52 protein-coding genes (2 of these 52 running past the window's edge) are annotated in these 57,671 nt (G+C 63.8%); 32 read left to right on the top strand and 20 right to left on the bottom strand.

Annotated elements, in window-relative coordinates:
* The 3 genes from pabB to CH294_RS21850 form a co-directional block, all read right to left on the bottom strand.
* On the bottom strand, positions 1-1,069 hold the 5' portion of the coding sequence (gene pabB / locus CH294_RS21860) for an aminodeoxychorismate synthase component I (protein ID WP_094739069.1). It extends 992 nt beyond the left edge of the window; the window shows 1,069 of its 2,061 coding nt (coding positions 1-1,069); it begins with the start codon at positions 1,067-1,069; the stop codon falls past the left edge of the window.
* Between the two features lie 9 nt (positions 1,070-1,078).
* On the bottom strand, positions 1,079-1,474 hold the full coding sequence (locus CH294_RS21855) for a chorismate mutase family protein (protein ID WP_249305443.1): 396 nt from the start codon (positions 1,472-1,474) through the stop codon (positions 1,079-1,081).
* 275 nt (positions 1,475-1,749) lie between these two features.
* Positions 1,750-2,088, bottom strand: a complete 339-nt coding sequence (locus CH294_RS21850; protein WP_027497120.1) for an RNA polymerase-binding protein RbpA — start codon at positions 2,086-2,088, stop codon at positions 1,750-1,752.
* Between the two features lie 193 nt (positions 2,089-2,281).
* Between CH294_RS21850 and CH294_RS21845 the strand changes: the two genes are divergently transcribed.
* The 3 genes from CH294_RS21845 (at position 2,282) to CH294_RS21835 (ending at position 5,045) form a co-directional block, all read left to right on the top strand.
* Entirely contained in the window at positions 2,282-2,614 is a 333-nt protein-coding gene (locus tag CH294_RS21845; RefSeq protein WP_032403441.1) for a hypothetical protein, read from the top strand.
* A gap of 129 nt (positions 2,615-2,743) precedes the next feature.
* A complete protein-coding gene (locus CH294_RS21840) occupies positions 2,744-3,199 on the top strand; it encodes a TerB family tellurite resistance protein (RefSeq protein WP_027497122.1) in 456 nt (151 codons plus the stop codon).
* 208 nt (positions 3,200-3,407) lie between these two features.
* The gene (locus CH294_RS21835) at positions 3,408-5,045 is read left to right on the top strand and encodes a cation:proton antiporter family protein (protein WP_032403442.1); all 1,638 of its coding nucleotides are present in this window, start codon (positions 3,408-3,410) and stop codon (positions 5,043-5,045) included.
* Between the two features lie 506 nt (positions 5,046-5,551).
* Here the strand turns inward: CH294_RS21835 and CH294_RS21830 are convergent.
* The gene (locus CH294_RS21830; protein WP_141216534.1) at positions 5,552-5,752 is read right to left on the bottom strand and encodes a hypothetical protein; all 201 of its coding nucleotides are present in this window, start codon (positions 5,750-5,752) and stop codon (positions 5,552-5,554) included.
* A gap of 310 nt (positions 5,753-6,062) precedes the next feature.
* Here CH294_RS21830 and CH294_RS21825 point away from each other — a divergent pair, with 310 nt between their 5' ends.
* The 3 genes from CH294_RS21825 to CH294_RS21815 all read left to right on the top strand — a co-directional run bounded on the left by CH294_RS21825 (position 6,063) and on the right by CH294_RS21815 (position 8,742).
* Positions 6,063-7,250: a DUF6745 domain-containing protein gene (locus CH294_RS21825; RefSeq protein WP_249305441.1), complete on the top strand. Its 1,188-nt coding sequence runs from the start codon at positions 6,063-6,065 to the stop codon at positions 7,248-7,250.
* 26 nt (positions 7,251-7,276) lie between these two features.
* Positions 7,277-7,732: a hypothetical protein gene (locus CH294_RS21820; RefSeq protein ID WP_094739066.1), complete on the top strand. Its 456-nt coding sequence runs from the start codon at positions 7,277-7,279 to the stop codon at positions 7,730-7,732.
* Between the two features lie 125 nt (positions 7,733-7,857).
* A complete protein-coding gene (locus tag CH294_RS21815) occupies positions 7,858-8,742 on the top strand; it encodes a PD40 domain-containing protein (protein WP_094739065.1) in 885 nt (294 codons plus the stop codon).
* A 135-nt stretch (positions 8,743-8,877) separates the two neighbouring features.
* Here CH294_RS21815 and CH294_RS21810 read toward each other — a convergent pair whose 3' ends face one another.
* The 4 genes from CH294_RS21810 to CH294_RS21795 all read right to left on the bottom strand — a co-directional run bounded on the left by CH294_RS21810 (position 8,878) and on the right by CH294_RS21795 (position 12,241).
* Positions 8,878-9,717, bottom strand: a complete 840-nt coding sequence (locus tag CH294_RS21810) for an SDR family NAD(P)-dependent oxidoreductase (RefSeq protein ID WP_037150399.1) — start codon at positions 9,715-9,717, stop codon at positions 8,878-8,880.
* The gene (locus CH294_RS21805) at positions 9,714-10,058 is read right to left on the bottom strand and encodes a nuclear transport factor 2 family protein (RefSeq protein ID WP_141216533.1); all 345 of its coding nucleotides are present in this window, start codon (positions 10,056-10,058) and stop codon (positions 9,714-9,716) included. Before CH294_RS21805 ends, CH294_RS21810 begins: the two co-directional genes overlap by 4 nt.
* A 78-nt stretch (positions 10,059-10,136) precedes the next feature.
* The gene (locus tag CH294_RS21800; RefSeq protein ID WP_094739173.1) at positions 10,137-11,321 is read right to left on the bottom strand and encodes a GNAT family N-acetyltransferase; all 1,185 of its coding nucleotides are present in this window, start codon (positions 11,319-11,321) and stop codon (positions 10,137-10,139) included.
* A gap of 404 nt (positions 11,322-11,725) precedes the next feature.
* Positions 11,726-12,241 carry a GNAT family N-acetyltransferase gene (locus CH294_RS21795; protein WP_170944813.1) on the bottom strand — a complete coding sequence of 172 codons (516 nt, stop codon included), beginning with the start codon at positions 12,239-12,241 and terminating at the stop codon, positions 11,726-11,728.
* A gap of 49 nt (positions 12,242-12,290) precedes the next feature.
* Here CH294_RS21795 and CH294_RS21790 point away from each other — a divergent pair, with 49 nt between their 5' ends.
* The 5 genes from CH294_RS21790 (at position 12,291) to helR (ending at position 19,060) form a co-directional block, all read left to right on the top strand.
* Complete coding sequence (locus CH294_RS21790) at positions 12,291-12,830, top strand: hypothetical protein (protein WP_032403449.1); 540 nt, start codon at positions 12,291-12,293, stop codon at positions 12,828-12,830.
* 42 nt (positions 12,831-12,872) lie between these two features.
* Positions 12,873-13,535, top strand: a complete 663-nt coding sequence (locus CH294_RS21785; RefSeq protein WP_094610347.1) for a class I SAM-dependent methyltransferase — start codon at positions 12,873-12,875, stop codon at positions 13,533-13,535.
* Positions 13,536-13,753: 218 nt separating this feature from the next.
* Entirely contained in the window at positions 13,754-15,949 is a 2,196-nt protein-coding gene (locus CH294_RS21780) for a GGDEF domain-containing protein (RefSeq protein WP_094739171.1), read from the top strand.
* A 225-nt stretch (positions 15,950-16,174) separates the two neighbouring features.
* Positions 16,175-16,591: a hypothetical protein gene (locus CH294_RS21775; RefSeq protein WP_094739064.1), complete on the top strand. Its 417-nt coding sequence runs from the start codon at positions 16,175-16,177 to the stop codon at positions 16,589-16,591.
* Between the two features lie 300 nt (positions 16,592-16,891).
* Positions 16,892-19,060, top strand: coding sequence for an RNA polymerase recycling motor ATPase HelR (gene helR / locus CH294_RS21770; protein ID WP_212709822.1), 2,169 nt, complete (start codon positions 16,892-16,894; stop codon positions 19,058-19,060).
* Here helR and CH294_RS21765 read toward each other — a convergent pair.
* Positions 19,021-19,920 carry a LysR family transcriptional regulator gene (locus tag CH294_RS21765; RefSeq protein WP_094610416.1) on the bottom strand — a complete coding sequence of 300 codons (900 nt, stop codon included), beginning with the start codon at positions 19,918-19,920 and terminating at the stop codon, positions 19,021-19,023. The two genes, helR and CH294_RS21765, sit on opposite strands and share 40 nt — an antisense overlap.
* A gap of 72 nt (positions 19,921-19,992) precedes the next feature.
* Here CH294_RS21765 and dapA point away from each other — a divergent pair, with 72 nt between their 5' ends.
* From dapA to CH294_RS21735, 6 genes are all read left to right on the top strand, one after another.
* A complete protein-coding gene (gene dapA / locus CH294_RS21760) occupies positions 19,993-20,937 on the top strand; it encodes a 4-hydroxy-tetrahydrodipicolinate synthase (protein WP_037150386.1) in 945 nt (314 codons plus the stop codon).
* Between the two features lie 6 nt (positions 20,938-20,943).
* Positions 20,944-23,328: an excinuclease ABC subunit UvrA gene (locus tag CH294_RS21755; RefSeq protein ID WP_094739062.1), complete on the top strand. Its 2,385-nt coding sequence runs from the start codon at positions 20,944-20,946 to the stop codon at positions 23,326-23,328.
* A 42-nt stretch (positions 23,329-23,370) separates the two neighbouring features.
* The gene (locus CH294_RS21750; protein WP_032403454.1) at positions 23,371-23,925 is read left to right on the top strand and encodes an isochorismatase family protein; all 555 of its coding nucleotides are present in this window, start codon (positions 23,371-23,373) and stop codon (positions 23,923-23,925) included.
* A 19-nt stretch (positions 23,926-23,944) separates the two neighbouring features.
* A complete protein-coding gene (locus CH294_RS21745) occupies positions 23,945-24,622 on the top strand; it encodes a GAP family protein (protein WP_094739061.1) in 678 nt (225 codons plus the stop codon).
* Between the two features lie 22 nt (positions 24,623-24,644).
* Entirely contained in the window at positions 24,645-25,445 is an 801-nt protein-coding gene (locus CH294_RS21740; RefSeq protein ID WP_094610342.1) for a DUF2470 domain-containing protein, read from the top strand.
* A 106-nt stretch (positions 25,446-25,551) separates the two neighbouring features.
* Complete coding sequence (locus CH294_RS21735; RefSeq protein WP_032403457.1) at positions 25,552-26,955, top strand: NAD(P)/FAD-dependent oxidoreductase; 1,404 nt, start codon at positions 25,552-25,554, stop codon at positions 26,953-26,955.
* Between the two features lie 85 nt (positions 26,956-27,040).
* On the opposite strand, the gene CH294_RS21730 is transcribed toward CH294_RS21735, so the two are convergent.
* The 8 genes from CH294_RS21730 to CH294_RS21695 form a co-directional block, all read right to left on the bottom strand.
* Complete coding sequence (locus CH294_RS21730) at positions 27,041-27,709, bottom strand: urease accessory protein UreD (protein ID WP_094739060.1); 669 nt, start codon at positions 27,707-27,709, stop codon at positions 27,041-27,043.
* A gap of 6 nt (positions 27,710-27,715) precedes the next feature.
* Positions 27,716-28,420, bottom strand: coding sequence for an urease accessory protein UreG (gene ureG / locus CH294_RS21725; protein WP_094610340.1), 705 nt, complete (start codon positions 28,418-28,420; stop codon positions 27,716-27,718).
* 52 nt (positions 28,421-28,472) lie between these two features.
* Positions 28,473-29,129, bottom strand: a complete 657-nt coding sequence (locus CH294_RS21720) for an urease accessory UreF family protein (RefSeq protein ID WP_032403460.1) — start codon at positions 29,127-29,129, stop codon at positions 28,473-28,475.
* Positions 29,129-30,850 carry an urease subunit alpha gene (locus CH294_RS21715; RefSeq protein WP_037150374.1) on the bottom strand — a complete coding sequence of 574 codons (1,722 nt, stop codon included), beginning with the start codon at positions 30,848-30,850 and terminating at the stop codon, positions 29,129-29,131. The genes CH294_RS21720 and CH294_RS21715 overlap by 1 nt, the downstream gene beginning before the upstream one ends.
* Complete coding sequence (locus CH294_RS21710) at positions 30,850-31,482, bottom strand: urease subunit gamma (protein WP_052058378.1); 633 nt, start codon at positions 31,480-31,482, stop codon at positions 30,850-30,852. Before CH294_RS21710 ends, CH294_RS21715 begins: the two co-directional genes overlap by 1 nt.
* Positions 31,483-31,567: 85 nt before the next feature.
* On the bottom strand, positions 31,568-32,836 hold the full coding sequence (locus CH294_RS21705) for an aldolase/citrate lyase family protein (protein ID WP_094739170.1): 1,269 nt from the start codon (positions 32,834-32,836) through the stop codon (positions 31,568-31,570).
* A 5-nt stretch (positions 32,837-32,841) separates the two neighbouring features.
* A complete protein-coding gene (locus CH294_RS21700) occupies positions 32,842-33,303 on the bottom strand; it encodes a PaaI family thioesterase (RefSeq protein WP_037150369.1) in 462 nt (153 codons plus the stop codon).
* Between the two features lie 223 nt (positions 33,304-33,526).
* Positions 33,527-34,210, bottom strand: coding sequence for a hypothetical protein (locus CH294_RS21695; protein WP_230594613.1), 684 nt, complete (start codon positions 34,208-34,210; stop codon positions 33,527-33,529).
* Between the two features lie 257 nt (positions 34,211-34,467).
* On the opposite strand from CH294_RS21695, the gene CH294_RS21690 reads away from it, so the two are divergent.
* The 3 genes from CH294_RS21690 to CH294_RS21680 all read left to right on the top strand — a co-directional run bounded on the left by CH294_RS21690 (position 34,468) and on the right by CH294_RS21680 (position 37,906).
* Positions 34,468-35,943 carry an iron ABC transporter permease gene (locus CH294_RS21690; RefSeq protein ID WP_094739059.1) on the top strand — a complete coding sequence of 492 codons (1,476 nt, stop codon included), beginning with the start codon at positions 34,468-34,470 and terminating at the stop codon, positions 35,941-35,943.
* 101 nt (positions 35,944-36,044) lie between these two features.
* The gene (locus CH294_RS21685) at positions 36,045-37,040 is read left to right on the top strand and encodes an iron chelate uptake ABC transporter family permease subunit (RefSeq protein WP_230592516.1); all 996 of its coding nucleotides are present in this window, start codon (positions 36,045-36,047) and stop codon (positions 37,038-37,040) included.
* The gene (locus CH294_RS21680; RefSeq protein ID WP_032403464.1) at positions 37,037-37,906 is read left to right on the top strand and encodes an ABC transporter ATP-binding protein; all 870 of its coding nucleotides are present in this window, start codon (positions 37,037-37,039) and stop codon (positions 37,904-37,906) included. The genes CH294_RS21685 and CH294_RS21680 overlap by 4 nt, the downstream gene beginning before the upstream one ends.
* A 6-nt stretch (positions 37,907-37,912) precedes the next feature.
* Here the strand turns inward: CH294_RS21680 and CH294_RS21675 are convergent, their stop codons facing one another.
* Together CH294_RS21675 and CH294_RS21670 are read right to left on the bottom strand one after the other, a co-directional pair.
* On the bottom strand, positions 37,913-40,435 hold the full coding sequence (locus tag CH294_RS21675; RefSeq protein WP_094739169.1) for a DUF2156 domain-containing protein: 2,523 nt from the start codon (positions 40,433-40,435) through the stop codon (positions 37,913-37,915).
* Positions 40,436-40,563: 128 nt separating this feature from the next.
* On the bottom strand, positions 40,564-41,865 hold the full coding sequence (locus tag CH294_RS21670) for an alpha/beta hydrolase-fold protein (RefSeq protein ID WP_094739058.1): 1,302 nt from the start codon (positions 41,863-41,865) through the stop codon (positions 40,564-40,566).
* Between the two features lie 201 nt (positions 41,866-42,066).
* Between CH294_RS21670 and CH294_RS21665 the strand changes: the two genes are divergently transcribed.
* The 4 genes from CH294_RS21665 (at position 42,067) to gndA (ending at position 47,095) form a co-directional block, all read left to right on the top strand.
* Positions 42,067-42,483, top strand: a complete 417-nt coding sequence (locus tag CH294_RS21665; protein ID WP_032377940.1) for a BlaI/MecI/CopY family transcriptional regulator — start codon at positions 42,067-42,069, stop codon at positions 42,481-42,483.
* 23 nt (positions 42,484-42,506) lie between these two features.
* A complete protein-coding gene (locus CH294_RS21660) occupies positions 42,507-43,463 on the top strand; it encodes a M56 family metallopeptidase (protein ID WP_032403466.1) in 957 nt (318 codons plus the stop codon).
* Between the two features lie 380 nt (positions 43,464-43,843).
* On the top strand, positions 43,844-45,478 hold the full coding sequence (locus CH294_RS21655) for a DEAD/DEAH box helicase (protein ID WP_249305461.1): 1,635 nt from the start codon (positions 43,844-43,846) through the stop codon (positions 45,476-45,478).
* Between the two features lie 165 nt (positions 45,479-45,643).
* Complete coding sequence (gene gndA / locus CH294_RS21650; RefSeq protein ID WP_037150360.1) at positions 45,644-47,095, top strand: NADP-dependent phosphogluconate dehydrogenase; 1,452 nt, start codon at positions 45,644-45,646, stop codon at positions 47,093-47,095.
* Between the two features lie 66 nt (positions 47,096-47,161).
* On the opposite strand, the gene CH294_RS21645 is transcribed toward gndA, so the two are convergent.
* Complete coding sequence (locus CH294_RS21645) at positions 47,162-47,623, bottom strand: DUF4262 domain-containing protein (protein ID WP_052058377.1); 462 nt, start codon at positions 47,621-47,623, stop codon at positions 47,162-47,164.
* Positions 47,624-47,885: 262 nt separating this feature from the next.
* On the opposite strand from CH294_RS21645, the gene CH294_RS21640 reads away from it, so the two are divergent.
* The 8 genes from CH294_RS21640 to CH294_RS21605 all read left to right on the top strand — a co-directional run.
* Positions 47,886-49,130: a DEAD/DEAH box helicase gene (locus tag CH294_RS21640; protein WP_249305439.1), complete on the top strand. Its 1,245-nt coding sequence runs from the start codon at positions 47,886-47,888 to the stop codon at positions 49,128-49,130.
* Positions 49,127-50,026: a DMT family transporter gene (locus CH294_RS21635; RefSeq protein WP_094739056.1), complete on the top strand. Its 900-nt coding sequence runs from the start codon at positions 49,127-49,129 to the stop codon at positions 50,024-50,026. The genes CH294_RS21640 and CH294_RS21635 overlap by 4 nt, the downstream gene beginning before the upstream one ends.
* Before the next feature lie 11 nt (positions 50,027-50,037).
* Positions 50,038-51,474, top strand: coding sequence for a GuaB1 family IMP dehydrogenase-related protein (locus tag CH294_RS21630; RefSeq protein ID WP_037150357.1), 1,437 nt, complete (start codon positions 50,038-50,040; stop codon positions 51,472-51,474).
* Between the two features lie 345 nt (positions 51,475-51,819).
* Positions 51,820-53,199, top strand: coding sequence for a hemolysin family protein (locus tag CH294_RS21625; RefSeq protein ID WP_037150354.1), 1,380 nt, complete (start codon positions 51,820-51,822; stop codon positions 53,197-53,199).
* Complete coding sequence (locus CH294_RS21620; RefSeq protein ID WP_032403473.1) at positions 53,192-54,322, top strand: hemolysin family protein; 1,131 nt, start codon at positions 53,192-53,194, stop codon at positions 54,320-54,322. Before CH294_RS21625 ends, CH294_RS21620 begins: the two co-directional genes overlap by 8 nt.
* Complete coding sequence (locus CH294_RS21615; RefSeq protein WP_094739055.1) at positions 54,323-55,237, top strand: 3-methyladenine DNA glycosylase; 915 nt, start codon at positions 54,323-54,325, stop codon at positions 55,235-55,237.
* Positions 55,238-55,301: 64 nt separating this feature from the next.
* Complete coding sequence (locus tag CH294_RS21610; RefSeq protein ID WP_094739167.1) at positions 55,302-57,476, top strand: malate synthase G; 2,175 nt, start codon at positions 55,302-55,304, stop codon at positions 57,474-57,476.
* 67 nt (positions 57,477-57,543) lie between these two features.
* Positions 57,544-57,671: the 5' portion of a substrate-binding domain-containing protein gene (locus CH294_RS21605; protein WP_249305438.1), read on the top strand. 1,537 nt of this gene lie beyond the right edge of the window; only the first 128 of its 1,665 coding nucleotides appear in the window; the start codon lies at positions 57,544-57,546; its stop codon lies beyond the right edge, outside the window.

The raw sequence follows: 57,671 nt of genomic DNA, 5'->3' as shown, positions 1-57,671 counted from the left end.
TGCCGGCCTCGTGGTCGAAGACCAACGCGCGATCCGCGAAGACCATGGAGGCATCGGGGGTGGCAGCTGTATGCACCAATTGTCCGCCGGTGTCGGCCTTCAACTCGTAGCCGAGATATCCGACGTAGCCGAGTCCGAAGGCAAACGGAAGGTCGTGGCGAGGGGGAGTGGCGCGCTCGCGCAATCGATCGTCGATGTAGTCGAAGAACGTGGAGTGAACGCGCTCCGTCGTACCGTCGGCACCCTGCACGGACACCATGGTCTCGGCAACGGAGTAGGTCACGTACTCGGCGTGTGGCCCCGAGCAATCGCCCATGACGGTGAACCTGCATTCGGGCTCGAGTGCTGCGCTGCCGTCCAGCCAGAAACTCTTCTTACCGTCGGCGTAGAGCGTGGCGAAAACCTGCTCGGGATCGAAAGCCTCGTCGAGAGAGCGAGTTTCGATGGTGAACATCGAATCCTGGGTACCTGCAGCACTCGATGCGTTGGACTGCGCCAATGTCAGGTCTCGGAAGTTGGCGAGCAGCTCGCGTCCGTACTCGGTGCTGATGGACTCGGGATGGAATTGCACTCCCCACATCGGCTTGCTGCGATGCCGAACGGCCATCACCAAGCCGTCGGGTGTCCATGCGACTTCCTCGAAGTCGGCGGGTGTGCGTGTCACGACCAGTGAGTGATACCGAACCACCGAGTAGGGAGACGGGATTCCGGCGAAGAGATCGACACCGGTATGAGTGATATCGGTGATCCTGCCGTGCATCGGTGCCGGTGCGAGATCGACACTGCCACCGAACAGGTGGCACAGCCCCTGGTGCCCGAGGCATACACCGAGAATCGGCAGACCGGATTCGGTGATCACTCGACTGCTGATGCCGAAGTCCTGCTCCAGATCAGGGCGTCCGGGCCCGGGGGAGATGACGACGTTGTCGTAGGCGTCGAAGTTCAGAGACGTCCATTCTACGTCGTTCTTGACCACTGTCGGCGGACGGCCGTTGACCTCGGCCAGCAGGCTGTACAGGTTGTAGGTGAACGAATCGTAGTTGTCCACGAGGAGTGTGTTGATGGTCATCGACGTGCTCTACCGTTCACTATCGGGGCCGAGCCCGGCAGCCGGAGAGTCGATGATCAAGTCCTCGACACGACATGCTTCGGCAATCATCGATCGGTACAGCTCTTCGAGGAAGTCGGGGGACAGGCCATTTGCGGACGCGAATTCTCGCGCGCGTTCGGTCACCAAACCGACGCGACCGGGTTGCATCATCGGAATGGAATGTTCGCGCTTCACGTGTGCAACTCGGACACACACATCGATACGGTCTCGAATTGCAGCGCGCAGAACTTCGTCTATTCCGTCCAACTCACGCCTCAGCTCGGCAAGCTTCTGCTCACCTGCAGCGCGATGACCTTCGGATTTCGCCTCGGAGGCAGCTGCGCGCAGGGCGTCGTTGGAGCGTTGATCAGAATCCTGGCTCACGAGTTACTGCCCCCTGATGTTTCGACTCCAGTGGTGATGATTATCGGAATGCACCGACAATTGTTACGGCAGCCATTGCCGATCTACGTCCTGCGCGGTAATCGATGCTCGATCATGACACCTCGCGCGGTTTCACCGCCACTCAACAGTATTGGAACCCGCGAAAGCGCGACGACAAACACACCACCCTCATCCGGAACGTACGTCGAGTTGGAATAGCACAAAAAAACTGCACCGCCGGATTGTTTCCAATCAGGCGGTGCAGACGACGATTCTCATGCTCCGCGGCGCTTGACCTTCAACAAATCCAAGCGCTCTTTGAGGAGTTCTTCCAGCTCGTCCACCGAGCGCCGTTCGAGCAGCATGTCCCAATGGGTGCGCGGCGGCTTGACCTTCTTGGCCTCCGGCGCGGTTCCCTCGATCAGCGACCCTTCGAGACCGTTACGGCAAGCCCAGGTGCCGGGGATTTCCGCGTCGTCGGCGAAGGGGACGTCGAACTCCTCACCGTTGTCGCATCGGTAGCGTGCAACGCGGCGAGGTGCCAGGTCGTGATCACGATCGGTCTCGTAGCTCACGGCTCCGAGTCGGCTACCTCGAAGTACACGATCTGCCATGGTGAAGTCCTCTCCATCGATAGTAGGTACGCGAGTCGGTGTCATCGGTCGACACCGAGCTACACCGTCTACCCACTGATCTACAACGTCGCCGCGCGTCGGTTCGTTCCCCGGGCCGATGAGCCCCGGTGCGATGCCATCGGCGCAGCTGGTGAATGCATCCTACCTTCCTGTCGCAGTAGGCTGAACGACCATGTCCGTCAGAACTCGCCGTGACCAGACGTGCACGTGGTGCGGACGCCCTGTCGCCGACTCCGGAACCGGACGCAAGCGACGGTACTGCCGTCAGTCGTGTCGCCAACGTGCCTACGAGCAGCGCAGTGCGATGAAGGAAACCTCGATTCCCGACGACGCCGTCATCTTGACGGCCGAAGAGGCGTCGGCGGCGGCCGATCGCGCGTTCGAGGTCCGCTGCGCCGCCGAGGACGTGAGCACCGCGGTCACAGAAGGTGCCGACATCCCGGAGTTGCACCGCTTGTGTGCCGAGCTGTTGACCAAGGCGCGCGATGCGGAGCGGCTGCGCTGAGTAGAACAGCAGGGAACGGCTGGTGAAGCGCCCTCACCGAACTGTGGTTCCATCCTCGTTCACCGGCACCGTGGACAATGGACGGGGTTCGCGCATGTGCGCGGATGAAAGAACACGAAGAGGAGCTCCATGGCGTTCTGGGATCAACTCAAGTCCAAGGCACAGGAACTGAACGGGCAGCTGCAAACCAAGACCAGCCAGTTCAAGAACAAGGAATTTGCCAACGGCAGCATGGCCATGTGTGCGCTCATCGCGGCAGCAGACGGCACCATCGATCCTGCCGAGCGTCAGAAGACGGCAGCCCTGATCGCCGGTAACGAGGCCCTGCGGGTGTTCGAATCCGACGAACTTCGTCAGAAGTTCGACTGGTACTGCGACAAGCTGCAGGGCGATTTCGACTTCGGGAAGGTCGAAGCAACTGCCACGATCGGCAAGCTGAAATCGAAGCCCGACCAGGCGCGAGCCGTCATTCAGATCGGCATCATCATCGGCGGTGCCGACGGTCATTTCGACGATCACGAGAAGGCTGCCGTCCGCAATGCATGCTTTGCTGTGGGAATCGATCCGGCCGAGTTCGAGCTCTGAGACCTTCCGACCGATAGAGGACGAACACTCGATCGCAGCAACGGCGATCGGCGAAGGCGCACCTTCGCCGGTCGCCGTTGTCGTCCGCGGACTGTGTGCGCTGTGAAATAGCCGGAATGCCGGGATACTTGGGTCACTCCGACTGCATGTGCCGATGTCGTCGATCCGTTGGAGATCCGGTTGCGACCCACCAGCAGAGAGACCGTGCATGACAGTTGCCGCGATCTACCTCGTCATCGCCTTCGGCTTGGGCGGACTCGCCATGGCTGTCCGGCTACCTCCACTGGTCGGCTTCCTGGCGGCCGGCTTCGTCATCAATGCTCTCGATGTCGGTGAGATGCCCCAACTCGAACTGATGGCAGACCTCGGTGTCACATTGCTGCTGTTCGCGATCGGTCTCAAGCTGGACGTGCGGATTCTGCTGCGCCGAGAAGTGTGGCTGACGACGTCGATACATCTAATTTTCAGCGTCGTGCTCGGTACCACCGTCCTGTGGCTCGCGGCCGTCGCCGGAATGGCCATGCTGTCCGGGCAGAGCACAACGACGATTGCGTTGCTCGCCTTCGCCATGTCGTTCTCGAGCACTGTATTCGTCGTCAAAGTTCTCGAAGAACGAGGTGAATCGCACGCTCTCTACGGTCGTGTGGCCATCGGAGTGCTCGTGATGCAGGACATCGTTGCCGTGGTGTTCCTTACCGTCACCAGCGGCACACTGCCCAGTCCGTGGGCGGTGACTCTCGTACTCCTGTGGCCCCTGACACGAATCCTCCGGAGGGTGTGGAGCGGGCTGGGCCACGGCGAGATGCAGTCGCTCTTCGGCATCGTGATGGCCCTCGTTCCGGGCTACGCCTTGTTTTCCGCACTGGGGCTCAAAGGAGACCTGGGAGCGTTGATCATCGGCGTTCTCCTGGCGTCGCATCCGGCTTCCTCCGAGCTGTCCCGATCGCTGTTTCATATCAAAGAACTGCTGTTGGTCGGCTTCTTCGTTTCCATCGGCCTGTCCGGTTTGCCCGATGTTCCCAGCCTGGGCGTCGCACTACTGATGGTGCTCCTACTGCCGCTCAAATCGGTGCTGTACCTGGCGCTGTTCGCCATGATGAAACTGCGGTATCGAACCGCGCTGCTCGCGGGACTGAGCCTGATGAACTATTCCGAGTTCGGTCTGATCGTCGTCTCGGTCGGAGTGACGACCGGGCTGCTGGCACCGGCCTGGCTGGTGGAAATGTCGATTGCCGTGGCGTTGAGCTTCGTCGTGTCGGCCCTGGTGAACGGTCGGGGACACCTGATGGTGGAGAAGATCGCGGCGCGATTGCCCGATCAGGACGATCAGAGCCTGCACCCGGAGGAACGCTCCGGGGACGCGGGCGACGCCGAGGTCGTCGTGATCGGAATGGGGCGTGTCGGCTTCGCGGCGTACCAGCGACTCACCGAGCATTACAGACTCAGCGTGGTGGGGGTCGACTACGACGGTCCTCGGATTCGTCGACTCGCCGAACAGGGTCTGCGAGTGTTGGAAGGGGACGCAACCGATCTCGATTTCTGGAATCAGCTGCGGCACTCGGAGTCGGTGCGGATCGCGGTGCTGGCAATGCCACGTCACGGAGCCAACGTCACAGCACTCGCCTGTCTCCGCGAATCCGGATTCAGCGGAACCGTCGCGGCCGTCGCCCGCTACGACGACGAAGTTCAGTGGGCCAAGGAACACGGTGTGGACATCGCGTTCAACGTCTATGCCGGTGCCGGATTGGAATTGGCAGATCAAGTGGGACACGGTGCACCAGATCCCGTAGGCGACGCGGTCGACCCCGAGTCCGACAAGCCCCGCCGTCCGGACAGCGTGACATGACCCAGGGGAGTGAACCTGTTGCGACGAGTCGATGGACCCGCCCGCGTGTACGTGCCGGCAATCCCCTTGGCAGCAATGTCCGACGACAACAGGCCTTGTGGGTCGACACACTTCATGTGACGTCGGTGCTCGTGACCTGCAAGGCCAGCCAGACTATGGCGAAACGTCACAGTGACGTAATGAGTTCTTCACAGGGGGACTATCGCGGCGACAAAGCAAGAGTGAAGCATCAGTGCGATAACAGCGAAATCGACAACGCAGGCGACTGAAGAACATCGGGTCGGTAGTCCGCAAGCATTCATCGATACCCACGGACGCACGGACGCACGGACGGTCACCGGGCAAGTCAACGGATGTAGGACGAAGAACCCCCGAGCATTGATGGTGGATCGAAACCGTGAACTCGACGATGATCGTCAACGTCGACCAGCTGCGTTCTTTTGCCGATAATCAACATTATGTCAACTAACGCTGACCGTCGTGCAGTTCGCGCACTCCTGGCCTGCCTAGTTCCCGTGCGAGGTCCAGCCTTCCCCTGGCACTGCCTCTTCCGTGTCGGTTGCGAGAAGCCCGTCGTCAACCGTGTTGGAATCGGGCCGAGAGTCTTCGATCAGCTCACGGGTCGACGTCGGTTCATCGCCGTCGATGGCGGGTTCTTCCAGGCCGGTGTCGTAGTCGTCGTCTGTCGAGGGGTTTCGATCGCTCACGGTGATGGTCTCCAAGTCTGTTCGTAGGTCTGACGTATCCAAATCGACATGGCCCGACAGGAAACTCGATGACATGGAACGCTACCCCGCTCGCGTTTCCGGGAGACGCGTCGCCGGCGAAATGCAATGGCCCTCAATGAATAAGCAAGTCAGCACTAGCGGCGACGCAACATTTATGTCACTCTGTTCGTATGACTACCGGAAAGGCTGACACAGCCTCCATCGCGTGAGCGCCGTGCGGATCCCCTCGACTTCTTCGTCGCACGGGACATTCATCGAAGACCCCCATTCAGAACTCATTCGCAGTGTCGTGTCCGAGCGCGATACCTATCTCGGTCACGGAATGCGCGCCGGACCATCGGATCGACACTCTGCCGAATCTGCTGTGGCACAGCTGTATCGACATGCCGACCTCCCCGTTCCCCGCTTCGTATGGGAACTTTCTCCGGCTGCTGCAGCGGCCCGCATTGCCGAGGACAACCTGGCTTACGCTGTAACCTTTGCCGTCGAGGGCCCCACCTGTGCATCGGCTCGCATCGCGACACTGCTCTCCATTTCACGGTCCCGAATGGACGCATGCATTCGGTTGCCGGTGAGCGAACGGCCACCGCCCCGGTGGCCGATGACGATCCGGTCTCAGGCGCTCAGAGCAGCCCAAGGTCGCACAGCGGCTGCGGTACGACATCAGCCACCCGAAATGTCGGTCCGCGCGGGCATCGGACTCAACCCGATCATCCGATCGACGGTGTGGGACTCGTTGCGCACCAGCTTGTTCGACGGCGTCGCAGCAGCAATCAGGACACTGATGCCGCCCCTTGTCGGCGGAATCCCCTGGTACGGCCAGCAAGAAGCTCACCGCATCGCGTACTACGAAATATACCGCCGCCTCGGCCTCGCAACCTTCCAACCACAGGACAACGAACTGCTGGACGCACTTGTTGCCCTGACCGAATCGACGGGATGGTGGTGGGCGTTCGACGACGTCTGCGTCATGTCCGAACGACCGACCGCGCTGCACTCCGAACCCATTCCCGATCGAGTACACGGTGAACGACGGCTGCACCACCACGACGAACCGGCGCTCCAATTCGCTGACGGCAGTGCGGCATACGTCCTGAACGGCACAATTGTGCCGGATTGGGTGGTGCTCGACCCGAGCGTCGAACGCATCACCGTCGAACGCAACGTCGAGATCCGCCGCTCCGCAATCGAACGCATCGGGTGGGACAACTACATCGACGCTGCAGGACTCGCGCTGGTCGACAACACCGACGATCCTGGCAACGACGGCTGCACCCTGCAGCTGTTCGCCACCCCCGCCGGCTGGGGCGGCGAGGGTCGAGTGCTTCTCGCTGTCAATGGGTCTCGCGAACGCGACGGCCAGCGCAGACGCTACGGCCTCTACGTTCCAGGTGAATTCTCCTCGGCCCTCGACGCCGCAGGCTGGACCTACGGCCTCAGCGGAGAAAACTACGCCCAATTGCTCCGCCGAACCTGAACCTACTCTCACACAAGGTGACTCAGATGAATCAGAACATGACCCTGTCCGCATTGACATCGATGACCGGCCTCGATGTCTTCGACTATCTCGACAAGGAGATCTCGGTGCCGATCATCGACGGCATGCAAGCCCAAGGCGACCTCATCGTCGTTCCGTATGCGCTGCTCGAAGGCGTCGTCTCCACCGGGATTTGGACGCGCATCGACGCGGTGCCCCTGTCCGGAATCGAGTTGCTGCGCAGCGCAGCGGGCGGAAATCCCCACAGCCTCGTAGCCGACGGCGGCCGATGCACGTGGTCGACACCGGTGAGCGATACGCGGCGTCTGGCGCTCGGAATTCTCGACAACACAGTGACCGCCTACCTGATCCACCCCGAACACGGAGCCACCGGAATTGCCCCGGGCCGCTACGTCATCGGCAGACAACGTGAGCGTGCTCGAGGTGGGTACTTCGAGTCGACGCAGTTGGTCGCCGACTGAGTGCGGCTCGGCCGCGCTGCTCCTTGCCCATTCGGAAATACGGGTGGGCAGGGAGCCACGACCTCAACGTCCGGCAGGGCCGCGTACCAGGGTTCTGCATACTACGATTCTGAGATGATTGCCCGATGCATCGAATCCGGCAGATCTCCGCGCTCGTCGCGCTGACACTGCTCGCGGCAGCATGCGCCGACGACCCTCCACCCGAGCCGACACCGGTGGTCGTGGCCTTCGACGACGGATGGGGCCAGCTGTTCGTCATGAACATCGACGGCTCCGGCTTGCGTCAGGTCACCCCGACCGTGGGCGAAGACAGCCGCGACCCGAACTACGGGAACGACGCCGCCCTCTCCCCCGATGGCGAGCAACTCGCGTACGCCCGAGGCCGGTTCATCGAGATCCTCGACCTCGAGTCGGGTGAATCGAGGTCGGTGCACGAAGGTGGCTACGAACCGGCTTTCTCACCGGACGGATCCAAGATCGCGTTTACCTCGAACGGCAGCATCGACATCATGAACGTGGACGGATCCGACGCACACGTCATCGCGCAAGAAGAGTCGGCCTTCGGAGCGACATTCTCCCCGGATGGCTCACGGATCGTCTACGTCACCGGCGGCTACCTGAACGAAGTGTCTGTCGACGGCGGAGAATCGACAGTGCTTCTGCGCGACCAGTTCTGGAACTCCGACCCGGCCTTTTCGCCCGACGGGTCGACACTCGTCTTCTCCAGTAACCGAGGCGGTAACAACGGCTCCGAGATCTACGCAACGCCCTCCGGCGGAGGGGAGATCACTCCCCTCACCGATACCTACGCCGTACATCCGAAGTTCACGCCCGACGGCTCGCGCATCCTGTACGACCGGGCGGTCACACAGGCGGGTGAACTGGTGACCGACGTCGCTACCGGCTCTCAGCCCGAGATTGCATCGATGAACCCTGACGGGTCCGACCAGAAACGGCTGACTCCACGCTCTCTGAGCGGTCAGATGCCGACCGTGGGCGGGGGGCGTTGATCCGCGAGCGACAATCGCTGTTGCCGTGGAGTGACGATGGGCAGGTCGTCGAGGACGACCTGGCCGTCATCACCGTTGGATCAGTCAGTCAGTGCAGCGGACAGGCGGTATCGAATGTGTAATCGGCGAGCTCGGTCAGGCGGGGAAATCCGCGCTACGAGACAGCGTTTCGTTCGACCGGATGTCGCCCAGGTTCTGTTCCAGCGCGTCGATCACAGCGTCGTACCCGCTGTTACCCAGGATCAGCCGGCGTGGCGGCGGGTCTTGGGCCATCGCTGCGATCACCGCACGGGCACCGCGACGCGGATCGCCCGGTTGCACCCCGTTCATGCCGACGAAAGCGGCACGGACCTCGTCCAGCATGTCGTGGTATTCCGGAATCGCTTCCGCGACGGGCTCGTCGGCGAATCCGGCGTAGGCGTTCGTGCGGAATGCCCCTGGTTCGACCGCCAACACGGAGAGACCCTGCCCGGCGACCTCCTGGCGCAGCGCGTCGGTGACGGCCTCGATCGCGTACTTCGTGGCGCTGTAGTAGCCGAATCCGACCGCCGCCAGAAGCCCGGCCACCGAGGACACATTGACGATCCACCCGCTTCCGCGGGTGCGCATACCTGGTAGCACTGCTCGCGTGACGGACAGTACTGCAAAGAAATTCAGCTCGAACATCGCCCGAATCGAGGTTTCGTTCATTCCCTCGATCGATCCGTACCAGCCTCGGCCTGCGTTGTTGACCAGCACGTCGATGCCGCCGAAATGCTCTTCGGCTGTTCGTACGGCCCGCAGTACCTGTGCCGCGTCGGTGACATCCATGGGCACGACGAGAATGCTGTCACCGTACTTGTCGGCCCACGAGGCGAGTTCCCCTGGACGCCGGGCGGTGAGTACCACGCGGTCCCCCGCCTCCAGCGCCACCTCGGCGTACGCCATACCGAAGCCGCCTGGTGTGCCACCGGTGATGAACCATCGTTTGCTCATGGCTCGATCACCAACCGGTTGATCTGTGCGCCGTCCAGGGTGAAGCGATAGTGCAGATCGACAACGCCCCCTGGGAAATTGCCTTCCAGGTGCTGCGTGACGTCGACAGTCGTGCCGGTCGTGGTCGCGCCGGTGAACTCTGTTGTGTAGGTGTACTCACTCGCACTGACCGAGGCGGTCAGCCAGGCCTCGATCTCGTCGCGGCCCGAGTGGTCGTGGCCCTCATCGGTCACCACGGCATCTGCGGTGAACACGGTGAGGGCTCGGGCGCCTTGGCGGGCGTCGAGTGCGGTCATGAACTTCTTTACGGTGTCCGGGAGTCCATCCCATTCTGTGGTCATGACACCACGGTGATGCCTACCCCAGGGGGAAGGTCAACACTGGGTCGGCACACTGTTGTATGTGCCCGACTCTCACCTTCACGTGGTCTGGGAAGCACTCCCCGCGGTTGCTGGGACGGACCGCAGAAAACAACGAGCGGACTCCAGGCGATCGGCATCGTAGTGATTCCATTTCGCGGCAGGGACATCCTGGCGTCCCACTTCACGGAATCCCCGTCGGCCGAAGAAATCTGCAGCCTCATCGCTGACGGTCACTGCGAACAGGTTCGCGATCCCCCGCTCGCGACAGAGATCCATCAATCCGTCGATCAGTAGGCCCCCAGCGCCGAGACCGGAAAACTCTGCGACCGTGATCAAGCCCGACACCTCGCCGAATCCTGTCCCGGCGTATCGGTCCACCTCGAGTCCGACGATGCCGGCCAGGTGCCCGGTGCGTAGGACCCGAGCTCCGAGCCCACCGGCAGCCATCCTCGCAATCTCGATCCGGCTGCGCCGCTTGAGAACACCTTCGCGGACTCCCTGCGCGACCAGCGCCTCGATTGCTGGAAAATCGTCCACCTGAAGCGAGGCCAAATGGAGGTACCGCCCCTGGGTCAGGACGGTGCCGCGGCCGTCGAAGGTGAACAGCTCGAATTCGAGATCTTCTGCACGGCAGAGGTTTACGCTGTATGCACCGCCTGCAAGCGCGTCCTGTGCCGCGTACGGGAAATCCTCGAGCCCTCGTTCGGCCAGGTGACTGGACAAACGTTCGCGGTGCACGTCGATATCCGCGAAGCTTCGAGGTGGAGTCCCCCAGCCGCCGCCCGGATCGGTGAGCACCATCTTGGATGCCCGAACGCTTGCAGCTACAGACCCGGCCGTGCGCGCGACGTCGGACGCCTCGGTCCCGATCACAACGCATTCCGAGTCCGCGATAGCGAGCCACAGACGGGCAACTGCCTCGTCGGTCCACGCCGTCGAACCGTCCATGGCCAGACCACCGATCGCAGTGGCGGTCTTCGAAACGCAGTCGGAAGGAACGACAAAAATGAACCGCGTATCCCCCGTACCGAACTCACCCACCGTGCGGCTGACTGCTTGCAGCCCAGCGGCGCTCACGACGGGTAAGGCAACCACGATGGTGACCCCACGGAACTCTTCGATGAAGAAGTCACGCTCGGAAACAGGTACGCCACTGGACGTCAGTTCGACCGCAGCCTCCAGCGGTGCAGTCCGTCTCGTCCTCACTGTGCGCGGATTTGCTCGAAAGTCGTCGTTCGTCATGATTGCTTCAGTCTGGACTGTTCCCAGTGCACCCCGCAACGCGTCCGAATCTCGGTACCTCTTAGGCGGAGTCGACCGAACCTGATCAGCGATTGTTGGACGGAGCTCGACTCGCCGCAGCGGACGTCGCTTGTGTGCCTGGTTCCGGTGACCAGTACCCGTACCGCAGCGCCTGGGCGTAATTCGTCAGCGCCCACCGGCCGTTCTGGAGGGGCTCGTCGGCTATGCGGTTCACCGCCGTTCCAAAAGGAGTGCAACCGCAGGCACCGCCTTTCCGGCGCTGGTGAGGGCAAGCGCCAGATATCAGGCGACGAGTGGGTCGTCGGGTCGGTCGTGGCGGGCCTCGGCCAGAACGTCGATCGCCTCATCGAAATTCGACGAAAGCTGTACTTCGCGAGCGTGTTTCATCGAGATCGGACGTGATCTCGACTATCGGTCGTCCGATGGAACAGTTTCCGCTCGAGTCGACCAGATGCCGTGTCCATCTGCGTCATATCCGTTCTGAGCCATCCTGCGCCCTCGTACACACCGACGGCACGTTCGTTGTCGTCGATTACCCACAGCTCGCAGGTATCGCATCCGACGGAACCGGCATGAGTGTCGACCGCGTGCAGCAAGCATGTGGCGATCCCCCGCCCCCACATTTCCGGATCGACTGCCAGATAGAAGACTTCCAGAACGTCGCCCTGAACGGCGCACAGTACGAAACCGACAATGTCGCCCGCGCACTCGGCCACGAGAGCACGGGCATCGTCCAGTTCGATCCTTCGCCGAATGCCGTCCACCGCCCGTGACACGCGTGTCGGTTCCGCGCATCCGTCGCGCAGGTCAGTCGAGCGAACCCAGATCGACGCCAATTTCTGCGGATCATGTACGTCCTTGGCGTCGACCGAGCGGATGACGACGTCGACGGACTCCATGGAATCAGGATATGTGCCGCCGATGCCGCGTGCGCGATATTCTCGGCCCATGGCAACCGACCCCGCAGTCAGAGTCTCACGGCTGCGAACGTTGATCGACCACCCCCGCACAGGCAGCTCGGAACGGGACACGGCGCAGCGCATGCTGAATCGGATACTTCGCACCTCGCGGCCGATCACCGACACTCATCGACAGTACGGTTCGAGCCACGGCCGTCTCGGCCGACATTCGGGACTGGACAGCATCGCCGAGATGATTCGCGACGACATCACGATGGCCCGCATCTACCGTCCCTCCGCTACCGAATCCTCCGGGATCACCCCAGTCGATCCAGTTCGCGACGCACCCAAAGACATTCGGATCGAAGTCGACGTACACCACGGTTGCGAAATCGTCGTCACGATCAGCTGCATTCCACCCGCTTGGGGCTGGTTCCGCGACAGCGGAATCGATATCTACTCCCCTGCGCTTCGCGCTCTCGTGGACGAGCTCGCATCGATCGTCGCCGGCTTCGACCATTCCGGGGACGACATCACGAACAGATTCTTCGGTCGAGTTCGCGTCGAGGACACCACTGTGGTGTGGTGACACTTCCGTAACTCCCGGAAGTTCTGAGAGGCGAACGACCACATGACAACGCTATCCACCCGAGCGGGGGCGGCCCCGTACACCAAGCTTGTCCTACGACTGTACGACCTGTGGGTGATCCGACTGTCGAACAGTTTCGGATGGCGTTGCAACAGAGCTCATTTCGTCGATCTCTACCGTCGGCACATCGGCCACCGTCACCTGGAGGTCGGCCCTGGATCCGGCTGGGCCCTCGCCAACATCGACCTGCCCACCGATATCGACCTCACCCTCCTCGACCTCAACGCCAACTCGCTCGATCACACGGCATCCCGACTGGATGTTCCGCTTACGCTGATCGAACACGATGTTCTGGTGCCATTGGACAAGAGCATCGAAAAGTTCGACTCGGTGTCGATCAATTACGTTCTGCACTGCCTCCCCGGCGACTGGTCCACCAAGGCTGCTGCCCTGACAAACCTCGCGGAGAAGCTGACGCCGGAGGGAGTGCTGTTCGGATCGACCGTGATCGGTGCGGACCAGAGCTTCACCGTCCTCGGCAAGGCGCTGATGTTCGCCTACAACCAAACCGGCGTGTTCGGAAATCGCCAGGACGATCTGCCCGGCCTTCGCCGGTCACTGTCCGAAACATTCGAGCAAGTCGAGGTGACTATGGTCGGCAATGTCGCGATCTTCGTGGCTCGACAGCCTCGCACACGACCGTAGACCCCGAAGGACCGTCGGCGCGCCTCCGAAGCCGCACCCGTTGCCATCAACTCCGCCTGTGCACGAGTGTTGTCCACTACGCCGGCCGTCGCTCGGATTCATGCGTGTCGAGCAGATAGTTCGGGGCCCGTCGTGGCAATCGTGCACACGCACCGCACCCGCCGAATAGCATTGGCTCGGCAGTGCTCGGATCACGGGCGAGCCGGATCGGAGGACCGGTGAACGATCTCACGGGCGATCCGGTGAGCCTTCGGTCGTTTCTCGATCGATTCCCGGACTTCGCTTCCCTGTCCGATTTCTCGGGAAAAATCCTCTATATCAATCCTGGAGGCTTGGAACTGATCGGATCGACGAGCCTATCCGCTGCCATGGAGTTGAGTGCGCTCGAATTCCTCACCTCGGGTGGGCTCGATCTCGCGGCAGATATCGGTGACGGTCTGCGCATCGACGGAAGATGGGAGGGATACTGCGAATTACGCCATCAGGTGACCGGTGCCGCAATTCCGGTGATGGTGACCGCCTATTCGATCGATTCCGGCGACGGTGGGCCCGACTTGGTTGCATCCATCATTCGTCATCGTCACACCGCCGAACAGCGCAATGCTCGGATGGCCGCCGATGTCCTCCTCGCAGGTCGGCATGCTCGAGAGCAGAAGGCTCTTGCCGATCTCAGCAGATTCGCCGTCATCGCAGACCTACCGACACTGCTCACCGCCGCCACCGATACCGCCGCAACCTTGATCGGTGTCGGAAACTCGGCGATTTCCCATCTCGAACGCCCGGACGATCCTTACCTGACCATGGACGCAGCAAGCGGCGCACTCGGTATACGGCACGATGTTCCACCGGGAGACGGGTCGCTGATGGGGTTCGTCCTGGCGAACTCCGAGCCGGCCGTGTGCAACGACCGCACTGTCGAGACGCGTTTTCGCACCGAGACGATGGCTGCTTTCGGGCTGCGCAGCGGAGTGGGAGTTCCGATCTTCGACGTTGCCGGCGCCGCCTGGGGTGTGCTCACAATCCACAGCGTGGAGGCCCGTCTCTACCGCGACGAGGAGGTGTCGTTTCTCGGTTCCGTCGCTGGGATCGTCTCCGCGGCAATGAGAAGGATCGATCTGGAACGCCAGCTGAGACGACGCAGTACACACGACGCACTCACCGGTCTGCCGAACCGAACGCTCGCCTACGACGTCATCGACGCTGCGCTGGTTCGCGCGCGGCAACAGTTCGGCACGGTTGCGCTGCTGTTGCTCGACATCGACGACTTCAAGATCATCAACGACAGCCTGGGCCACGATGCCGGTGACAGGGCGCTGGTCAAATTCGTCGATCGACTTGCCTCGGCAATTCGGGAAGCCGATACAGTTGCGCGCCTTGGCGGAGACGAGTTCCTGATCGTGTGTGAGGGAGTGGACAGCGTCGAGCATGCGAAAGAACTCGCGCGGCACATCTCGAGTTCGATCGCGGTGCCGTTTTCTGCCGTCGACGTTCCGATTCCCCTCAGCGCGAGTATCGGCATCGCTGTGTCCGACCGGAATTCGACGCGACAGGAGCTCATTCACCGTGCGGACCTGGCCATGTACCGCGCGAAGGACAGCGGTACTGGCGGCCATGCCGTCTTCGATCCAACCGATCTCTACGACGCCGATCGCATCAGGTCACTCTCGATAGATCTCAGGGCGGCCTTGAAAGCGAACGAACTCACGCTGGCTTATCAACCGCTGGTGGAGATCGCGACTCGGAAGGTCGTTGCGGTCGAGGCGCTGGCTCGCTGGAATCACCACCACCTCGGACCGATAGAACCCAGCGAATTCGTCAGCGTCGCCGAGAGAACGGGCCTTGCAACGCCATTGGGCACCTGGGCTCTTCGCACCGCGTGTGCCGCTGCGGCACGATGGCGCACGTTCTCCGACATCGTCGTTCGCGTCAACGTCAGCGCACTCCAGCTTCGAGATCCGGATTTTCCGAAAGAGGTTGCGTCCGTGTTGGCAGACACGGGACTTCCCGCTTTCGCCCTCGGTTTGGAGGTCACCGAAACCGTCTGGGTCGCGGACACCGAACGAGTCGCCGACACCGTCTCCACGCTGCATTCGATGGGTGTCACTCTGCTGCTCGACGACATGGGAAAGGGACACAGTTCCATGTCGTATCTCGACCGCTATCCCATGTTCGAGAGTTTCAAGATCGACAGGTCGTATATCGCCCGGCTGCCGGCCCCACGCGCCTGCGCCATCATCTCGGCGATCGTCGCACTCGCCCGGGCATTCGATGTCACCGTCGTCGGGGAAGGGGTCGAGACCGAGGAACAACTCGAGGCATTGGCCGCTGCCGGATGCGATTTCGCCCAGGGGTTCCTGTTGGGACGACCGGTCGATGCCGACGCGATCGCAGACTTGCTGCTCACCGATCCATGAGTGACGAGCAGCGACCACGTTCGTGATAACGTGCCGAAGCAGAGCTACTCGCATAGCCACCCCAGCTGCAGCAGGCACCCGCGTCGCCTCCGCCAGCGCTCGACGGGCAAGGTCTTTTACGGATCTGCGATCGAAGACCTTTTTGTTCGTTGCTGCACGCCGTGTCCTCGACCTCCGACCGGTGCAGTGGTGCCGCGGGGCCGCTGCACAGAATTCGGAACTAGGGTGACCAAGAACCACGCCGAGAAGCGAGCAGCACGAGCCTACGCACAATCGCACCTGCTCCCCTACCGTCAGGCTCTGACGTCGGTGAAAGCGGCCCGTGCCGATCGCGCATCGTTGTCGCCTTTCGCGGAGCGCCTGCTGATCGAGGCCGTGGAGGGATGTGGAATTCGCCACTGGGCGCGTGTCGAGGAATGGGACGGCGTCGCTCGGGCGGCGATTACCGACCTCGGCGGCGAGCGGTTCGTACTCACCGTCGACAGCGTGCTGATCGTGCTGCGTGAACACCTCGACAACAATCCGACACTGCAGCCGAATGACATCGACAGCTACTTCGCCGACGAGACCGTGCAACGCATCCTGTTCGGCGGCATCATCTACCGACTCGAACTTCATCGCGGCAGAGGTCTCGTAGCGTGATCCTGGAATCGTATGAGCTGTCTCGCAGTCTCTTCGATGATGGTCGCTGCAGACGACGTGTAAATCCTGGATTTCCGCACGAGTTGATCTGCGCCAGCGGCAAGCAAGCCGGTTCCGGCAAGAACAAGACATCCAGGCAGTAGCACAGACGTGCGATCGGGCCATGGGTTCGGAAAGCGAGGATCACCTCTTTCCACTTTCAATGTATAGCGCACCCCGGGGCTTGCGGCAAGACCCCGTACAGGGCTCAGAATGGCTCGCTACCGTCATGAATCAGTCGATCGGAGTTCTGTGAATCCTGTGCGCCCACGCGTCTTCGACCTGCCCGATAGTCTCTCTCGCAAGCGCGATCCAGAGCTGATCGAGGTTGATCAGCAACACTTTTCAGAAATCTGTTCGAGTATCGAGACGTCTCGATCCGATACGACGGATCGGCTGAACACCATCCAGAAGTCGTCGGGCCGGATGGGCCAGGAGGTGATGGAGCGAGACTTCGAGGTCCATCGTCTGCGCGGGCGTCTTCGTTCACTACATCGCTACGGGATCGATCTGTGCCTGGGTCGCATCGTGCCCGTCGACTCGGACGAGCCCGTCTACATCGGGCGCCTCGGACTGTTGGGGAACTCGGGCGAGCAACTTCTGGTGGACTGGCGCTCCCCCGCTGCCGAGCCCTTCTTCGGTGCCACCCACGCCAACCCCATGGGGCTCCAGAGTCGCCGACGCTATCGATGGACGAACGGCGTCATCACGGATTACTGGGACGAGGTCTTCGACTCGACGGGGATCGACTCCGATGCGGCGCTCGACGATCAGTCGGCATTCATCGCCAGCTTGGGTACCGAACGTTCGGCGCGGATGCGGGACGTACTGGGCACAGTGCAAGCGGATCAGGACGCGATCATCCGAGCAGATGCGCGCGGAGCTCTCGTCGTCGACGGTGGGCCGGGAACCGGGAAAACGGTTGTCGCTCTTCACCGTACTGCCTATCTTCTGTACACGGATTCACGCATAGGACACAACCGGGGCGGAGTTCTGTTCGTGGGCCCGCACGAGCCGTACCTCGCCTATGTCTCCGACGTCCTGCCGAGTCTCGGCGAAGACGGTGTACACACCTGCACCCTCCAGGACCTCGTTTCAGAAGGAACGAACGCAACAGAAGAGCCCGATCCTGCTGTGGCGCAACTGAAGTCCACTCTCGGAATGATCGACGCAATCGCCGCGGCCGTCGCGTTCTACGAGCAACCGCCCACCCAGAACATGATCGTGGAAACAGAATGGGCCGACCTCAGACTCACCCCGGACGATTGGATCGAAGCGTTCGGGGCAGCCGAGCCCGGTACTCCGCACAACGAGGCACGAGAACAGATCTGGGACCTACTCCTCACAATTCTCACGGAGCGATACGACGGCGACGAGTCCACCCAGGAAGTACGACGGTCTCTGCAGCGCAACGAGCATCTACGTCGGACGCTCGAAAGATCATGGACAATCATCGAGGCCGCCGACCTCGTTGCCGACTTGTGGAGCGTGCCGGCGTATCTCCGTCGATGTGCACCCTGGCTGAGTGCCGAGCAGGTGCGCATGCTGCAACGAACCGATCCGACGCGATGGACACTGGCCGATCTACCCCTGCTCGACGCTGCGCGCATGCGGCTCGGAGATCCCGAGCATGCGCGGCGCACGCAACGCCGCGAGGCAGCGTCGGCAGTCGAGCGGACGCGGATGGATCGCGTCGTCGACGAACTCATGGCTGCCGACGACGACGACATGATGGCTGCACAGCTTCGCCAGGACGGAATTCGCGATGCGCTCGTCGATCGAGCCGGATTCGAGGAGATCCCCATCGACCCACTGGCCGGACCGTTCGCACACATTGTCGTGGACGAGGCTCAGGAGCTGACGGATGCGCAGTGGCACATGGTGTGTCGCCGCTGCCCTTCGGGCAGCGTCACTGTCGTCGGAGACCGCGCGCAGTCGCGTCGTGGGTTCTCCGAATCCTGGCTCGAACGGCTCGGACGAGTGGGGATCGACCACATCGACATTGCCACCCTCGGCGTCAACTACCGCACCCCGCGAGAAGTGATGGCGGTGGCCGAGCCGGTGATCCGTGCAGTGTTGCCGGACGCCAACGTCCCGGTATCGATTCGCAGCAGCGGTGTGCCTGTCGAGTACGGCAACTCGGCAGATCTGTCGTCGATCCTGGAAAGGTGGATGGAATCGAACGCCAGCGGAATCGGCTGTGTCATAGGCGATCCTACGTTCGCGGGATCGGAACGCATACGCTCACTGACGCCCCAACTGACCAAGGGACTCGAATTCGACCTGGTCGTCCTCGTCGACCCGGAGTCGTTCGGGTCCGGAATCGCCGGTGCTGTCGACCGATACGTGGCAATGACACGAGCTACCGGGCGGCTGACAATTCTGACCTCTCAGCTCGAGGCCGGGTTCAGGACGTCCAGTACCGCGTGAATTGCGGGGCTCGCATTCGCACTGTGCCTCCAAGCCGCCTGCACCTCACGTGTGGGAGTGCGTGCCGGTGACACTGCAACGAGGTCGGCGCTCAGAACCGGCCGTGCGAGACGAGGAACGAGCGCAAGAACGTCGTCCCCTTCGACCAGTGCGAGCTGGGTCGAGAAATCATCGACGAGATGGCGAACGACTACGTCGGTGGGTGTGTCGGCGAACAGTCGACGGAACCACTGATGGCACACCGTCCCCGCCGGGCTCGTCACCCACGGGTAGCGGGCGAGTTCGGAATGGGTCAGCGCAGACTCGCGTCCGGCGAGTGGATGAGTACGTTTCATGATCACGTCGCCGTAGTCGGTATGGATCGGTCGTCGGACGATCGAGGGCGGCGCCGCTGCCGGTACACCGTCGGCGTCGTGCACCAGCGCCAAGTCGGCGGCACCCGCGTGGACGCTGTGCAGGGCGCGATCGGGATCTTCCTCGCTGATGTGGACGGTCAGATCGGGATACCGCCGGTGCAGTCGGCTCAGCGCAGGTGCCACCAGACCGCGAAGGGCGGTCGAGAAGCCGACGAGGCGCACGACCCCACGAGCGACGCCTTCGTCGGCGGAGCGCGCCGACTCAACGCAGCGCTCGAGGGCATGGAACACCTCGTCCGCAGAGTCGACCACCGCTCGACCGGCCGGGGTGAGTACGACGCCTCGGCCGGCCTGCGCCAGCACCGGCGTCCCGATCTGCCGTTCGAGCCGCTTGATCTGCTGGGAAATGGCCGACGAGGTGTATCCGAGCTCGTCGGCCGCCCTGGCCAGGGTTCCCGTGGCAGCGACCGCGCGCAGGGCATGGAGTGCGTTCACATCGATCATGAAGCAACACTACGCAATAATGCCGATAATCCATCGCTGGACCGTAGGTGTTGGGCGGACCACACTCACCTGGTGACCAATTCCGCGCCTTCTTCCTCGTCGATTTTCGGTACCAATGTCGTCGCCATGGTGACGCCCATGCACCCGGACGGAACTATCGATCGCGTCGGCGTCGATGCACTGCTCGTGCACCTGCTGTCGACCGGATGCGACGGAGTCGTCGTCGGCGGCACCACCGGTGAAGCACCGACACTGACCTCCCACGAGCTGTCGGGGCTGATCACGCAGGCCCGAGAGCACTCGAACGATGCCTTTCGGGTGATCGCCGGACTCGGTACCAACGACACGGCGGCGGGAATGGACATGGCTCGGTCCGCTGCAGCGGCCGGTGCCGATGCACTACTGATCAGTGCTCCCCACTATTCGCGCCCCACCCAGGCGGGCATTGTGGCGCACATCGTCGACATCGCCGGAGCAGGTGGGCTTCCCGTCATGGTGTACGACGTCCCGGCGCGCACGGGCATCGCCATCGAGCAGGCGACGTTGATCGAACTGTCCCGGCATCCCTCGATCAGGGCTGTCAAAGACGCAAAGGGCGACCTCTACGAAGCCATGACCGTCATGGCCTCGACGGAGCTTGCCTACTACTGCGGAATCGACGAGCTTGCCCTCGCTTATCTCTGCTGTGGCGCAACAGGATTGGTCAGTGTCACCGGCAACGCCGTGGCCGACCGGTACGCCGAGATGATCGAAGCCGTCCGGACCGGCGACCTGGATCGAGCAAACGCAGTACAGCGGGCACTGTTGCCGCTCACCGACGCCGTCATGCGTACGACGCAGGGAGCCATCATGGCCAAGGCTGCACTGGTCAGGATCGGTGTGCTGTCCGACGCAACCGTCCGCCGTCCACTTCTCGAATCGTCGACGACCGACCTGAGGCGATTGGACGCGGCACTGCGCGCCACCGGAATCGATCAGGAATCGAGAAGCGTGGGCATTCCGGTGCGACTAGCCTGACTGCTCATGGCGACGAAGAAGGTCACGCAGGTCTCGGAACCGCACGCTGCCGATAGTCACGATGTGATTCGTGTACAGGGAGCACGGCAGAACAACCTTCAGGACATCGACGTGGACTTGCCCAAGCGACGGCTCACCGTGTTCACCGGTGTGTCGGGCTCCGGCAAGAGCTCACTGGTCTTCAGCACTATCGCTGCGGAATCGCAGCGGATGATCAACGAGACCTACAGCGCCTTCGTCCAGGGATTCATGCCGACACTCGCTCGACCCTACGTCGACGTCATGGACGGGCTCACCACGGCCATCATCGTCGATCAACAGCGCATGGGTGCCAATCCGCACTCCACCGTCGGTACGGCCACCGACGCCAATGCCATGCTTCGCATTCTCTTCAGTCGAGTCGGTAAACCGTATATCGGCTCAGCACAAGCTTTTTCGTTCAACGTTGCATCGGTCTCCGGCGCAGGCGCCTACAAGGTGGACAAGGGTGGCCGTCAGACCACCGAGAAGAAGTCCTTCTCCGTCACCGGCGGCATGTGCCCACGCTGCGAGGGCCGAGGTTCGGTCAGCGACTTCGATCTCACCGCCCTGTACGACGCGAGCAAGTCCCTCAACGAGAACGCCATCACGATTCCCGGCTACAGCATGGAAGGCTGGTACGGCCGAATTTTCCGTGGCTGCGGTTACTTCGACCCGGACAAGCCCATCGCGAAGTACACGAAGAAGGAACTCGACGATCTGCTCTACCGCGAGCCCACGAAGATCAAGGTCGAGGGCATAAATCTGACCTACTCGGGACTCGTGCCTCAGATCCAGAAATCGTTCCTGTCCAAGGACGTCGAGGCAATGCAGCCGCATATCCGCGCCTTCGTCGACCGCGCGATCACCTTCACCACGTGTCCCGACTGCGACGGCACCCGACTCAACGAGGGAGCTCGATCGTCGAAGATCAAGGGCATCAACATCGCCGACGCCTGTTCGATGCAGATCAGCGATTTGGCCACATGGGTTGCAGGCCTGAAGGAACCGTCGGTGGCACCATTGTTGACGACGCTGAGCGAGACCCTGGACTCGTTCGTGGAGATCGGGCTCGGATATCTGAGCCTGGATCGTCCCTCGGGGACGTTGTCCGGTGGAGAGGCCCAGCGTACCAAAATGATTCGCCACCTCGGCTCCTCGCTGACCGACGTGACGTACGTGTTCGACGAGCCCACGACCGGCTTGCACCCGCATGACATCGAACGGATGAACAACCTGCTGTTGCAGTTGCGAGACAAGGGAAATACGGTGCTGGTCGTCGAGCACAAGCCCGAGACGATCTCGATCGCAGATCACGTGGTGGATCTGGGTCCAGGTGCCGGCAGCGCGGGCGGGCACGTGTGCTTCGAGGGCACGGTCGAGGGATTGCGACACAGCGACACGGTCACCGGTCGGCATTTCGACGATCGAGCGTCGCTCAAGGACTCGGTGCGTGGGTTCTCTGAAGTACTCGAAATTCGCGGTGCGAACTCACACAATCTGCGCGACGTGGACGTCGACGTTCCACTCGGAGTGCTGGTCGTCGTCACCGGCGTCGCAGGCTCGGGCAAGAGCTCGCTGATTCACGGGTCGCTCTCGGGCACAGACGATGTGGTGTCGGTGGACCAGGGTGCCATCCGTGGTTCACGGCGAAGCAACCCCGCGACGTACACCGGATTGCTCGAACCGATACGGAAGGCTTTCGCCAAGGAGAATGCCGTCAAGCCGGCTCTGTTCAGCTCCAACTCCGAAGGCGCGTGCCCGACGTGCAACGGAGCAGGCGTCATCTACAGCGACCTCGCGATGATGGCCGGGGTGGCCACGACGTGTGAGGTGTGCGAGGGCAAGCGGTTCCAGGCTTCGGTACTCGAGTACCACTTCGGCGGTCGCAACATCGACGAGGTGTTGTCCATGTCGGTCGCAGAGGCCGAGGAGTTCTTCTCCGACGGCGCAGCCAAACTGCTCCCAGCGCACAAGATTCTGCAGCGCTTGAACGACGTCGGGCTCGGCTACCTGAAGATCGGACAGCCACTGACGACGCTGTCGGGTGGCGAACGCCAGCGCCTCAAGCTCGCCACACACATGGCAGGCAAGGGTGGGGTCTACGTGCTGGACGAACCCACCACCGGACTGCATCTCGCCGACGTCGACAAGCTGCTCGGGCTCCTCGACAGACTGGTCGACTCGGGCAAGTCGGTGATCGTGATCGAGCATCACCAGGCGGTGATGGCACACGCCGACTGGATCATCGATCTGGGCCCCGGTGCCGGACACGACGGCGGACTCGTGGTGTTCGAAGGAACGCCGTCCGATCTGGTGGCGGACGGTTCCACACTCACCGGCCGACATCTGGCCGCGTACGTCGGGAGCTGACGTGCAGGCAATCGGACGAGACATCTTTCGGAAGGAATTGTCGTGACCACCCTGCCCGGCCGCCACGCAACCGCACTGCTGATCGTCGACGTACAGAACGACGTGATGGTGGGTGCGCACGAGCGAGAACGCGTGATCGACAACATCGTGTCCCTGGTGACCCGCGCACGGGAGACGGGTACTGCGGTGATCTGGGTACAGCACTCGGCCGAAGAGGAACTGCACTTCGGGACGGACGGGTGGGAGCTTCTCGGGGCGCTACCTGTGGCTTCGAGCGACCCGATCGTGCACAAGAAACACGGAGATGCCTTCGAGGACACGACGTTGGAGGCGGAGCTGACAGAGGCCGAAGCCGGGCATGTCGTGGTCGCAGGCGCACAGACCGATTTCTGCGTCCGATCCACCCTTCACGGCGCTCTGGTGCGCGGATACGACGTGACGCTGGCGAGCGACGCTCACACGACGGAAGACCTGACGAAATGGGGAGCTCCCCTGCCCGAGCAGGTCATCGCACACACCAATCTGTACTGGGACAACCAGACCGCGCCCGGACGTACCGCGGCGGCAGTGGCGACGAAAGATATCGACTTCACCTGACCGATACCCTGAACCTTCCATGGTGACTTTGCTTCTCGCGCTCGTCGGCTTTGCGATACTCGATTCGCTCGATGTCTTGCTGATCGGCGTCACTGCCGCCATTGCGGTGCACTCGAGAACCACTCGGCGGTCGCCGTTCCGAGCCGGGCTGGCCTTCGTCGGCGGAGTGTTCACGGCGACGACGGCCTTCGGCATCGTCACCGTTCTCGGCATCGACTTCGTCACGGATCTATTCGACTTCACCGTCACTCCCACGATCCGATATCGCACGGAGTTCGTGGTCGGGCTTGTCCTGATCAGCCTCGGCGCGCTGCGCACCGCCGAGCGTCGCCCACCGGCATGGGCCGCCCGAGCCGGCTCCAGCATTCCCGTGGTCGCCCTGACAGGGTTGACGATCGGTCTGGTGCAGGGCCCGACGGCAGTGCCGTACCTCGCCGGGCTGACGATGCTCTCGACCTATGTTCCCCGCCCGCAGTGGTGGCCGGCCATAGTCGTCGTCTACTGCCTGATCGCACTGATTCCGCCGATCCTCGTCCTGATTCTGGCGTCGAGGAAGAGTCGACGTTCCAGGCGGGCGTTCGTCACCACCGTGCGTGGCTTGACGCGGTACGGCCCGCCGACGGTGCGCGTCATCTTCGTCGTGCTCGGTGTCGCATTGCTCGCCGACGCTCTGATTCATGCTCGAGACCTCCTGTAGGTCGTCGCCTAAGCTTCTGCGCATGGCACTCGATCACGGCGACCCCGGTGACGCTCCGTCCGTTCCCCCTCCCCTGTCTCCCGTGGTCGCCGACCGTCGTCCCTCGGCGGCCGAGGAGGCGCGCACGATCGCCGCGTCCACCAACATCGCGACCCTTGCGAGCCTGACCGCGGACGGCGATCCCTGGGCATCGTTCGTCACCTACGGATTGCACGGCGGCGCTCCGGTTCTGTGTGTCTCGCGGATGGCCGAGCACGGGCGCAACCTCGCCGGCGATCAGCGCGCGAGCCTGTCGATCGTGGCACCGCAATCGCAGACCGATCCGTTGGCGTCGGGCCGAATCACTCTGGCCGGCGTGGTCGAACGGCCCGAGGGAGACGAGCTGGCGGCTGCCCGCGAGGCGCATCTCGCGGGGGTGCCCGCGGCGAAGTACTACCTCGACTACAGCGACTTCACGCTCTGGGTCATGCGCGTGCATCGGGTCCGCTGGGTCGGTGGATACGGGCGGATGGATTCGGCAACTGCCGAGGACTACGCCGAGGCCGCACCCGATCCGGTATCGCCCACCTCCGCGTACGCGATCGAGCACCTCAACGCCGACCACTCGACGTCTCTGATGGCGATGGCCCGCGAACTGGGTGGCTATCCCGATGCCACGTCCGCCGAATGCACCGCCGCAGACCGCTACGGACTCGACCTGAAGGTGCTCACGCCGCGCGGAGTCGCGTACACCAGGGTTGGCTACGCGGCCCCGATCGACTCGGCTGGGGAACTACGGGCCGCGACCGTGGAACTGGCGAAGCGAGCGGTAGGCGGGCGGTAGTTTCCGCTGCACTCCCCGCTCTGGACCGGTACAGCCACCTTGCCGAGACGCCGAGAACGATGGCGGCTACCGTTGTGCTTACATCTCAACGTCTAGGGAGCAGGTAATGAGCATCCAACCGGTCGAATCGAAGCGTCATCGTGTCGTCGTCATCGGTTCCGGGTTCGGAGGTCTGTTCGGCGTCAAGGCGCTCAAGAAGGCCGACGTCGACATCACCCTCGTCGCCAAGACGACGCACCACCTCTTTCAGCCGCTCCTCTACCAGGTCGCGACGGGCATCCTGTCCGTCGGCGAGATCGCTCCCACCACCCGCGTCATTCTCCGCAAGCAGAAGAACGCCGAGGTGCTGCTGGGCGACGTGTTGAACATCGACCTCGAGGCCAAGACGGTGACGTCGAAGCTGCTCGAGCGCATCACCGTCACTCCCTTCGACAGCCTGATCGTCGCAGCCGGCGCGCAGCAGTCCTACTTCGGCAACGATCACTTCGCCGAGTTCGCGCCCGGCATGAAGACCATCGACGACGCACTCGAACTGCGTGGACGCATTCTCGGCGCGTTCGAGCAGGCGGAACTCTCCGACGATCAGGAGGAGAAGGACCGCCTCATGACCTTCGTCGTCGTCGGGGCAGGCCCCACCGGTGTTGAACTTGCCGGGCAGATCGCCGAGCTCGCCGATCGCACCCTCGACGGAGCTTTCCGCAACATCGATCCTCGCGACGCCCGCGTGATCCTGCTCGACGCAGCGCCCGCCGTACTGCCGCCGATGGGCGAGAAGCTCGGCCGCAAGGCCGCGGAACGACTCGAGAAGCTCGGCGTCGAAATCCAGCTCAACGCGATGGTCACCGACGTCGACAACGACGGCCTGACCGTCAAGGAGAAGGACGGCACGACGCGTCGCATCGAGGCGCAGTGCAAGGTCTGGTCGGCAGGCGTTCAGGGCAGCCCCCTCGGCAAGCAACTCGCGGATCAGTCCGGTTCGGAGACCGACCGCGCCGGACGTGTGCTCGTCGAACCCGATCTGACCGTCAAGGGCCACCCGAACGTGTTCGTGGTCGGCGACCTCATGTCGGTCAAGGATGTACCGGGCATGGCGCAGGGTGCCATTCAGGGAGCGACGTACGCCGCCAAGCGGATCAAGGCATCGGTGAAGGGCGAGGACGACCCCGCTCAGCGTGCGCCGTTCAAGTACTTCGACAAGGGCTCGATGGCAACGGTGTCGCGGTTCAACGCGGTCGCCAAGGTCGGCAAGCTCGAGTTCGGTGGATTCATCGCATGGCTGATGTGGCTTGCGTTGCACCTGTACTACCTCGTGGGCTACCGCAGTCGAATCACGACCGTCATCTCCTGGTTCGTGACCTTCCTCGGTCGCGGTCGCGCCCAGATGGCATCGACCGAGCAGCAGGTGTTCGCGAGGTTGGCCATCGAACAACTGAATTCCCTCGAACGCGCGGGTGCCGTCGAGACGGACACCGCCGAGACGGAACAGGAACGCGCGAAGGCAGCGGGCTGATCCACCGCTGACCCCAGCTTTCCGACATCGCATCGGCCGACGGGACACCGTCGGCCGATGCGATTCGTCGTTCGGCGTACCGCTCTCACGCACTCGAATCACTGGGCGGCAGGCGGCGACCCACCGAGGTAGTCAGTGAGCCGCCTCCTGCCAAAGCAAGCCGAACGCTTCCGCCGCGCAGATCGACCTCGGACGCACGATCATCGGGGTACTGCAACGTACTGGACATCGACAGCGGAGCCGACAACGCGTCGTGTGAGATCGATCCGTTGCCCAGTTCCACCCGGTGGCGCAGCAAAGGACTGTCTCCGACGTCGCATCGCATCGCACTGGTCCACCGACCCGACGCCTCCTCGAAACGCCCGATCTGCGTCCGCTCGCGCAACCACAAGGTTGAATTCTGTTGCAGCGCAATAATATTGACCACCGAATGCGATGCGTCCGACACGACGACCATGGGCTCGGGATCGAAGATCAGAGATGCACCCGCACCCACCTCGACGTGCCACTGCGCCGACGAATGACGCTGCTGCCCACCGGGCATCGCCAGTGACGCCGCGACGCTGCGGACTTCCAGGTGTGCGCCGGCCGCCACAGAGATTCTGACGGTGATGGTGTCACCGCCGAGTGGCGTTGCGGCGGTTCCGATCAGGTGGACCGTATCCGGCCCGGTCTGGCGGCCGGCAAGTCCGCCCACCGAGGTGATGCGTGGGCTGCGATGCAGGCTCGCATCGATGCAGAGCTCGGTGTGCATCGACGCTCAGTGCGTGTGAGCATGCGCGTCGGCGTCGGCAACGACCTCGAGCTGCTCACGAATCCACGCGAGTACCGTGGTCGCGGCCGGGTCGTCGGTGAGTGAGATCAGCGCAGTCGGTCGGCCCTCGCGCACCTGTGCCGCATCGCGTTCCATCACACCCAGATCAGCCCCGACGTATGGGGCCAGATCTGTCTTGTTGACCACCAACAGATCGGAGAATGTGACACCGGGACCACCCTTGCGCGGCACTTTGTCGCCGCCTGCGACATCGACGACGAAGATCTGCACATCGATGAGACCGGACGAGAACGTCGCGGTGAGATTGTCTCCGCCCGACTCGACCAGAATGAGGTCCAGGGGCGGATTGTTCTCGATCAAGTCGTCGATGGCGTCGAGATTGGCGGTGATGTCGTCGCGAATGGCTGTGTGCGGGCAGCCACCTGTCTGTACGGCCGTGATGCGCTCGTCCGGCAGCACCGCATGCCGACGCAGGAAGTCGGCGTCCTCGGTCGTGTAGATGTCGTTGGTCAGAACAGCAAGCGACAGCTCGTCACGAAGCTGGCGGCACAGGGCAGCCACCAAAGCGGTCTTTCCGGAACCGACCGGTCCACCGATTCCCACTCGCAGCGCCTCGCCCGCCTCCCGCGCGCGTTTCGGACGATCCAGTCCGTGGTCGTGGGGCTCACCGTCGATCAGGTGCGGGGGCATGACATCTCCTTCGTCGTTCGAGAACAGTCGGTCGAAACAGTGGATCGGAATCTCAGGATACGAACAACGGACGATCGCGGACGGCGTGGGCTTCGGCGAACATGTCCAGCAACGGATCCGACAACTCCATCAGCTCGGGTAGGCACTCGCACACCGAGGCAGTCACATCGTCACAGAAGTCGCCCAAGCGGATGGTGCATGCGGCAACCTCGGCCGGATCGAGCGCCAGCAGACGCTGCGCCGCGATCGCCGACCCGGTCATGGTGATGTACACCTGCACAGCCGCTGTGTCGGCAACCGACAGCCCGCACGCGAGCCCCACATGCCCTGCAGCCACGGGGAGGTGCGGCTTACGGCCGATCGATGTCCAATCATGATGTGGCCAAGCCGATTTGGCCAATCGAAGCAGACCGCGACCCTGAGCGCGTGACGCGGATCTGGCCGCGGGGGACGGCGTCCGAGCGTCACACTCGGCGTCGGCACCCTCCGTGCCGAGAGAGCCGTGGACGATCGCTGCCGCCACCGACGCCATGGTGGCACCGGAGGTCCTTATTCGACGTCGCAAGAAAGCCTCGAGTGTCGCGATGTCTCGGACGAAACCCGATGCGATCGCCTCCTCCACTCCACCGGAATGCACGTGTCCACCGGTGGGCAGACGTGAATCGGCAAGAGAGAGAAGCGTTGTCACCTGCAGACGAGCAGCCGTCATCAGAAAAGGAAGTATCGCTGCGCCATCGGCAGTTCGGTTGCCGGCTGTTCTTTCCACACGTCGCCGTCGATGCGCACCGTGAACGTGTCCGGATCCACCTCGATGTCGGGCATGGCGTCGTTGAGAGCCATGTCGGACTTCCTGATGCTGCGGACGTTCTTGACCGGAACGAGCCGGCGATCGCAGTTCAGGCGGCCGGCAAGTCCATCTTCGATTGCCTGGGGAGCGACGAAGTGCAGCGATGTCGCGGCAGCTGCTTTGGGCGAGGCCCCGAACATCGGACGCGGAAGCTCGGGTTGTGGGGTCGGGATGGACGCGTTGGCATCGCCCATAGCCGCCCAGGCGATCATTCCGCCCTTGACGACCATGTGCGGGCGGACGCCGAAGAACGCCGGGTCCCACAGCACCAGATCGGCCAATTTTCCCGGCTCGATCGAGCCGATCTCGTCGTCCAGCCCGTGGGCCACGGCCGGGCAAATCGTGTACTTGGCGACGTACCGCATGACGCGGTTGTTGTCGGCCCCGTTGTCTCCGGAGAGGAAGCCCCGACGAGATTTCATCACGTGTGCCGTCTGCCAGGTACGCAGAACGACCTCGCCGATCCGGCCCATTGCCTGCGCATCGCTGCCGATCATCGAGATCGCACCCATGTCGTGCAGCAGATCCTCGGCCGCAATGGTCGACGGCCGGATACGACTTTCGGCGAAGGCCAGATCCTCCGGAATGGACGGACTGAGGTGATGGCACACCATCAGCATGTCGAGATGTTCGTCCAGGGTGTTGACGGTATGGGGACGCGTCGGGTTGGTCGAGCTGGGCAGCACGTGCCCTTGCGCGGCCACGGTGATGATGTCGGGTGCGTGCCCGCCGCCCGCGCCTTCCGTGTGATAGGCGTGAATTCCACGGCCGTCGATCGCAGCGAGAGTGGTCTCGACGAAGCCGGCCTCGTTCAGGGTGTCCGAGTGGAGCGCGGCCTGCACACCGGCGTCCTCACACACTCGCAGGCACGCGTCGATCGCAGCAGGGGTCGAGCCCCAATCCTCGTGCAGCTTGAATCCTGATGCGCCTGCGCGCAATTGCTCCCACATGGAGTCGGGGTTGACAGTGTTGCCCTTGCCGAGGAGCACGATGTTCATCGGCCAGTCGTCGAGAGCTTCGAGCATCCGGGACAGGTGCCATGCACCCGGGGTGACCGTGGTGGCCTTGCTTCCTTCGGCGGGTCCGGTGCCGCCGGCGATCACGGTGGTGATGCCTCCGCCGAGAGCTTCCTCCTTGATCTGCGGGCAGATCAGGTGGACGTGACAGTCGATGCCGCCGGCCGTGACGATCTTTCCATTGCCCGCGATGATCTCGGTCGAGGGCCCGATCACGAGATCGGGATGGACTCCGGTCATGGTGTCGGGGTTGCCTGCCTTGCCCAATGCCACGATGCGCCCGTCGCGAATACCGAGGTCGGCCTTGATGATTCCCCAGTAGTCGACGACAACCACCCCGGTGATCACCGTGTCGGGAGCTCCGTCTGCGCGGGTAGCACGCGATTGACCCATCGATTCGCGGATCACCTTGCCGCCGCCGAAGACCGCTTCCTCCCCTGCGTTGCCCGGTCCGCCGCTGCGGTCTTCGGTGACCTCGATCAGAAGATCCGTGTCTGCCAGGCGAATTCGATCGCCCGTGGTGGGCCCGAACAACTGGGCGTATCGACTACGGCTCAGACGCGCCATCAGCTGTCCAACTTTCCGGGAGGTGTCATGCTCAAACCGTGGACCTCGCGCGTGCCACCGAGAGGCACGAGCCGAACTGTCTGTTCGATGCCGGGCTCGAAACGCACCGCTGTGCCCGCCGGAATATCGAGGCGGTGGCCGTGGGCACGCTCACGATCGAACTGCAGGGCGGCGTTGGACTGTGGGAAGTGCACGTGTGAGCCCACCTGAACCGGCCGATCTCCGCCGTTCACGACGACCATCGTGATCACCTCGGCGCCCTCGTTGATCTCGATGTCCCCTGCGACGGTGATGATCTCGCCGGGAATCAGGTGACCGTCACCTCGCTTGGGTGAGATCGGCTCGTGCACGGTGATCAATTTCGTGCCGTCGGGAAAGGTCGCTTCGACCATCACCTCGGGAAGCAACTCGGGAACCCCACCGAGGACATCGTCGGCAGTGAGGATTTCGCGCCCCGAGGACATCAGGTCTGCAACGGATCGCCCGTCCCGGGCACCCTCGAGAAGGTGATCGGTGATGACCGCGATGGCCTCGGGATGATTGAGCTTCAAGCCTCGAGCCTGACGACGCCGCGCGAGCTCGGCCGCATAGCTGACGAGCAGTCGATCCTGCTCGTGCGGAGACAACCGCATTGGAGTTCTCCGTCCCGATCGGTGATGGTGCTCGGCAATTCTGACACGCTCGAGGCAGCCCGGCAGCGGAGCGCCGGTTCGCGCCTCACCCGAGGGGCACGGTCACCGATCGATCGAGCAGTCCCCGCAGGACGTCTCCGTCGATTCCCGAAGCAATTGCCTGCAGTTCGGCGAGGCCGAACGCACCCGCGTCGAGGCCTCGCACCAGCACGCCGGCCAACGCTTGCGCGGTGGCGGGTTCGTCCATCACCTCACCGCCCTGACGATCGAGGTAGCCCCCGAGTCGAGCAGCCGCGACCGGCATGGCGTGGCGGAAGAAACCGAAGGTGGCCAGCCACCGCGTCACCAGATGCCCGGGATGCATGTCCCAGCCCTGGTAGAAACCGCGTTCGAGGGACCTCGTCACCAGATCGAAGTGCCGCCGCGCCGACGCCGAAACCTGCTCCGGGCTGCCGGTGGGAACAACCTGGGTCGAGCCGTCGCACACCCACACTCCGGTCTGCGCGGCTGCCACCAGCATGACGTTCTTCGCGTGGTCCGCCACCGGATGTGCCAGCGACTGCTGCGCGGAAGTGATCCCACACGCGGCGCTGTAATCGTAGGTTCCGTAGTGCAGTGACGTGCAGCGACCGTCCGCGCGAGTGATCGCCCGCGCGAGAGTCGTCGTGCCGTCGGCCCCGATGACCGCCTGGGGACTCTCGATCTGCAACTCGAATCGAAGGGCACGATCGGGCAGGCCGTGCGCGCGCTCGAGTTCCTCACACAACGCGACCACTGCCGCAACCTGCGAGGTGGCCCGCAGTTTGGGCACGGTGAACACGAAACCGTCGGGCACTCCCCCGGCCCCGTCCAGAACGAGCTCGAGGGTGCGAATCCCGCGCCGACGCTCGTGTGCTGCAAGTCCTTTGGACCGAATACCCAACCAGGTCGGACCATCGGCATCTTTCGCCAAGGCTGCCAACGCTGCACCCGCGGCCGTTGCATGACGGTCTTCGACGACGTCCGACCGCCATCCGTACCCGTCCTCGAAATCGATTCGGAGGTCCTGGATGGGGGCCGTGCTCAATCGCTCACGAACCAGGGGCAGAACTTTCGCCGTGTCGAGTGCGGCGAATGCCTCGGGGTGAGCGTCCAGAATCGCCGAGGATGCTGCGCCCCACTCCGCGGGCACATTCGCCGAGGCGTCCGCCGCCGAGACGTACACGGTGTGGGAAGGCTGCCCGCCGATGCGGTCCCCGGGATAGTGCCGCGCCAGATCCTCGTCGATGGGCCCGAAGAGTGTCTCGAGGCGATCGAGAGCGTCGGGAGTCAGCGCGGTGACCGGTGAATCTGGATGCTGGTTGTGGCCCGTCATGGGCATCACTGTCCCAGATGTGCAGTGTTTTCGATATTTGCCAGTCGGACTCTGCCCTGAGCTACCAAGCGTCCGGTCTCGTCGGAGATGTCCACCTGCCACAGCTGCTGGGTGCGTCCACGATGAATCGGATGTCCGTGTGCGGTCAAGGTTCCCGATCGCGTGGCTCGCAGGAAGTCGGTGTTGTTGTTGGCGCCGACCACGTGTCCACGTGACCCGAACCAGGCCGATCCGCCGATGCTGGCCACCGATTCGACCACCGCGCACAGGACGCCGCCGTGCATGATTCCTGCGGGTTGATGGAGCTGTGGGGTCACTGTCCACTCCGCGCGCACGTCCTCGCCGGACACCGCGAGGTATTTCAGACCGACGACTCCGTCGAATCCACGGTGGCACAGCTCGGTCAACTGTTCCGGCGTCAAGGCGTCGAAAGGCGTCTCTTCCGTGGTGCCGTTCGAGTCCGTCATTGCACTGCCTCCGGTTGCGTCGAAACATGTGAGCCGACTGTGCAGCCGACTTTCCATCAGAATTACACGACGGTCGACCCACGAAAATCGGTGGGCCTCCCGTTCGTGAAGAACGGGAGGCCCACCGTGGCAAGGACCGGGAGTCACTGCAGCCCTCAGGACTCCGGCGCGGTCCGTTGGTACGTGGTCAGCATAGGCAAACCTTAGTAACGGCGCAAGAGCCTCACGACACCCGAAGTCTCGCTCGTCCGGGAACCCCGGCGCGTGACCGGACGGGAGCGCCTGCGTCGACCATGGCGTCGAGCAGCATCTGACCTCGACGAGCTCCGTCGGACGCGCTCGCCCCGGCCAGAATCGGAACGTACGTGGACGCGCCGAGAATCGCATCCCCGACCAGGGCCCAGAAGACTCGAACATCGAGCGGAGCGCGCTCCGATATCGCGCGAAACACCGCACCGAGCGACGTCGTGCAGCGATGCGCGGTCCAGACGAGCAGAGCCTCCTCGCACGGAAGGGTGACGGTGCCAGGCTCACCCGCCGAGGGATCCTCCGGCAGCACCCTCAGGATCGGCGACGCGACACCCGCCCAGTCGATTCCACCGTCACTGTCCATGTGGATCCACATGTTGTCGATGCCCGGATCCCACGCCCGGGCCTCCAGGACCAGCAGCGCAGATACTCGGCCGACCACAGCGTGAATCAAGGCAGTGGCCACCTGAACCGCAGCAGCCTCCGGCACATCCAGATCCTCGAGCGAACGGCTGTACATCCGCTCGACACGTCCGTCCGTGAGCCCGACGGCCAACTGCCACCACCGGCGCTTACCTTCGTTCGCCATGGCAGCCACCGCGTACATCCGCGGGTAATCGGGATTGAGCGCGCGAAGAGTCTCACACGAGTCGGCCAACTGGGCCGTCCCATCGGATCGGTTCGAGAATCGATGAACATCGGCCCAGCTGGAGAATGCCGCCGTTGCAACTGACACCTGATCGCTCCTTGAAGTTCGTGGCGGGTGGATGCGTCGCACCCCGACTCGTTATGTAGGTTAGCCTAACCAGATAACTTTGGGAATCAGGTACCGCTACCCTTACCTCACCTCACATTGAAAGCAAGGGTTCCGTAACCTAAACGAGTCCCTTCGATACAGCGAGGAGTCACGACACTGTGACCACAGCTCCGCTACTCGGCCCGCACGGCGCTCGCCGGTCTCCCGATGAGCAGTACGGGACCGAGAACGTGCCCGACGGCCCGCCGCCGCGGAGCTCCTGCATCGCGGCAGGCGCTGTCGACGCCCTGATCGTGGTGGTCCCGTTGTTCGTCGGATGGTCGATCGTCGACGCGCTGCGTGACGACAACGGAGGCGGACAAGCGGACCGATTCGTATTCGGCACGATTTCGGTGTGTGTCGCTCTGGCTCTGTTCGTCTGGAACCGCGGGTACCGCGACGGCAACGACGGCCAGAGCACCGGCAAGCGATGGCTGGGGCTGACGCTGCGAGACACCGTTACCCACGGTCCGATCGGCGCACGTCGAGCGCTTCGTCGCCAGTTTCGGATCGGCTCCGCGTCGTCGGAGGTGGTGCGCGAAAAGGTCGCTGCAGCAGAAGGATTCGAGCCCATTCCCAAGGACGGTTCGGTCGCTGCCATTCGGCGCCGGAGATTGCTGGGCTTGGCCGTACTCGTCGCCGCTCTCGTGGCCGGAATTCTCGCCAGCATCGCCATCGGCGCTCGACCCCTGACCTTCGCCGAGATCGCCCACGCCCTGCTGAATTCGACGGGCACCGACACCGACATCATCGTGCGCACGCTGCGAGTTCCCCGCACTGTGCTCGCACTGGTCGTGGGTATCGCGCTCGGCATCGCAGGCGCTCTCATCCAAGGGCACACACGCAACCCGTTGGCCGACGCCAGCCTGCTCGGCCTCAACTCGGGCGCGGCGTTCTTCGTCGTGATGGCCATCTACCTGTTCCGGTTCACCTCGCCGAGTCAATACCTGTGGTTCGCGTTCGCCGGTTCGGCGGTGGCGAGCGTCGTCGTGTTCGGACTGTCGTCGATCGGGTCGGGCAGATCGAGTCCGGTCAATCTCGCGTTGGCCGGGGCCGGCGTCGCATTCTTCCTCTCGGCGATGACCAACGCCGTCGTCCTGCTCGATCAGACCAGTCTGGACGGCTACCGCTTCTGGGTGGTCGGATCCGTCGCCGGACGCGGCCTGGACGTGTTGTGGCAGGTATTGCCGTTCCTGGTGATCGGCGTCCTCATCGCAGTCGCGAGCACTCCCGGCCTCAACGTCATGAGCCTCGGTGAGGATGTCGCGCGCTCACTGGGAACCAACATTGCGGTCACCCGTACCGTCGGGATCCTCGCTATCACCCTGCTCACCGGGGCAGCGACCGCAGCATGCGGGCCGATCGCCTTCGTGGGTCTCGTCGTACCGCACATCGCCCGAGCGGTGACCGGACCCGACTACCGCTGGCTAGTCCCCTATGCAGGTCTCATGGGCGGTGTGATGCTCATGATCGCCGACGTCGTCGGACGGGTCGTCGTGCGCCCTGGCGAGCTCCAGGTGGGCATCGTTCTGGCCCTGATCGGCGCGCCGTTCTTCATCGCTCTCGTTCGTCGTCGGAAGTTGGTCGGCCTGTGACAACCGATCTGCAGTCGACACCGCCGTCGTCCGATAAGGGCGTCGTTCGCGCCCGGCCCGCGTTTCGTCTCGGCCCCATTTCTCTGGTCCGGCGACCGCTGATGGTCATCGCCACCGTCCTGCTGGCGGCAGCCCTCGTGCTGGTGATGTGCATCAACATCGGACGTGGTGACTTTCCTCTGTCGATCGCACAGGTTCTCGACGTACTTCTCGGAGGCGGCTCGAGGATCGAGCGCTTCATCGTCATGGATCTGCGGTTGCCTCGATCGCTCACCGGCCTCCTCGTCGGAGCTGCCCTCGGTATCTCCGGAGCCATCACCCAGTCGATTTCCCGCAACGCGCTCGCCAGCCCCGACATTCTCGGTATCACCGCCGGTTCCAGTGCCGCAGCCGTTGCACTGATCGTGCTCGGCGGAGGCGGCAGCTTCAGCGGTCTACTCGCTACTCTGGGCCTGCCGCTTGCGGCACTGATCGGCGGTGTGCTCACCGCAATCGCGATCTACACCCTCGCCTGGCGAAAAGGTGTCGACGGTTTCCGGCTCATCCTGGTGGGAATTGCGGTCAACGCCATGCTCACTGCCGTCATCGGATGGCTACTGATCAGCGCCGACATCAACGACGTCTCGCGCGCTCAGGTCTGGCTCAACGGCTCGCTGAACGGTGCCAACTGGGCGTCGGTCTGGCCGGTCGCGGCCGCTGTCGTACTCGTCGGCGGTGGCACCGTCATCGCGACGTTCACCCTGGGCGCGCTACGCCTGGGTGACGACAACGCCCGATCGCTCGGAGTACGCCTGCAACACAGCCAGGCCATGATGCTCTTGGCCGCCGTCGCTCTCGCCGCCATCGCGACCGCCGCGGCCGGACCCATCGGATTCGTTGCACTGGCAGCGCCGCAGATCGCACTCCGAATCCTGCGCACGCCTGGTCCGCCCATCATTGCGTCGGCGCTGCTCGGTGGATTGCTCGTCGTGGCAAGCGATCTGATCGCTCGAACGATCCTGCCGGTCGAACTTCCGGTCGGCATCGTCACCTCGGCCCTCGGCGGACCGTTCCTTCTGTACCTTCTCGTTCGCAGTAATCGAAAGGCTTCCGTATGACTACCAGCCACCCCTCGCGTCTGATCGCGCAGGATCTCAGCCTCGGTTACGGCGATCGCACCATCGTCGAGCATCTCGACCTCGAAATTCACACAGGAGTCATCACCACGGTCATCGGACCCAACGGCTGCGGGAAGTCGACGCTCCTGCGTTCGCTCGGTCGCCTGCTCAAGCCCAAGGCCGGCAGTGTAATGCTCGACGGCCGAGCGATCTCCTCGATGAAGACCAAAGAGGTTGCCCGGACTCTCGGAATGCTGCCGCAGGCCCCGACCGCCCCCGAAGGTCTGACTGTCGCAGACCTCGTCTCACGTGGTCGTCATCCCCACCAATCGTGGATCAGGCAGTGGAGCTCCGACGACGAGGCCGAGGTGGCGAACGCACTCGAGTTGACCGGAGTCGGCGACCTCGCCGACCGACCCGTCGACGAACTCTCGGGCGGTCAGCGTCAGAGAGCGTGGATCTCCATGGCGCTGGCCCAGGGCACCGACATCCTGTTGCTGGACGAGCCGACGACGTACCTCGACCTCGCACACTCCATCGAGGTCCTCGATCTCGTCGATCGACTGCACGCCGAGCTCGGACGGACGATCGTGATGGTGCTGCACGATCTCAATCTGGCACTTCGCTACAGCGACCGGTTGATCGTCATGAAGCAGGGGCAGATCGTTACTTCCGGCCGACCTCAGGACGTCGTATCGGAGCAGTTGTTACTCGACGTCTTCGGCCTCGAGGCCGCCGTGATCGAAGACCCGATGTCCGATCGACCTCTCATCGTTCCGATCGGGACCCGGCACGTGTACGGGTCGGTCGGAGGGCCTGTCAGGTCCGCGGACGACTCTGCCGCGGGCCCATCCACAGCCGTCTAGCAGCCGTCACCGCTCGATCATGGTGCGCACCAGCTTGAACCCTTGACCGATCGACACGTCGGGCAAGTAGGCCCGACCGATCGCGTTACCGATACTGGGCAGTGCTGCCGGATCTGCGAACGTCATGTGCATCGGTTCGTAGCGAGGCTGGAACTTGGATTTGAATGCCAGGAGAGAACGGAATCCGTAGACGGGTTCGAGTGTGCGTCCGAGCACGTCGAGCAACCGTTCGAGTAGTCCCGACAGCGTCGACTGCTCGGCGCTGGAGACGTGTTCGGGTTGCTTCTCGTCGACCTTTGCCAGCGGTGCGCCGGACAAACTGAGGAATCTGGCACCCTCCTGCTCGAGCAACAGAGCAGCCGACGCAATGAGAAATTCCATCGTCGGCCGGAAGCCCTCCGAACGACGACGCATGAAGTCGAGCGTCCATCCGACGATGACGCCGTTCTCGTACACCGGCATCCACGAGGTCACGCCGTGCACGGTCCGATGCTCGTCGACCGCGATCAGGCAGCGGACGTTCTCGTCGTCGACCTCCTCCAGACCGCCGAGGGTGAACCCCATCTCGGGCATGCCCTTGTCTGCTACCCATTCCTCCGAAATCGCGGTGATCTGATCGGTGATGGCCAGTGGTGCCGACGGGAAACGAATCCATTCGGCTACGACACCCGCCTTCTTCGCCCGATTCAGTGCCGTGCGCACGTCTTGGAAACGCTTGCCGGTGAAGGCAATTCCGTCCAGGTCCAGAACCGTCTCCTCACCCACTTGGATTCCGCCCCAGCCGAGAGAATCGGTGATGCGGCGAACATCGGGGGTGACGGAATAGAAACACGGTATCCAGCCGTTCTTCGACGCGAACTCGGCGAATTCGACGACGTTGTCCCGCAACGACTCTCGCGGACCCACTGGATCGCCGGTGGTCAGAGCTACACCCGAAATGACGCGGTAGGCGACGTAACTGCGGCCGTCGGGACCGAACCAGTACTTGTTTCCGCGCCAAGTCGTCATCCACGACAGCGCCGAACCGCTGCTCGCCATGAGCAGTCCGCGCGCGCGTTCGGTCGCGTCGGTCTCCGTCCCGTACACCGGAGTCAGGAAGGTGCTCGCAGCGAAAACACAGACCACCGACCAGAACACCACGCCGGTCCACTCGAACAGCAAGGTGGTGGGAATGCTCTGCGGCAACAGAGCGGGTTCGAGCCATTGCAGGTAGACAGGCGGAATAAGGCGCTGCGGGAAGTCCAACATCAAACCACCGAACGAGGGCGAATCGGCAAAGCCGCCGCGCGCAAGGTACCCACCGATCGTGTAGACCACGCCGAGTCCCACTCCGACCCCGATCACCGACGCCGCCCACCGCCGGTAGGTGCCCGAGGGCGCCGACACGTCGAAGAACTTGCGCGTGACCAAGAGAACCACCAACACGATCAGTGGTAGCAAGAACGGCACCGCGGTGCGATACGCGGTCGGCGATTCGAGCCCGTAGAACAGCGACTGGTCGTCGCCGGCCTCCAGGAACCGAATTGCGAAGTTGGCCACCGACAGTGCGAGCAGGATCAGCTGGGAGACCATCGCCAGAGCCCACGCGAAACGCCTGCCACGCCGAAGGCCGTCGCTGATCACCAGCAAGAACAGGGAGGGCATGATGCTCAGAATCGTCGGACCGACGCCGCCGAGCCTGAGATCGAGCAGACCGCGACGGCACTCCACCGGATCGGTGGTCGCATCGGCACAAATCTCGCGCACCTCGGCTGCCGTGTAGGGAACTCCGCGAACCACATCTCGAAGGACGGCGAACGGACCGACAGCGTTGGGGCTCAGGGCCGCCAGCACCGGACCCAAGGCACTGGCAGCAACGATGAGCGCAACCAGCACGCGGCCTTCGCGTTGGGTACCCGCCAATCGAGGGCCACGCGCCGATCGACCGACGATCCACGGCCCCGCGACGAGACCGATCACCGCGGCGGCCAGTCGAACCACGTCCTGCAGGTGCCCACCGAACAGGGCCAACGTCACCAGCAGTGCCAGCACGCCGACGCGGATCCGTCTGCGCCACAACGTATCCATCCGCGAGGTCGCAACCAGCACCACGCCGAATATCCAGGTCGTCGGGCCTACCGCGGTTCCGACGTGCAGCCGGAAACCCCAATCGGCATCGAAGGTCTTGGCCAGAGCGGCGAGACCGAGACCGAGTAGCGAACCGGCTACCTGGGTGACGAACGCAGCGATGGCAAAGCGACGGGACCCTGTCCGGCGCTCGATAGGCGCAGCGGCGAGCAGAACCGCAACGGTCGCCACCACACAACCGGCGATATTGGGAGCCGTCAATCCCGAGGTCAGTGGGGTCCACAGGTGCCAGTGCTCGAACGGCATGATGCCCACAGCGAAGTTCTTGTCCAATTCGCCACGATCGTCGAACACGGCCGCAGCGATACCGGTCAACCACACGATCGCAAGCAACGTGAAACTGACCGGGGCCCCCACCGCTCCGAACACGATGAGCGACCACAATCTGCGAATCTGACGCATCGCTGCGGACGATCCCAACTTCAACGCCTTGGTTCGCTTCGATATCCACGAAGGTCCGGCGACGTCGCCTGCGTCGGCCTCTGCCGACGACGAGGTGGCTGTCGCGGGTAGCTCCGGCTCGGTCACGTTCACGAAGTCAGCCCTGTTCTCGTTGCCAGCCATGGGAGTTCACGACGCAGGCCTTCCGACCACACTGCGAAGCTGTGTCCGCCAGGTACTTCCACGTACTGCACATCCATTCCAGCGGCCTTCGCCGCGTTGTACATCTCTTGTTGACCCGGTTTGTAATCCTTGTCGTCCGCGCCCACGACGAAAATACCGGCCGAGTCGGGGTACCGACGCGATTTGAGCAGGTCGAGCGGGTTGATCGCGGTGAATGCCGCAGAATTTCCGCCGAAGGCCTGCTGCACGGTTCGATCCCGATCCCCGAGGGTGGGCTCGCGTTGACCCGACAGGTCGAGGAAGGTGGGATAGACGTCGGGGTGATTGGTCGCCATCTGAATGGAGCACGTGCCACCGTAGGACAATCCACCGATCGCCCAGTGAGCGCGATCGCGGTCCACCTGCAAGGTGGCGTCGATCCAATCGGGAACGTCCCGGGACAGATACGTGTCCACGTTCCCCAGCGGCGAATCGACACAGAGTGGATTGGCGATCGATGACCCGGTGCCGTCCGCGACCACCACAACGGGCGCAAGACCGGCATGGTCACGGGCAAAGTTGTCCATGGTCTGGGCGAGCTTTCCGCCGTTGAGCCAGTCCTCGGGCGCACCCGGCTGACCGGCGAGCAACACCAGGACCGGCAGCAACGGGCGAGGATCGGCAAAGTACGCAGGCGGCAGATAGATCTCGGCGTCCCGGGCAGAGAAGTTGGACGCGGTGGCCGGAATGGGTGCCGAGGTGACTCGTCCTGCGGCCGCCAGATCAGCAGGTGCGGTCCACACAGAATCCAAGGGCGTACCGCTGACGGTCTGCGCCACTGCGGCCGGCACATCCGAGAACTGAATGCGGGCAGCGGACTCGACTCCGAGGGCATTGCCCACGGTGGGGTACGCATCGAACTCCAGGTTGACGTGCAGCGCCGCAGCCGCGACCACGAGGACCGCTGCCACCACCGTCGTCAGTTTGCCCAGCACCCCACGAGCTGCGAGCAACCGGGAAACCACCGCGAACAGTGCGGCGAGACCCACGCCGATCCAGACGTAGATCGAGGTGGCTACCGGATCCGGAAACGGTCGCCATACCTTCTCGACCACCACGTAACCGACAGCCGTGACAACGATCGCGACCGTCGCCGCGATCGGCAGTGCGCGTCTCGAGTATCGCCGGGACGACGAGACGACCAACCACACTCCACCGAGCGCGCCGAGAACGGACACGATCACCGGTACCGGGCCGTCGATCAACGACAGAGAATCGAACCACTCCACTCTTGCGTCTCCGCTCACTTCTCGAAGAGTCGGGCCGCGGGGCGGCACGATCACGTGAGAAGGATATTCGCCCCGAGGCGCTCCCCGTGGAGACCCGTCGATTCGAGACGCCAGGACTATGACCGAACCCACACTGCCGGGACGGTAGGTACTACCACGGGTAGTACGCATCAGCGTCGGAGTAGCCGTAGAGTACGAAGAATGGCTGGTCTTGGTGAACTAGAGCGCGCAGTGATGGACCATCTGTGGGAGTCGACGGATCCCCAGACCGTCCGACAGGTACACGAAGCACTCGCGACGCATCGCGAGCTCGCGTACACGACGGTGATGACGGTGTTGCAGCGGTTGGCGAAAAAGAAGCTGGTCGTTCAGCAGCGCGACGACCGAGCTCACCGGTATGCGCCCCTCCACGGACGAGACGAGCTGGTTGCCAGCCTGATGGTCGACGCGTTGTCGCAGGCACCTGCGTCCGGTGGACGCGCTGCCGCACTCGTCCACTTCGTCGGACAGGTGGGGGCCGACGAAGCCGCCGCACTCCGTGAGGCACTCGCCGCTCTGGAAGTGGCACAATCGACGAGAGAGTCCCCTTCGGCTGGAGAAGGCCGTCCGACGGACTGACGCTCGCCGTAGTAAGTGAGGACATGAACTCGACGACTGCGTTGGTATTCGCGGTACTCGCGCTGATTCTGGCGGGGCCGGTGCCAGCCGTGCTCGCTCGCGCCAGTTGGCCGTATCGGTCCCCGCGTGCGGCGCTGGTTCTGTGGCAGGCAATTGCACTGGCCGCCGTGCTCTCGGCATTCAGCTCAGGTCTCGCCATCGGCGGACTGCTTCTGGTTCCCGGCCCGGACGGTCGTCCCACCACAGCACCCACCGACGAAATCGACGCGCTCGGCCTTCCCCTGTGGATCCTGTACGTGGTCGTACTCGCGATCACCCTCGGCATCGGTGCCAAGCTGATGTTCTCGGTTGTTCAGGTGGCGGTCCGAACCCGTCGTCGCCGCTCTCGACACCGCATGCTCGTCGACCTGCTGGATCGAAACAACCTGAACGAGAATCCCTTTCGCAGTCTGCGCGATGCGGATATCCGCGTACTCGATGCTGCCGAGCCGATCGCGTATTGCCTGCCAGGTCTGCGTCAGAGGGTGGTACTGAGTCGCGGAACGCTCGCCAATCTCTGCGAGGCCGAAATCACCGCCATCCTCAGCCACGAACGGTCGCACCTTCGTGCCCGCCACGACTTGGTCCTCGAAGCATTCACCGCGGTAAACGAGGCATTCCCGAGGATCGTGCGAAGCAAGTCGGCTCTGGGCAGCGTGCAGTTGTTGGTCGAGCTGTTGGCCGACGACTCGGCGGTCAAGGTGACCGGACCCACCCCGCTGGCTCGGGCACTGGTCGCGTGCGCAGGGTCCACCGCACCGCGAGGTGCCATGGCGGCCGGAGGACCACACACCCTCATCCGGGTGCAGCGATTGAGCGGTCCCGGCAGCGATGTCCGCATCGCCGCGGTTGCATACGCGACCGCTGTGGTGATCCTCGTACTTCCGACGATCTACGTGGCGATGCCATGGCTGGAGGAACTGAGCAAGCTGGTCGGGTGAGCTCACGGCCGTTCGGCGTCGCACAGGTCACATCGACTCGGGGTGAACAATTCGCGATCCATCCCGTAGAGTGGACCTCGGTCGCCATCGCGACCTAGCAATCGAAATGGCACAAACAGCCCCACTTTATGCGGTTCTCATCCGCATATCGATGGCCAGGTGACAGTGCCCTGGCTCGTATCAATGTGTTCTGGCTGTTTTTCGTGTTTCCCTTCTCGTTCGGGTGCTCTCAGCTTCGGGCTTATTGGCGTGCCCGTAATCCGGAGAGGCTTTACTGCGTGACCCACGCTGTTTCCAACACACCCGTTTCCACCGCTTCCGACACCACGGCAGTCCCGACGCCCGTAGCGGCACCGGCCTTCACCTTCGCCGAGCTCGGACTGCCCGAGGCTGTCGTCGCCGCACTGGCGCGTAACTCGATCACCGTGCCGTCCCCCATCCAGGAGAAGGCTCTTCCCGACGCCATCGCCGGCAAGAACGTTCTCGGCCGGGCACAGACAGGTTCGGGCAAGACCCTCGCCTTCGGCCTGCCGATCCTTCAGCGCCTGTCGCTGCACACCGATCGACCGGCCGCCAAGCGCCCGCGTTCGCTCGTACTGGTTCCCACTCGGGAGCTTGCGTTCCAGGTCGTGGAGTCCCTCGCTCCCTACGCCAACGCGCAGGGCCTGCGCGTGATGCCTGCCGTCGGCGGCACCCCGTTCAACAAGCAGGTCGAGCAGCTCCGACGCGGAGTGGACGTGCTCGTCGCCACGCCCGGCCGCCTCGCCGATCACCTTCGTCAGGGCACCTGCATCCTCGATTCCATCGAGATCACCGCACTCGACGAAGCCGATCAGATGGCCGACATGGGCTTCCTGCCCGAGGTGCGTGCCGTCCTCGCCGACACTCCGGCAGACGGACAGCGCATGCTGTTCTCTGCAACCCTCGATCGTGAAGTTCAGTCGCTGGTCCGCCAGTTCCTGCCCGACCACGTCGAGCACTCCACCCAGGACGGCAAGGCCAGCGTCCGGACCATGGACCACTACGTCCTCATGGTCGACCGGGGTCAGAAGGATCTGGTTCTCTCCGAGATCGGTGCCCGCGAAGGCGGCCGCACCATCATGTTCGCGCGTACCAAGCTGGGCTGCGACGGAATAACCGATCGCCTTCGTGCGCTCGGTATCGCCGCGGAGTCACTGCACGGTGGCAAGGCACAGAATCAGCGCACCCGCGTTCTCGAGCGCTTCAAGAACGGCCGTACCCCCGTCCTCGTCGCCACCGACGTTGCCGCTCGCGGAATCCATGTCGACGGTATCGACCTGGTCGTTCACGTCGATCCGCCTGCAGACCACAAGGACTACCTGCACCGCGCAGGACGTACGGCACGCGCCGGCGAGAAGGGCACCGTCGTAGCAATCGTGCTCCCCAACCAGCGTCGTCAGGTTCTGCGTCTGACCGGTATGGCCGGCGTCAAGGCCACGGCTGTCAACGTCTCGCCCGGTTCGGCCGAGCTCAACAGCATCACCGGCGCGAAGAAGCCCACCGGTGAGCCGTTGCGCGCCGAGTCCTCGCCCCGCGATCGCAACAGCCGTCCCGGCTACCAGGGCTCGAACCCGCGCTCGAGCGGCGGATACCAGGGCTCCAACCCCCGCAGCGGCGGCGGATACCAGGGCTCCAACCCGCGCTCCAGCGGCGGATACCAGGGCTCCAACCCGCGCAGCGAAGGCGGTTACCAGGGTGACCGCCCCCGCACCGGATACCAGGGCTCGAACCCGCGCTCCAGCGGCGGATACCAGGGCTCCAACCCGCGCAGCGAGGGCGGCTACCAGGGCGACCGCCCACGTCGCACCGACTCGAGCTCGTACCGCGGCTCCGAGAGCCGGGGCTACGAAGGACGCGGCTCCGACAACCGGGGCTCGGACAACCGTCGCCCGGCATCCGCTCCCCGCCAGGACGAGCACCGTTCGGGTGGCTTCCGCAGCCGCACGGAACGTCGCTCGTACGACGGTTTCGACGGTCCGGCTCGTAGCCACTGATCGGTACGTAACCGTGCGGTCGTGAATCGACCGGAGCATATTTCGACGACATAAGGTGTCGCATTCTTCGCGAATGCGGCACCTTTTGTCGTTGTCCACGGCCAGGTTTGAGTTCTGCTGGGGGGTTGGCTCGCGCGACGCCGCTCGGCAGGGAAAGCTGTCTGTATGACCTCAGCAGCAGAACCGACAGAACTGGCTCAGATCGGAGTCACCGGACTCGCCGTCATGGGCTCCAACATCGCACGCAACTTCGCTCATCACGGGCACACCGTCGCGTTGCACAACCGTAGTGTCGCCAAGACCGATGCGTTGATCGCCGAGCACGGCAGCGAGGGAAACTTCATCCGTACCGAAACCATCGAGGAGTTCGTCGCTGCGCTCGCGAAGCCGCGTCGGGTCCTCATCATGGTCAAGGCGGGCGACCCGACGGACGCGGTGATCGAGGAACTCGCGGGCGCGATGGAAGAGGGCGACATCATCATCGATGGTGGCAACGCGCTCTACACCGACACCATCCGTCGTGAGGCTGCCATGAAGGAGCGCGGCCTGCTCTTCGTCGGTGCTGGAATCTCCGGAGGCGAGGAGGGCGCTCTCAACGGCCCGTCGATCATGCCGGGCGGCCCGGCCGAGTCCTACAAGGCACTCGGTCCGCTGCTCGAGTCCATTGCGGCACAGGTGGACGGCACGCCATGCTGCACTCACATCGGACCCGACGGCTCCGGCCACTTCGTGAAGATGGTGCACAACGGAATCGAATACGCCGATATGCAGCTCATCGGCGAGGCGTACAACCTGTTCCGCGACGCCCTCGGTTACACCCCGGCGCAGGTCGCCGACGTGTTCACCGAGTGGAACAACGGTGACTTGGAGAGCTATTTGGTGGAGATCACCGCCGAGGTGCTCCGCCAGGTGGACGCCAAGACAGGTCAGCCGTTGGTGGACGTGATCGTCGACGCCGCCGAGCAGAAGGGCACCGGCCGCTGGACCGTCAAGGCCGCACTCGATCTGGGTGTTCCCGTCACCGGTATCGCCGAAGCAGTCTTCGCCCGGGCGCTGTCGGGGTCGCGGGCGCAGCGCAAGGCGGCCGTCGGGCTGGCCTCGGGTGCCCTTGCGGACAAGCCCACCGACGCGGAGCAGTTCACACACGACATCAGCCGAGCGCTGTACGCGTCGAAAATTGTCGCCTACGCACAGGGCTTCGACCAGATCGCCGCGGGAAGCGCCGAATACGACTGGAATCTGCATCCCGGCGACCTGGCCACGATCTGGCGAGGCGGTTGCATCATTCGCGCTCGGTTCCTCGACCGCATCAAGGACGCGTACGACGACAACGCCGAGCTGCCCAGTTTGATCCTGGCACCGTACTTCCGTGACGCCATCGAGAACGCCATCGACAGCTGGCGTCGCGTCGTCATCACTGCGGCCTCGCTGGGCATTCCGGTCCCCGCGTTCGCGTCGTCTCTCTCGTACTACGACGCGTTGCGGGCAGAGCGTCTGCCTGCGGCATTGACTCAAGGGCAGCGTGACTTCTTCGGTGCCCACACCTACGAGCGAACCGACTCGGAAGGAAAGTTCCACACCCTCTGGAGTGGCGATCGCTCCGAGATCGAGGCCTGACCGACACTCGTCCTCCGGTGGCGCAGCGTCCTTCGCGCGGCGCCACCGGTTCATGGACGACTGCAGTCAGTAGGGCAACGGACCGAGCACCGGTTGGACCACCGTCGAGGGAATGCCCTCCCACGGCAACGAACCGTCGCAGCCCTTCCACACGGCCTGAACGGCGCTGAAGCACCCCTTGCCGTACACGTCCGATGCCGCGTGGAGGATGTCTGCACAATCCGGTACGTCGATGGTGAAGAGCTCGAATCCTGCTGCCCAGCAGCCGATTCCAGATTCGACCTCCAACAGCCCCGATGCTACCGAAGTGCCGAGCGCATTCAGTATTCGTGAAGACTCGTTCGGGTCGCGACCCGTCACGACGATCTCCGGACTGCCGAAACCGGTGAGACCGACGGTGTAGCAGAACGCCGGATGGATACCGTCCCGGTCGACCTCCGATTCGACGTACTGCAAGGCCCATCCGAATCGATCGATGGCGCTCTTCACATCTCCGATGTACTCGTCGACGCCGTAGCCGTCACACATCCTGCACATAGCTCCCCCACTCGGCGAGCGGTCGCCCCCACGGCAACCGCGATGTCGAACGCATTCGAACGTGCGTTCTACGGCAGAGTATTGCGCGCGGCACCGACAAGAAGATTCCATGCGCGCTCGACGCGGCGGTAAGGTCACAGCTATGCCGGGTCAATCACCGAAGGGGCGTTCCGCAGGCTCCACTCCACCCGCTTCATCGTTCGCAGACCTGGGGCTCCCGGTGGTTCTCGTACATTCGCTGAAGAATGCGGGTGTGTCCCACCCTTTTCCGATCCAGGTTGCTGCCGTCCCCGACGCACTTGCCGGCCGGGACGTACTCGGACGCGCCCCGACCGGATCGGGGAAGACGCTTGCGTTCGGACTACCACTGCTCGTACGGCTGGCAGGTCGTCGAAGCGAGCCGGCGGCACCGCGTGGGCTCGTGCTCGCACCGACTCGGGAACTCGCACTTCAGATCCACGAGGTCCTCGACCTGCACGGTGCCACGTTCGGCCTGCGCACCGTCTGTGTCGTGGGCGGTGTCCCCCTCGAACGAAACGTTCGCGAAATTCAACGCGGTGTCGACATCGTGGTCGCCACCCCCGGCCGTCTCAACGACCTGCTCGAGCGACGTTCCATCGCGCTGAATCGCGTCGAGACGACCGTGATCGACGAAGCCGACCGAATGGTGGACATGGGGTTTCTGCCCCAGATCGAATCGCTGCTGGCCGCGACTCCGCCCGACGGCCAGCGGTTGTTGTTCTCGGCAACCCTGGACCAGGACACCGACCGCCTGGTCGAGAGGTTCATGGACGATCCGGCGGAGCACTCCACTGCCGAATCGGTGAGCGTGCCCGACATTGCGCACTACGTGTTCGAGGTCGATGGCGCGCACAAGACCGAAGTAGCTGCCGCACTTGCCAACAGAGACGGTCGAACGCTGCTGTTCGTCCGTACCACCCACGCGGTCGATCGACTCACCGACGAGTGCCGCCGACTGGGCGTACCCGTATCGTCGTTGCACGGCAACAAGACTCAGGCGCACCGCACGCGTTCGCTGGCCGCCTTCGCGGACGGCAGTTCGGCCGCTCTCATCGCAACCGACGTCGCGGCTCGCGGTGTGCACGTCGACGACGTCACGTTGGTGGTGCACGTCGACCCGCCGATGGATTCCAAGGACTACCTGCACCGCGCAGGCCGAACCGCGCGAGCCGGGGCCAGCGGAACCGTCGTGACCTTGGCTACCGACGATCAGTTGGCTCGGGTGCGTGCGATGGCAGACGAAGCGGGAATCTCGGCCACCGTCGTCGATACCGGAGCGGACCCGGTCTCGTGGCGCCGCATGACCGGCGCTCGCACCCCCATCGGCAGACCACTGTCGAATCCGGCCGACACGTCCGGATCCGTTCGCGGTGATCTGCCGGAGCGTGGGGCCCGGCGGGGGGCCGCACCCGCGCGGCACGAACGACGGGGGCGAACCGGAGGCAGTCGGGGCACCGGCCGAGGACGACGCGGGTGACCTCGCCCTGGTTGTCGGTTGTACTCGCTCTGATTTCGGCATTCCTGTTCGCGTGCGCGGCGGTGGCGCAGCAGAGCGCCGCTGCGTCCGTTCCAGAGGGAACGTCGCTGGTGTCTGCCCTCGTTCGTAGTCCCCGATGGTGGATGGGCGTGGTCGGAGACGGGGGTGGCTATGCGGTACAGATCTCGGCGCTCTGGGTCGGTTCGGTCCTCGTCGTGCAGCCGCTGCTGGTCACTGCCCTGTTGTTCGCGCTGCCGATGTCGGCGAAATTCGCGCGCCGCTCCCTGCCTGGGTCGACCTGGGCACTCGCATTTCTCCTCGCCGCCGCTCTCGCGGTCTTCATCGTGGTGGGTGACCCGAGCGAAGGCACAACCGACGCTCCTCTCGCAGCGTGGATCGTGCCTCTGATCGTTGCCGCCGTCGTGATCGGCGGCGCGGCAGTGGGCGGCCTGGTGCTGTCCTCCCCCGCCCTGCGGGCCCTGCTTCTCGGAGCTGCAGGAGGTCTGTTGTTCGGACTTGCTGCAGCTCTCACCAAATTCGCGACCGATCTCGTCGACGCCGATCCACTTGCAGCACTGACGGCATGGCAGACCTACACCCTGATCGGATCCGGTGTTGTCGGTTTCTACTTGCAGCAACGCGCGTTCCAGGTGGGGCCGCTGTCCGCATCGATGCCGGCCGTCACGATCTGCGAACCCCTCGGTGCAGCGTTCATCGGAGTGACGGTCCTGGACGAGAGAATCAGAACCGAAGGCGCAGCCCTGGCGACGATCGTGGTGGCGGTGGCCGTCATGATCGTCACCACCGTCCTCCTGTCGCGAACTCAGGCGGCGAACACTGCCGATTCGACGGCGTCGGACCGGGCGTCGAACACAGGAACTTCACCCGACCGGTAGTCTCGATCAACGTGCAGTTCCTCGATGGTCACCAGCCGCCCTACGATCTCACCTACGACGACGTCTTCCTCGTCCCCAACCGAACCGATGTCACCTCGCGTTTCGACGTCGACCTGAGCACGGTGGACGGCTCGGGAACGACCATTCCGATCGTGGTGTCGAACATGACGGCAGTATCGGGTCGACGAATGGCCGAGACCGTCGCCCGACGCGGTGCCATCGCCGTCATCCCTCAGGACTTGCCGACCGAGGCCGTCGCCGACACCGTCGCATTCGTCAAGAGCCGTGACCTGATCGCGGACACACCAGTGGTGCTCGGGCCGAACGCATCCGTGTCCGACGCCTTGGCGCTGGTACACAAGCGAGCTCACGGATCGGTCGTGATCGTCGAACACGGCAAGCCCATCGGAGTCGTCACCGAGAGCGCCTGCACCGACGTCGACCGATTCGCCCGGCTCAGTTCCGTGGCGTCCGCCGACTTCGTGCGCGTTCCCCGCCACGCGTCGCCCAAGGAAGTGTTCGAGAAGATCGAAGCGGCACATGCACACCTGGCTGTAGTCGTGGAGGACGACGGCTCGCTGGCGGGTGTCGTGACGAGAACCGGCGCGGTTCGGACGGGCATCTACGCCCCTGCCGTGGACGCATCGGGGCGCCTGCGGATCGCCGCGGCCGTCGGCATCAACGGCAACGTGGCGGAGAAGGCGACCGCACTCGTCGAAGCCGGTGCCGATGTTCTGGTGATGGACACAGCCCACGGACATCAGGAGAAGATGCTCGACGCTCTCGCTGCAGTACGCGCTCTCGATCTCGGAGTGCCCCTCGCTGCCGGGAACGTGGTGTCTGCGCAAGGTACGCGCGATCTGGTGCAGGCCGGCGCGGACATCGTCAAGGTCGGTGTCGGTCCCGGCGCGATGTGTACGACGCGGATGATGACCGGCGTCGGGCGCCCTCAGTTCTCGGCAGTGGCCGATTGTTCCGCTGCAGCAGCAGAACTGGGAGCATCCGTGTGGGCCGACGGCGGCGTGCGGCACCCCCGTGACGTTGCGCTCGCCCTGGCCGCAGGAGCCGCGAACGTCATGATCGGCTCGTGGTTCGCCGGAACCTACGAGTCGCCCGGAGACCTCCGAGTGGACGCGTCGGGCAATCGATACAAGGAGAGCTTCGGCATGGCGTCCAAGCGGGCGGTCGCCGCACGTACCGCCACCGACGGTGCGTTCGACCGAGCCCGTAAGGCTTTGTTCGAGGAGGGCATTTCCAGTTCTCGGATGCGCCTGGATCCCGATCGCCCCGGCGTCGAAGATCTGATCGATCACATCTGTGCCGGAGTTCGGAGCACCTGCACCTACGCAGGGGCCCGCAGTCTTCCCGAGTTGGCCGAACGCGCAGTTCTGGGAGTTCAGTCCGCAGCCGGATTCGCCGAGGGGCGCCCCCTGCCGTCCGGGTGGTGACCCCGGTTCACGGTTAGACTCTTCAACAGCAATCACAGTTGTCCGCGCTCGCTGTGCGCCCGAGGCCGATCACGTAAGTGCCTGGGTGCCGTCGAATCGTAGGTCCCGCACGGGTGGGGTCACAGCGCGGACCATACAGAAGGGAATCAGGTGCCCGAGGCACCCACTATTTCGGTTGCCGGTCCGGCAACTGCAGAGCAGCACGACGAGAGTTCCACTTCGGAGGGATCCTCTATCGAGCCGGGAGAGAAACCCGGCGACACCGATTTCAGCAGCCGCGCGCAGTCCGGCGGCGCGATGCTCCTGTCTCAGCTTCGACGGCCCCGGCTCGGACGGAGTTGAGACATGGCGACTCTTCTCACCATCGTCAGCCTTCTCGGCTTCGTAGCACTGACGGCCGGTACCGCATTGTTCGTCGCGGCCGAGTTCTCCCTCACTGCCTTGGAACGCAGTGCGGTCGAGTCTCAAGCCGAGAACGGCGACATGCGTTCGCGCCAGGTTCTGCACGCCCACAAGACTCTGTCGTTCCAACTCTCCGGTGCTCAACTGGGCATCACCATCACAACTCTGATCACCGGCTATCTCGCCGAACCGGTGTTGGCCGGCTTCATCCGGCCGGTGGCCGACGCGCTCGGCGCGTCCGAGACGCTCGCGTCGGGCATCTCACTTGCCGTGGCACTGATCCTGGCCACCTCGTTCTCGATGATCTTCGGTGAGCTGGTCCCGAAGAACATTGCGATCGCGAAACCGATGTCGACGGCCCGCGTCACCGCAGGTGCCATGGCGGGGTTCTCGCTGATCTTCAAGTGGGCGATCAACGGGCTCAACGGCTCTGCCAACTGGCTCGTTCGACGGCTCGGAATCGAGCCGGCCGAGGAACTCAGATCGGCTCGGTCGCCACAGGAGCTGGGTTCGCTCGTGCGCACGTCGGCACGGCAGGGTTCGATCGACGAGAACACGGCTCGACTGGTGGATCGGTCGTTGCAGTTCGGCGATCGCACAGCCGAGGAGCTGATGACACCACGAGTCAAGATCGAGACGCTCGCCACCGACTCGACCGTGGCCGATCTGATAGAAACTGCGGCGCGCACCGGCTTTTCACGCTTCCCGGTGGTCGACGGCGATCTGGACGACACCGTCGGCGTCGTCCACATCAAGCATGCGTTCACCGTCGCCGGAGCGCTCCGTCGTACGACAACGGTCGAGTCCCTGGCACGCGATGTCCCCGTCGTACCGTCGAGCCTCGACGGCGACGCGGTGATGGAACGGGTGCGGGCCGACGGCATGCAGGTGGCGCTCGTCGTCGACGAGTACGGCGGTACCGCAGGCATGGTGACGATGGAAGACCTCATCGAGGAGATCGTCGGTGACGTGCGCGACGAACACGACGAGCCGGAACTCGATGTCTCGCGTTCCGGCGAGGGATGGGACTGCGCCGGCCTACTCCGTATCGACGAAGTGGCGTCGGCCACAGGCTATTCCGCCCCGGAGGGCGAGTACGAAACCATCGGCGGTCTGGTTCTGTCCGAGTTGGCACGTATCCCGAGCGAGGGGGACGCGGTTCTCCTGCCGCCGCCGGCGAGCGAAGATCCGCTCGACGGAGACGGCGGCTGGGTGGCACGGGTGATACGGATGGACGGTCGTCGGATAGATCGGGTGTTGCTGTTGCCCGTCGACGCCGCAACGGTGGCTCGAATGAGATCGGAGGGAGAGATCGATGGGTGACCTGTTCGGAGTCGGTCTCGCCGTTCTCCTGCTGGCCGGAAATGCATTCTTCGTCGGAGCCGAGTTCGCGTTGATCTCCGCTCGGCGCGATCGACTCGAAGCGCTGCTCGCGCAGGGGAAGAAACGCGCACAGAGTGTCATCGAGGCCGGTCAGAATCTGTCGCAGATGCTCGCCGCTGCCCAGCTCGGCATCACGATCTGCTCGATTCTTCTCGGCCGGGTAGCCGAGCCGGCGGTGGCGCACCTGATCGAGGTCCCCCTCGACGCCGTCGGAATCCCCGAGTCGTTCCTGCACCCGATAGCCTTCGCCATCGCGTTGACGCTTGTGGTCGTCCTGCACATCCTGGTCGGCGAGATGGTTCCCAAGAACATCGCGATCGCGGGCCCGGAGAGCACCGCCATGATTCTGGTGCCGATCCACCTCGTGTTCATCAAGGTCGCGCTGCCGCTGATCTCGTTCTACAACCTGTGCGCCAACCTGACACTCCGGATGCTGCGTATCGAACCCAAGGACGAGCTGAGTTCTTCGGTCTCGGCGGTGGAGTTGTCGCAGATGATCGGCGAATCACGGTCCGAGGGACTGATCGACGCCGAGGAGCACCGAAGACTGCGGCAGGCTCTCGAGACGTCCGGTCGGACGGTCGGCGAGGTGTTGATCCCTTCCCACCAGGTTCGCAGCATCGAGTTGTCCGGGCCCGATCACACTCTCGGACCCACATTGGGCTCGGTCGAACGCGCCGTCATCGAGACCGGTTTCTCGCGCTACCCGGTCCGCGACGCAGCCGGCGCGCTGGTCGGCTACCTGCACCTCAAGGACGTTCTCGACGACATGGCCGACGAATCGGCAGGACCCGACACGGTCATCCCACGGAGCGACGTTCGAGCACTGCCCGTCGTCTCCATCGACACGGTGCTCGACGATGCACTGACCAAATTGCGACGCGCCAGCAGCCATCTCGGGGCCGTGCACGACGCGACGGGGGCCACGGTCGGGATCGTCGCACTGGAAGACTTGGTCGAGGAGTTCGTCGGTACCGTTCGAGACGGCACCCACCGGGTGGCCGGTCCTCGGCCGGGTCAATCTGCATCGAGCTCATCGAGCACTCCCCCGCGGAACGCGTAGATGTCCGGCCCGGTGTCGCTGACCGAAGCGGAGTGGACCACCAGACGGGCTGCGCACACGGCGCGGGTCGAGAACCTCGTCGGTGATTATCTGACCGACCGAGGACGTGGCAACACCCATCCGGTGCTGGATTTCCTGTTCACTTATTACAGTCACCGCCCCGGTCAGCTACGGCGGTGGAATCCGGGTCACGGCATCGTCCTGACCGGTGAACGTGCACGCGAATATGCCGAGTTCGCGTCCTACGAACAGGTACAGACCGACCGGGGCGTCGGTTACCGGGTGCGGTCCGATCTCGTCGAGCGCCGTCGCGCGAGTATCGAATTCATCCTGGGACTGCTGACCGCCACCGCCGAGCGAGCACCCCTGCTCGGCTGCTTCGGCCTGCACGAGTGGGCGATGGTCTACCGCGGAGGAATCTCGGCCCAGCGGCACGAGCAGGTTCCACTGCGCCTCGGCCGTGACGGAACCGATGCTGTTGTCGATTCGATGTCGTTGCGGTGCACCCACTACGACGCCTTCCGGTTCTTCACCCCCGACGCCGCACCGCGCAACGCGCTGACGCTCTCACCGGAATCGCGCCTGGGGTCCGAGCAGCCCGGGTGCATTCACGCCTCCATGGATCTGTACAAGTGGTGCTACAAGCTGGGGCCGTTGATCGATTCGGAGTTTCTGACGGACTGTTTCGAGCTGGCGCTGCACGCGCGCACGATCGATATGCGGGCAAGTCCCTACGATCTGAGCGACTACGACCTCGAACCCATTCGGATCGAGACCGCGGCCGGTCGAGCAGAGTACGTGCGCGCGCAGGGGGAACTGTCCACCGAAGCGGCACCTCTACGCTCGGCGTTGATGGCTCGATGCCAGAATTTACTGATCGGCGGCGAGTTCGGCGACGGACTTACTGCCGAGTAACATCGACATCGTTGTCGTGGGGACACCGTCTTCGGTGTCCGAGACCGGAAAGAGTGAGGAATTCATGACCGATCGTGTGCAGGCTGGTGGACTTCAGGTCGCCAAGGTCCTATTCGATTTCGTCGAGAAGGAGGCGCTGCCGGGTACCGATGTAGATTCCGACGCCTTCTGGTCCGGTGCCGCGTCGGTGATCGCCGATCTCGCTCCCAAGAACAAGTCTCTGCTGGCCGTTCGCGACGAGATCCAGGGCAAGGTCGACGCCTGGCACGGCGAGCATGCGGGTCCGAACTACGACCGCGCCGCATACAAGGCCTTTCTGAAAGAGATCGGCTACCTGTTGGACGAGCCGGCGGACTTCCAGATCACCACGGCTGGTGTGGACACCGAGATCACCACCACAGCCGGTCCCCAGCTCGTGGTGCCGGTGCTCAATGCCCGGTTCGCGATCAACGCGTCCAACGCGCGATGGGGATCGCTCTACGACGCCCTCTACGGAACCGATGCCATTCCCGAGGCAGACGGTGCCGAGAAGGGATCGAGCTACAACAAGGTTCGCGGCGACAAGGTCATCGCCTTCGCTCGTGACTTCCTGGACGAGGCGCTGCCGTTGAGCTCCGGCTCGCACGTCGGCACCACCGGCTACGTCGTCGACGCCGCCTCGTTGACGGTGACGCTTGCCGATGGCAGCACAGTGGGTCTGAAGGAGCCGGCACAGCTGCTGGGATACCAGGGCACACCCGACGCGCCGACCGCAATTCTGTTCGTGCACAACGGATTGCATTTCGAGATCCAGATCGACCCCGAGAGCCCGATCGGCAAGACCGACGGAGCGGGCGTCAAGGACGTGCTCCTCGAGTCGGCGGTCACCACGATCATGGACTTCGAGGATTCGGTCGCCGCAGTCGACGCCGACGACAAGGTTCTTGGTTACCGCAACTGGCTCGGACTGATGAAGGGCGATCTCACCGAAGAGGTCTCCAAGGGCGGCAAGACATTCACTCGTGCGCTGAACAAGGACCGCACCTACACCTCGGTCGACGGTTCCGAACTGACGCTGCACGGACGCTCGCTGTTGTTCGTCCGCAACGTCGGTCATCTGATGACCTCCGACGCGATCCTCGACGCCGACGGCAACGAGGTCCCCGAGGGCATTCTCGACGCGCTGTTCACCTCGCTCGCGGGTCTGCATTCGCTGACCGCGGACAACGTCCTGTCCAACTCGCGCACGGGTTCGCTGTACATCGTGAAGCCGAAGATGCACGGACCGGACGAGGTCGCCTTCACCGCGGAGCTGTTCGGCCGTGTGGAGCAGGTTCTGGGACTGCCTGACAACACGCTCAAGGTCGGCATCATGGACGAGGAACGCCGCACGACGGTCAACCTCAAGGCGTGCATCCAGGCCGCCTCCGAGCGGGTCGTGTTCATCAATACCGGCTTCCTCGACCGCACCGGCGACGAGATCCATACCTCGATGGAAGCAGGACCTGTCGTCCGCAAGGGAGCGATGAAGGGCGAGAAGTGGATTGCCGCCTACGAGGACTTCAACGTCGACACCGGCCTGGCTGCCGGCCTCGAAGGCAAGGCCCAGATCGGTAAGGGCATGTGGGCCATGCCCGATCTGATGCACGACATGCTCGAGCAGAAGATCGGCCACCCCAAGGCCGGTGCCAATACGGCGTGGGTTCCCTCCCCCACTGCGGCGACCCTGCACGCTTTGCACTACCACAAGGTCGATGTGTTCGCCCGTCAGCACGAGATCGCACAGGCCAAGCGCGCCACGGTCGACGATATTCTCGAAATTCCTCTCGCACCGTCCACGGACTGGACCGACGAGGAGAAGCAGAACGAACTCGACAACAACTCGCAGTCGATCCTGGGCTACGTCGTGCGTTGGATCGACCACGGCGTCGGCTGCTCCAAGGTTCCCGACATCAACGACATCGCACTCATGGAAGACCGTGCGACGCTGCGCATTTCGAGCCAGTTCATCGCCAACTGGCTGCGCCACGGCATCGTCACCGAAGATCAGGTGCGCGAGTCGCTGAAGCGGATGGCCCCGGTGGTGGACCGTCAGAACGAATCCGATCCGACGTACAAGCCGTTGGCTCCCGACTTCGATTCGAACATCGCATTTCAGGCCGCCAGCGACCTGATCTTCCAGGGCACCAGCCAGCCCAACGGCTACACCGAGCCGATCCTGCACCGCCGCCGACGGGAGTACAAGGCCGTCAACGCCTGACGGACTTGTCGAGCTCGTGGGTGAACATCGGAACACAGGGCGCGGGCGGTCCATAGCCGCGGGACCCGTGATCGTCGTGATCGCGATCGCGTTGATCGTGGCGGCCGTGTTCGGTTGGTTTCAGCTGCGAGATCGGATTTCCGATCAAGGGGTCGAAGCTGCGAGCCAGTGTGTGGAGGGGTCGGCGGTGCTCAC

Source organism: Rhodococcus sp. 14-2483-1-1 (assembly GCF_002259335.1).
Taxonomy (GTDB): Bacteria; Actinomycetota; Actinomycetes; order Mycobacteriales; family Mycobacteriaceae; genus Rhodococcoides.
The sequence above is the reverse complement of the archived record's forward strand: the minus strand, read 5'-3'. Positions and strand labels throughout refer to the sequence as shown.

Bases quoted from the DNA above. Each gene is read 5' to 3' on its own strand.
- CH294_RS21835 (WP_032403442.1), top strand. From the start codon at position 3,408: ATGACAGTTGCCGCGATCTACCTCGTCATCGCCTTCGGCTTGGGCGGA.
- CH294_RS21740 (WP_094610342.1), top strand. From the start codon at position 24,645: ATGGCACTCGATCACGGCGACCCCGGTGACGCTCCGTCCGTTCCCCCT.
- CH294_RS21645 (WP_052058377.1), bottom strand. From the start codon at position 47,623: ATGTGTGACGGCTACGGCGTCGACGAGTACATCGGAGATGTGAAGAGC.
- CH294_RS21700 (WP_037150369.1), bottom strand. From the start codon at position 33,303: ATGACGGACTCGAACGGCACCACGGAAGAGACGCCTTTCGACGCCTTG.
- CH294_RS21840 (WP_027497122.1), top strand. From the start codon at position 2,744: ATGGCGTTCTGGGATCAACTCAAGTCCAAGGCACAGGAACTGAACGGG.
- CH294_RS21820 (WP_094739066.1), top strand. From the start codon at position 7,277: ATGAATCAGAACATGACCCTGTCCGCATTGACATCGATGACCGGCCTC.
- CH294_RS21795 (WP_170944813.1), bottom strand. From the start codon at position 12,241: ATGGAGTCCGTCGACGTCGTCATCCGCTCGGTCGACGCCAAGGACGTA.
- CH294_RS21710 (WP_052058378.1), bottom strand. From the start codon at position 31,482: ATGCGGTTGTCTCCGCACGAGCAGGATCGACTGCTCGTCAGCTATGCG.
- CH294_RS21715 (WP_037150374.1), bottom strand. From the start codon at position 30,850: ATGGCGCGTCTGAGCCGTAGTCGATACGCCCAGTTGTTCGGGCCCACC.
- ureG (WP_094610340.1), bottom strand. From the start codon at position 28,420: ATGCCCCCGCACCTGATCGACGGTGAGCCCCACGACCACGGACTGGAT.
- CH294_RS21660 (WP_032403466.1), top strand. From the start codon at position 42,507: ATGAACTCGACGACTGCGTTGGTATTCGCGGTACTCGCGCTGATTCTG.
- CH294_RS21730 (WP_094739060.1), bottom strand. From the start codon at position 27,709: ATGCACACCGAGCTCTGCATCGATGCGAGCCTGCATCGCAGCCCACGC.
- CH294_RS21810 (WP_037150399.1), bottom strand. From the start codon at position 9,717: ATGAGCAAACGATGGTTCATCACCGGTGGCACACCAGGCGGCTTCGGT.
- CH294_RS21705 (WP_094739170.1), bottom strand. From the start codon at position 32,836: ATGACGGGCCACAACCAGCATCCAGATTCACCGGTCACCGCGCTGACT.
- CH294_RS21745 (WP_094739061.1), top strand. From the start codon at position 23,945: ATGGTGACTTTGCTTCTCGCGCTCGTCGGCTTTGCGATACTCGATTCG.
- gndA (WP_037150360.1), top strand. From the start codon at position 45,644: ATGACCTCAGCAGCAGAACCGACAGAACTGGCTCAGATCGGAGTCACC.
- CH294_RS21765 (WP_094610416.1), bottom strand. From the start codon at position 19,920: ATGATCGATGTGAACGCACTCCATGCCCTGCGCGCGGTCGCTGCCACG.
- CH294_RS21685 (WP_230592516.1), top strand. From the start codon at position 36,045: ATGGTCATCGCCACCGTCCTGCTGGCGGCAGCCCTCGTGCTGGTGATG.
- CH294_RS21805 (WP_141216533.1), bottom strand. From the start codon at position 10,058: ATGACCACAGAATGGGATGGACTCCCGGACACCGTAAAGAAGTTCATG.
- CH294_RS21785 (WP_094610347.1), top strand. From the start codon at position 12,873: ATGACAACGCTATCCACCCGAGCGGGGGCGGCCCCGTACACCAAGCTT.
- CH294_RS21610 (WP_094739167.1), top strand. From the start codon at position 55,302: ATGACCGATCGTGTGCAGGCTGGTGGACTTCAGGTCGCCAAGGTCCTA.
- CH294_RS21735 (WP_032403457.1), top strand. From the start codon at position 25,552: ATGAGCATCCAACCGGTCGAATCGAAGCGTCATCGTGTCGTCGTCATC.
- CH294_RS21675 (WP_094739169.1), bottom strand. From the start codon at position 40,435: ATGCGTCAGATTCGCAGATTGTGGTCGCTCATCGTGTTCGGAGCGGTG.
- CH294_RS21850 (WP_027497120.1), bottom strand. From the start codon at position 2,088: ATGGCAGATCGTGTACTTCGAGGTAGCCGACTCGGAGCCGTGAGCTAC.
- CH294_RS21625 (WP_037150354.1), top strand. From the start codon at position 51,820: ATGGCGACTCTTCTCACCATCGTCAGCCTTCTCGGCTTCGTAGCACTG.
- CH294_RS21720 (WP_032403460.1), bottom strand. From the start codon at position 29,129: ATGACGGCTGCTCGTCTGCAGGTGACAACGCTTCTCTCTCTTGCCGAT.
- CH294_RS21800 (WP_094739173.1), bottom strand. From the start codon at position 11,321: ATGACGAACGACGACTTTCGAGCAAATCCGCGCACAGTGAGGACGAGA.
- CH294_RS21815 (WP_094739065.1), top strand. From the start codon at position 7,858: ATGCATCGAATCCGGCAGATCTCCGCGCTCGTCGCGCTGACACTGCTC.
- CH294_RS21665 (WP_032377940.1), top strand. From the start codon at position 42,067: ATGGCTGGTCTTGGTGAACTAGAGCGCGCAGTGATGGACCATCTGTGG.
- CH294_RS21620 (WP_032403473.1), top strand. From the start codon at position 53,192: ATGGGTGACCTGTTCGGAGTCGGTCTCGCCGTTCTCCTGCTGGCCGGA.
- CH294_RS21615 (WP_094739055.1), top strand. From the start codon at position 54,323: ATGTCCGGCCCGGTGTCGCTGACCGAAGCGGAGTGGACCACCAGACGG.
- CH294_RS21790 (WP_032403449.1), top strand. From the start codon at position 12,291: ATGGCAACCGACCCCGCAGTCAGAGTCTCACGGCTGCGAACGTTGATC.
- CH294_RS21680 (WP_032403464.1), top strand. From the start codon at position 37,037: ATGACTACCAGCCACCCCTCGCGTCTGATCGCGCAGGATCTCAGCCTC.
- CH294_RS21755 (WP_094739062.1), top strand. From the start codon at position 20,944: ATGGCGACGAAGAAGGTCACGCAGGTCTCGGAACCGCACGCTGCCGAT.
- CH294_RS21845 (WP_032403441.1), top strand. From the start codon at position 2,282: ATGTCCGTCAGAACTCGCCGTGACCAGACGTGCACGTGGTGCGGACGC.